A 57,671-nucleotide genomic window follows, 5' to 3' on the forward strand; every position below is an offset into this window, starting at 1 on the left:
ATCATTTCATACTTATTGGTTATAGTTCTGTATTTTTTTAAAAGATCATATTCTTCATATTTTAAATTCCTTATATGCTCTTTCAAAGCTGTCTGTTTAACCACTTTAAAAAAATCGTCAGAACATTCCCTGTTAATTTTTAAAATCTCAAGTTCTTTAATAACAATCTCTAAATCCGTATCCAGCTTCTCTTCTAATTCTTTATCTTTTATTTTTATGGGCCTTTCAAGCGGAGATAACTTATTTATACAGTTTAATAGTTCCAATACAAACGCATGATACGGACCTACCAGTTTTTCCATTCTATCTACCCATGGAACTTTATACATCTATTTCACCTTTTCGTTTCTTATATGCTTTTAATTTAGAGTATAAATTATACCTAACATTACTATCAGCCATTTGTGCATATATTTCTAGCGCTTTATCAAAATCATCATTTTCTAGTGCAAATTCTATTAACTTAGCATATTCGTGAACCATTTTCCCTTTATCATCATCCAGTCCAAAAACCTCTGATAGAATTTCATCATAATTTAATCCTAATGTTCTTTCATTTATCTTTATTTGTTCAATTTTATTTCGGTCATTTTTTAAAGCTACAATACTATTTTTGGGAACATCAGATACAATCAAAGGAGAGTGAGTAGCAATAATTACATGGCATCTTTTTGCCCCCAGTAATCTATTTAGTATTTCTATATACCCTTTTATCCATTTTGGATGTAAATGTGTTTCGGGTTCATCAATTAGAACGATTGAGTTATCTTCTACATAATCATATAAATCAAAGATTCTTAAAAATAGACTTAATTCTCCTGAACTCATCATTGATAAAGGAATTCTATTCTCTTTATCACCAATCCACAAATCCTTCCAGTAGGTTACAGAACACGCTTCAAGTAACTCCACATCTTTTCTAAATGCAGTTGCTCCACCATGATATAAATTTATATCATCAACGGATAAAAACTTCTTTTTATTTCCATTGGTTAGATCGGACACCTTAGATAGCTTTAAAAAGATTCTCATCTTATGTATTATAAAACGAACCTTTAGTTCTATCATTTTATCAATATGTTTTTTCCCCTCTATAAAATAGGCATTGGATTTAAATCCTGCCGCTAAGTCAATCTTATAAGTAATCCTTTTTCCTATTTTATCTTCTATCTGCGATTTAAACTCTATTAACTCACATTGATATTTATTTATAAAATAATTAAAATCTCCAATTATATTATCATGGTCAAGTAAACACTCTGGACTTGGATAATTGTATTTGATTCTTTTTAATACTTTATGTACCATATGTGAAACGGTGTTTAATTTATATTCTGATATTTCTAATGCCACATTATTATTTCCATAACCAATATATTCAAAAATGGCATCAATCTCCGATTTATTACCTATAGCATAGTGTTTTAAAATTCTTGTCGCAACATACTGTAATTTAATCCGATCTACACTAGTCTTATATAAAACATGCCTGTTTTCCCATTTTATTTCAACCTCTTCTAATTTATCAATTGGTGTATAAGTGGAAACTATAACCCTATAAGGTATGGGAGAATTGTTTATATTACTATGATATAAATCGCCATTATATAAATACTCGATTTTATATTCCGGATTACAGTCGTTTTTATCATTTAGGAAACTGGAAATAATCGCTTCAAATATTGTTGTTTTGGCCGTTCCATTTTCCCCAACCATTATTGTCAGATTCATATTTTTATTTTCATCTAACTTATCAGTTTTTGATAAATCCAAAGTGAAATTCTTCAGCTTTCTAAAGGACTTAATTTCTATTTTCTTTATAAACATTTTTACCATTACCTCATCTTTCTTTATATTCTCCTTTATCATTAAAGATTATAGAATCAAATTTACGAAAATCAGAGTAAAGATAAATCTACATCAACTCATTCAGTTACAGTACCTTAATCCAGTCTAATATTACGCCTGCGTTACTGGCACTCTTTCTCCAACATATTTAATATCCCATCCCGCAGCATTTAATTCTGCTTCGTGCCCATTAATAGATTCCTCTCGAACTGCTACACATAATAAATGTGTGGGTCTCGTCATCCCAACGTACGCCATTTTCAAATTTTGTATCATTCTTGAACGATTAGTATTCGTATGATTTCCCTTTAAATATGCAATAATACGTTTTATATCATATTCAAAATAGAAAGTTTCTAAATATAACGTTGCTGTATGCGTTTCTCCTTTTACTGAATGTATTGATGCTACTTCGATATCAACTTCATTCCCTTCTCCTAAAAATTTCATCACATTCGTTTGTACACTATATACTTCTGTTAATTCCTCTTCTGTATTACTAAAAAAAGATGTCAATTGACTAATATCATCCCAATTAAATATTCTTTTTAATTTCTCTGTAATAAATTCTTCAACCTCGCTCACTACTTCTTGATGATTCTGAATCATTAAACACCATCTCGAAAGTTTAAGCATTAAATCTTCATATATTTCATTATGGGATTCTTTCAAATAATTTAAAAACCTCTGTTTTGTATAATGCTTTCCTTCATTTTTTTCGTTCATTATTCTTAATGTTTTTAAGATTCCTTTTAATACCTTATCATTGTATAAGTTAGCTCCAAATCTTTCTAGATCTTCAGATGATTCCTCCAGCAAATACATTCTCAAACTATTAAAATCACTACGCTTTCGTCTACTAGTTTTAAATTCCTCCCAATAATTTTTTATCCCAATTTCTCTTTCGTGTTCAGATACCCATCCTATAGCTTTAAAAACTTTACGATCTAAGTTATGTAAATCCCTCTCTATTATAATTTTAGCGAATTCTTCCAATACATTTTGAATATTCGTTGAGTTATAAACTAAAAGATATGGTCTTATATCTTCTATATTAGTATTACCATTGAGATTTTGAGGTGTAACACAAATATTTTTCACAATATCTGCTATTGCCTTAGAAAATCTTTTACTATCTGAAATCTCCAAACTTGACTCTGGAACCACTTCCCAAGAACCAATTGCACCTGATTGATCATATATTGATTGATTGAGATCTCCAATCCTTTGAATTACTACGGAATCATCAAATAATAATTCTAATAGTTCCTTTTGGTGCATCATAGTATCTTGCATTTCATCTATAAAAACATATAAAAAGCGGTTTGAAAACACTCCCTTAAGGTTAGGGTTCTCTCTTAAGTACTTATAAGCTAAAAAATATGCATCATCGTGACATAAAATCCCATCTTGAAGCATTTGTCTCTTTAATCCTTTAAGTGCTAAATAACTACTACTTTGTTCGTTTTCATAGACTTTTCTACCATATAGACTTGTTTGTATATTTTCATTTTCTAAATTAAAGCGAATAGCTTGTACATCGATATTACGTTTCGCTATCCCAAACTGTAAATTACGTGGGATATTTTGATAATATTTTTTTATTATTTCTTCATTATATACTTCATCATCAATTCTAATCGGTCTTTTTCCATAAAAATGTATATATGCTGGAATTGCTAAAAATTGATTTACAAATGATTGTATCGTACTACAATTATGTGGGTAACTAAATAGTTTTTCTCCTTGTATACCCAATCTACTTTTAATTTCATTAATTGCTACATTAGTATGAGTAAGGACACAAATTCCTTTATTATTTTCAAAAGGTAATTTACCTGCTAATATAGCAAGTTTAGCTAACAATGCTGTTGTCTTCCCACTCCCTGGACAAGCTATGATATCTTTACTCTCTAGACATTGAATAACAGCTCTACGCTCATCATCAAAACTCTCATCATTATGTAACAACATTTGTTCAGCATATGAAATATCTCGACTATCAATTTGTGTCATTTTATCCAACTCCATTTGTAGCATAATTAATAGCTTGTACAACATATTTTAAATTTTCATCTCTTAAGATTTTTTCTTTTAAACCTTCAGGATCCTCTTTTTGCTTTTGACTTAAAACTTCTGCAAAACATTGAGCAGTTATTGCTTTAGAAATACTTTTATCTAACATCAAATCACTATATATGTAAAATGCTCGCTTTTCATTAGGAACATTTTCTTCTTCCCAATTCTTATATTTTTCTTCTACTGTTTTATTTACAGCCTTTATTTTTGCTGGAGTCAACCCTATTGAATCACTATTTTGAACTTTTTCGGCCCTAAGTACTGCTTCAAATAATTCTTTTTGTAGAACACCTAATGCTATATCATATTCTAATGTCCACACAGGAGATATATATAATTTCACATCTTGTCCTTCAATTCTTGCTTTTCTTTCTTCTCTTCTTTGCTCAATTGGTTTTTCATTTTCTAGATCTTCCCATGTCTTTGCTTGAGGGTCTTTACTCTTATATAAATCTGGTCTGACATCATTATCAGTTATTGCAGCAACAGGGATCTTTAAACTTCCTATTTCAGGATTTTTTCTTTTAAATATTCTAGAGTACCTTAAAAAGGCGGTGTTTCCAACATTAACAATTGAAACCCCATATTTTGATAATGGTTTTTCAATAATATCTGCTATAGTAGGTATTAATAAATTTTCTGCATCCCCTTCAACTAATATAACCCCCTGAGCAAAAAACAAATTCGCTTTAGTCGAATCCAAAAAGCGTTCTAAGAATAAATAATCCCCCTGACTTAACTCTGTGTATTCGTATCCCATTGGAAAAGCTGCACCATCTTTACAGATGATTAAATTACTTAAATTCACTTTTGATGCAAGGTCTGTGCTGTGTGTAGTCATAATTAATTGTAAATTTGAGTTTTCCACTTCTTCCTGAAGAAAATCTATCAATCTCATTTGTGCTTGTACATGTAAATGCGCCTCAATTTCCTCTACAAGTGCTAATTTTAAGCCTTGATAGTTATCCCTTTTCAATAATAATAATTCTGTTGCAATAAATAGCAAATTATGAGAGCCTAAACCAGACTTACTTTCAATTAACTCTAAATTGAGCCGTTCTAAAATATTTTTTAATCTTAACGGTGATATGTTAAAATCTGAACTAAGTATTTTATTTTCCCCAGCAAAACTTTCTAAATATACATTGATTTGTTCTAATATTTTTTTTCCTTCTTGATCAGCTAACTCCTCACCATTTGTATCTCTTCCTTTAAAATAACTCTTTACTTTATCATTTGCTTCTTGAATGATTCCATATAAATAATGGTCTTCTTTTCCTTTAAAAGCCTCATGGCTTTCCAATATTTGAGATAATCGAGAATTTCTTTTTGAAGCCATTTCTTTTTCTGCATCTCGTAATGGTTTAAGATACGTTGTTCTTAATAAACTTCTCGCTTCTCCATTCAATGCTTTACCTTCCTGGTCTGATCCTGCTTTAATATCGTAATATATATGATTTCCTTTTCTCTTAGCAATTAAAAAAACCTTAAGGTAATATTCATATATTTCATCTGAATTTTTTTCCATTCCAAGCCATTCCAAGAAATTTTTAGCCTCTAGATCTGAAAAACCTCGAAAAATACATTCTATTCGTAACTCTTGAGCTCTTTTATCTTCATCACTTTCACCTACTGGAATATGAAAATCTTCTAGTTCTATTCTTAAATTTTCATAGCTTTGTGTTAATATTGTATATTTTATTGCATCTACTATTGCCGTCTTTCCTGAATCATTTTCTCCAACTAGCAAATTTAATCCTTGATTAAAATTCAAATGGATGCCTGGTTTACCATCATATTCCATACCAAATCTTCTAAAATTCCAGGCGTTTATCTCTGATAAGTACATAATTTTTATCCCGCTTTCATTCATTAATCATTACCAATACCTCCCATGATTATAACACTTTAACTATTGAAATCTAAAACAGTACTCAAATATTCCACGGAAATAACTATATGAATTTTCTATAAGGTCCCAATACTCTAATACTTAAAGTAGATCGTATATCCATACTAAAAAAGAGTTACCCTAAATAGCAACTCTTAATTAGCTCCAATTTCCAATAACTCTTTTAAAACTTCAATAAATTACAGTCATTCATATATTTAATTACCTCATTATTAAAAGCGCCCTTTACGCACTTTTTAATGATTTGTAACCCTTTCACCTCTCGCATTATAAATATTTATATTGATTTCATTTGCTTCCCTAGCAGTTACTTCTTTTTGTTCCCAATCTGCCTTAATATATTCAGTGTGCGGCTGATAATCCTTACGAGCCTCATCATTATTATCTTTTGCCCATTCCTCAATTTCTATTAAACTTGGTTCTCTTGGATTTTCAGCTTCATCTTCTGCACGTTCTATAGTCTGCTCTTCAATTTGCGTATATTCTTTGAAAGTTTTTCCATCATAATCAAGATGAAGAAGATGCCCGTATCCTGTATATGGTATCCCGCTACGTATCTCCCCTGTAAAGTCTTTAACTTCGTACGAAATATCATAGTTGTTTACTGCTCCATCCCATGGTTTTACCCTTTTGCCACTAAAAGCGCTTGAGTCTTTGACTATTTTAAATTCCCCTTCGAATAATTTTTTACCATTTGAATATTGAGTTCCATTATAGATGTAATCTTCTTTCCAAATACCTTCAAATTCTTTTTCGCCTTTAAAGTCGTAGGATATCCCCTTACCATCTCTGTAACCATCTTTTATTTTACCTTGATATATAATGTCATGATCCATATTAAATAAAGTTGAAATTCCATCATAAATCTTACCATGTTTAAATTGACCACTATAATAATATTTATCTGTTCGAACGCTATTTAATTGATATACTGTAACCTGTTCCAATTCATCCGGTTCTAGTGATCTAGAATAATTGGCAATGTAAAATTTATATCCTTGAGAATAATACCCATAGATTAGCCCTTTATTAAATTGTGTTTCTTTAAATTCCCCTGAGCATTTTACTTCTTTATTAGTATTATAAAGAGTTCCTTTTCCTATAAATAGTTCCTCATTATCCCCTGTAAAGAAAAGATTACCATTTAAAGTTGTCTCATAAAGTCCAGTTGATTCATTTTTCTTTGTTTTTCGTTTAGAAGAGGGAAATGTAAAATGGTATATTTTTTTCAAAATAACATATAAATCAATATTTACTAATTCATTTGCTGAGGAAACATTATGTTTTTTTAGTACTTGGAGAGGTATAAAATTAGCAAAAACCTCTTCAGTTAATATTTTAAGTTGTATTTTTAATTCTTCGTCATATGTATTAGATTTATGTTTTTCTAATAAATTTTGCAAAACATGAAATTGTTCATATAATTTATATACTTTATTTAATTCTTGTTCTGTAAGTTGATCTCTTAAATTCGCTACATTTTTAATCCAATCTGTACTGAAATAGATTTTACTTGGCTTTGCCTCTAGTCCTTTTAGTTCGTAATTTATATATATGTCTTGTAAATTAGAAATACCTCGTTGAATGTCATAATATACAATAAGTGCATTTTCTCTAGTAATTTCTTCTTCACGTTGGAATTCTAATTTTTGTAGTTTTTCAGAAACTACTAGGCTACCTTTACTCGCCTTCCATACTAAATAACTAAAAACGAATGTAGTACCAAAAGTATAAAATGCAATTAGAATTGTAAATATATAAGATAAGGATGTTATAGAACTAGCGGTAGCATTTGGTTTCCCTTTGTATGCCCACATTTTAGATAGCGCTTCCGAATAATTACCAAAAATCATATAGCTGATAGCTAGACTAATAACTAAGGGTATCAGAAAAAAGCAGGCGATCATAGTTTTTTGTTTCTTAGAAATTTTAAATTCATTTCTTACTTGCATGGTACGTTCCCTCCCAAAAAGTTTTCTCAGTGTAAATAAATATACTTTTTAAATTAAGTCATGACATTTATACAAAAAGGTAATATTTTATATTTTAAATTAAAGCATTATAAACGCATTTTATTTAGCCTTTAGAAATTATAAAGCTCATTTTATCAAACTTTATTCTAATTCTATATTAAAACCACCTACTCGATAAACTTGTAGGTGGTTATTGTATTTCCAAGACTAAAATTAAACAATTTTGTTTTCTTTACTCAAAACAATGTTAACTTAATTTTTCTAAAGCTAATCCCTAAATCTTTTATTGGGACTTATCACCTGTAGCATTTTTTGTGGTGTATATTGAATACCTACAGAATCACAAATACGTTGTTGATCCTTAAAGGTGGTTTTAAACATATATAAATATTTCACCACCATACGTCGTAATATATCTTGTGCCATTTTATTCCCCGATAAAGCATTATATAATTGAGCAATTTCATGATAAGGATACTGATGATAATGTTCCAATTTTATTCCTACATTAATTAAATTAACTGATGTACTTCTCATTTCATCATATACTCTTTTAAAAATTTCATCTAAATTTCTTGATCCTACAGCAGTACTTACTTTGTTTATAGATGAATATGTAATAGCCTGTGCTAACATAAACAAGAATTTTTTAGCTTCACTTTCTACTTTCTCCCTATCATAATAACCTTTCTCTTCTGCCAACGAACATAGGAATTTTACAATGTAATCCTTGTCTTCTTTAAATCTTTCCAAGAATGCATTATTTGTTCTTAATGCCACAGCATATGCCTCAATGCACAATTCTATTTTTTCCTGCGCTTTTATTGATCCATAGTAATTTTTCAAGATTTGACCGACAATTTCAAGCATCTTTAATGATTTATTGAATTCAGAAATTGTTTGTATTTCACTTCCAACTTCCACTTCATTTGAAGGCAACTCAGCTTTCTGAACTTTCAACTCTCTTTCATATTCATCTTTCTGTTCATGAACTTTTTTCCTATTCTCATTTACATCTATATTTTCAATAACTAACTGAGGGATTTCATCTAATAAATTATTAAACACATCAATATCTGACTCTAATTTTAAAATTGGTACATCCTCAAAAAGAGATTTCGTTACATTAATTACTTGCGAAATAATAAAGTTATCTTTAGATAAATGAGTCAAAAACATCAGTATATGAGCATAGTCAGATAGATGTAGATTGAAACACATTTTTGAAATCGTATTTCTAACTTCTTCTTCACCTATATGTCTGGCTAAGTACTGTCCTACAAAATAATAATATATATAAGAATATGCAAAAACATAACCTTCACCAGACCTCTGCAAAATAAGCGCATTACAAATTTTAGTTTTATATTTAGTGAATTCAAATTGACTACTAAATTGTAAAGCATATTCTTCTGTATATAACTTATGAAACTTATACCATTCTTCTTCGGTTATTACCTGTTTTTCATTTTTATAAAAATTATAAGCTAATTCTGTCAAATAATTATACATAGCATCTGTTTCTTCATTTGTAACTTGAATCTTTGTCAATGCCTGTTTTATTAATAATTCATAATAATATCCATTTGTACTACGATCTAAATTATGAGGTGTACTACTTTCAAAAGCCTGTAAAATTATAAGTAAATATAGCGGAAATGTAGGCACGTAGTTTTGCCCAATAACTGAATCCACGGATCTTTCTAATTGATCTTTAATTACTATAAGTTTACTTTCATCTATAGTAGATTCTTGTCCTAATAATATCCACTTTTCAATAAGTTCAGCTCTTTTTACATGACCAAATTCTTGAATTTCAAATTGGCGTACTTTATGCTGTTCATGATTTGAAAGAATCAATAATAATTCTCTCATATTTGAAATTTCATCCGCCATTATTATTATCTTCCCAAACCATTTAGCCGCTTCTTCAAAAAATAAAGATTTAAATTTTGCATTTAGGATACATTTATGCCAATCATCAATTATTAACACCCTGTCCTTTTTATCAAGTTGAACATATTGATCATTGGTTCCTTCTCCATAAATTTGTTTAGTTGCAGTTTTAATTAATTTGTCAATTCCTTTAATGTGATCTCCTTTTATCTTTGCCCCCTCAATAAAGATTGGCTTTTTTCCCATATTAAAAGAATGAGTAAATAATTGCTTACTTAATGCTGTTTTTCCAGATTCCTTATCTCCTATAATTAACAAATGCTCATCTTCTTGCAGTTCTACGAGCATTTGATCAAAGGAAACATATTCAGTCACTTCACTTCCACTATTTCCACGTAAAATAATTTCTCTGAGATCTGGAGCTACAAATAAATCAATTAAATCTAACTTGTTTTTTCTTGGATGTGTATATGGAAGCCCTATATTATAAATAAACGAGTTAAATTCTTCTACTATATTTAAAGTTGTACGGTGTTTCCCCTTTGCCATTGAAGCTGTTTGGAGATCACACCAATCTGTATCATCTATCTCTTTATATAAATCTCCATTCCAAGAATATTCTTTAATACGTTGTGTATCATCTTCTAAATTTAAATGTAATACTTTAAAATGGCTTACCTCTGGATCCCAACGTTCTTGAAGAACTCCTCCCTCAATATATTGAACACGTTTATTCTGCCAATCTGTAAGAATAGTATTTGTATGAGCATGTTCATGTCCACTTAAAATAAAATCAGAAGAACTTTCTAATAAATTTCTTAACTCTCTTCTATTATCAGGGTCCAACCAATGATCAGGATGATGAATCATAGTGACATTCACATCTCCTAATGTTGTCTCCATAATAGGGCGATATTGCTTAACTGGGAACCACATTTTCCCTGGTTGTTCTCTTAAAGTTGATATCCACGAAGAATTCATTAAATTAAAAATAATTTGTTTCTTACCTATCTTAAGAACTGCTCTTTGAAGGAGAGGATCATCATGAATTAACTCTATATTTTCCCATTGCTCATGATACAGGCTTTTAAAATTATCGAAATTTTCTTGAACTCTAATAGTATCAATTGTATGTATTGAAAGCTGGTCACTATCTTGACTGTTAATTGCTTTTATTAAGACATCTCGAGTTGCATTTTTTCCTGAATCCCCAAAAAAATCGCAGTCATGATTGCCCGGAATCAACAAAAATTCAAGATGCTGATTAAATTCCTTTTTTATTTCAATTTGTAGATTATCAAAAAAAGGAATAGCAAAATTACAATATTCATCTTCTTTTCCACTTTGTGCAATATCACCCGATATACAACAAACAATGTAATCCGATGATTTCAATTCAGATTTTAAAGCCCTCCATAATGCATTTTGTTTGTCCATAATAGAGTTATCAGTATCTGCTAAATGTATATCCGTAAAATGTATAACTGAAACCGTACTCAAAAACTCCCCACTCCCTATATATTCTACTTTTGTATAAATCCACTAATTCATTTTACCACAATAGCCCTTTTATATGTGTAATATTCAGCTAGTCAGGAAGGTAGCGTATTTAATATCATTTAAGACTATTAAATGATATTAATAAAAATGAGTACCATCTATTTATCATCTAAACATCCCATAAATATACTTCCATTAATAAATTTTATTTCTCATTTTGAGAAAATTATTCAGACTTGTACGTTTCCTTCAATCTTCATTTTATCGATACCTCCCTTATAATCGGCAACAGCATCTATCTTCCAGTTTAAATTCAAGAACTTACTTTCTAACATTGCTTTTTATAACTTTACGAAAAAGATTTATAAGTGAGTTTTTAATTTTATTTTATTGAATACTGTTAACCAAAATGTTTCAAAACAAATAAAAAACAAGGCATAACTACACCTTGTTTTTTTATAATCTATTCTAATATTTTTTCAAATTCACAATATGATAATTTTCATCTCAACACAGGATCTCTACATAACCCTCTTAAACATCTTCTCCAACTCATAAGTAGAATGATGCACAAGAATTGGTCTTCCGTGCGGGCATGTGTATGGGTTTGTTGTTGTACGAAGTTCTTCCAGTAAAGCAAATATTTGATCGTTCGTTAAATATTGATTTGCTTTAATGGAAGCTTTACAGCTCATCATGATGGCTGCTTCTTCACGTAATTTTTTAATATCAACTTTTTTTAGTTTAACGACCTGCTCCATCATTTCATCGATAATTTCTGTTTCTTGCCCTTTTGGGAACCACGTTGGATGCGAGCGAACGATAAAGGATTGATGGCCGAATTGCTCCAAAAATAGTCCAACTTTTTTTAGTTCTTCTAGTTGCTCTTCGACACGTAAAAATTCGGTAAGAGATAAATCGATACGGTATGGTACGAGTAGTTCTTGTACTTCTTGTGCTACTCGTCCTACTTTATCACGGAAGTATTCATAATTAATACGTTCCTGCGCGGCATGTTGGTCAATCATATATAAGCCTTTATCATTTTGAGCGAAAATATATGTTCCATGCATTTGTCCAATTGGATAAAGCGGCGGTAAATCATTACCGTTCATTTCGATTTCTTCTATTTCCTGAACTTCTTCTTCTAATTCCTCTAGTTCAAAATCCTCTTCGTTACTGTCCCACGATTTCTCTTCTCGAATCGGTTCTTCCATTATCGGTTTAGTAGATGGCTGCCAACTTTGTTCTTCTCTTACGAGCGATTGTGGTGGTTGCCATTCTTGTTTTGGCGGTTGCCAAAGCTGCGCTGGCTGTTTCACAGCCTGCGGTTCTTCTTGTTTTTCATCCATGCCCGTCGGTAAAACGATCTCCGGCATGGATGGTTCTTTCGGCTTCGCATGCTCAAACTGAAACTGTTCTTGCACACTTTCATCTTTTTCTTTTTTCTTCGTTGTTACACCTGCATCTGGAATGAGCTGTATTTTTTTGAATGCTGCTTGCAATGTTTCTTCGATAAGCTTTAGTAATTCTTGTTCTTTACTAAAACGAACTTCTAATTTCGCAGGATGTACGTTAACGTCAACTAGCATTGGATCCATTTCAATCGATAAGAAGCCGATTGGATATCGTCCGACTGGCAATAATGTATGGTATCCTTGCTGAATAGCTTTCATTAATACGAAATTTCGAACGTAACGACCATTTACGATTGTTGACATATAATTTCGAGATGCTCTCGTTACTTCTGGTAATGTTACATAGCCTTTAATTGTGAAATCTAAAGATTCCGCTTCAATTGGAACAAGCTTCTTTGCAACTTGAATGCTATAAATCGATGCAAGTACTTGTCTTACATCACCATTTCCTGATGTATGAAGCAATTTCTTTTCATTATGAAATAGCTTTAACGATACTTCTGGGTGTGACATTGCAATACGATACACGATATCTGTAATATTCCCAAGCTCTGTATGAATGGTTTTCATATATTTAAGACGCGCTGGTGTATTAAAGAATAAGTTTTGTACTGTAATATCTGTTCCTTTTCGGCTCGCTGTTTTCTCCTGCTTTATAATGTCTCCACCTTTAATAATAAGGTGCGTACCAGGTGCATCACCTGTGCTAGTGATTAATTCTAATTCACTAACTGAGGCAATACTCGGTAATGCCTCGCCGCGGAAACCGAGTGTTCTTATGCGAAACAGATCGTTTTCATCTTTAATTTTGCTCGTCGCATGTCGTTCAAAAGCGACGATACAATCTTCTTCTGCAATGCCGTCCCCATTATCAATGATGCGAATTTTCGATAAACCAGCTTCTTCTAAGTGGATTTCAATAGATGTACTATTCGCATCGATAGAATTTTCCACAAGTTCTTTTACGACTGAGGCAGGGCGCTCTACTACTTCCCCTGCCGCAATTAAGTTAGAGAGTTGATCATCTAGTTTGCGAATTTTACCCATCTACTTACTCATCCTTTCTTTAACTTTTTTTGTAAGCGATACAGTTCGTTCATCGCTTCTAAAGGTGTCATATCAAGTAAATCAATTTTTTTAATTTGCGTCAGTACTGCCGTTTCTTTTGCATCTAAAACTGGCTTGTCTTGTTTTTTCGAAGATTGTTCTCCACCAAAGAATGATAGTTGTGATTCTTCTTCAGTCTCTGCTTTCGTCTCTTCTATTTCTACTGGTTCTTCTTTTACAACTACAGGCTCTGGAATAACTTCTTGCGCCTGCGCTTTCACTTCTACACGCTTTGGAATAATAATTTCTTCCTGTCCTTCAAGTTGCGCTAATACTTCTTTCGCTCGAACGATTAAGCTATCTGGAAGCTCTGCAAGTTGCGCAACGTGAATTCCGTAACTTTTATCTGCTGCCCCGTCTTGAATTTTATGAAGGAATACTACTTTTCCGTTCTCTTCAATAGCTGAAACGTGTACATTCTTCAGTTGATCTAAACTGTCTTCTAGCACTGTCAATTCATGATAATGTGTAGAGAATAACGTTTTTGCACCAATTTGGTCGTGAATATGTTCAATGATTGCTTGTGCAAGTGCCATACCATCATACGTAGATGTACCGCGTCCAATTTCATCGAATAAAATTAAACTTCTTTCTGATGCATTTGCAATGGCATTTTTCGCTTCTAACATTTCGACCATAAATGTACTTTGACCTGAAATTAAATCATCCGCCGCGCCAATTCTCGTAAAGATTTGGTCAAATACAGGTAATACTGCTTCTGTTGCTGGTACGAAACAACCGATTTGCGACATAACTGTTACAAGTGCTAATTGTCTCATATACGTACTTTTACCAGACATGTTCGGTCCTGTAATTAAAAAGACATCCATATTCTCTGGCATAATACAATCATTCGGTACATACAATTTCCCGTTCAATACTTTTTCTACGACAGGATGACGACCATCTTTAATGAAAATTTCACGCTTCGTTGTTAGTACAGGTTTTACAAACTGTTCCTCTTCACTCACTGTCGCAAAACTTTGCAGTACGTCTAATTCACTAATTACTTTCGCTAAATGCTGTAATTTCGGAATAAATACTTTTACTTCTTCACGAAGCGCTGTAAATAAATCGTATTCTAGTTGTACAATTTTTTCTTCAGCTTCTAAGATTAATGTTTCTTTTTCTTTTAGTTCATCTGTAATGAAACGTTCCGCATTAGCAAGCGTTTGTTTACGCTCGTAGCGGCCTTCTGGTAATGCTCCAAGGTTCGCTTTCGTTACTTCAATGTAGTAACCGAAAATACGGTTGTATCCGATTTTTAACGATTTAATTCCTGTAATATCACGCTCTCGTTTTTCAAGCTCAGCAATCCACGTTTTTCCGTTTTTACTCACATAGCGATATTGATCAAGCTTGTCATTATAACCATCTTTAATGATATCTCCATCTTTAATCGAAAGCGGTGGATTTTCTTGAATACTTCTTCCTAATAATTCTGTTAGACTCTCACACGGATCTGCACCTTGAATTAATCTCGCTGCATACGCGTTATCTAACAAACTAATCGCTTCTAAAATAGCTGGCACTTGTAGTAACGAGCGTCTTAACTGTAATAAGTCCCGTGCATTCACATTACCAAATGCAACTTTTCCTGCTAAACGTTCCAAATCATATACTTCTTTTAACTTTTCTTTTAAATCTTCACGCAAGAAGTAATCATTTACAAACGTTTCAACCATTTCTAAACGCTCTTCAATTCGTTCTTTCTGTATAAGTGGACGTTCCATCCACTGTTTTAACATACGACCACCCATAGCCGTTTTCGTCTTATCTAATAGCCATAGTAAAGATCCTGTTTTCTCTTTCGTTCGAAGTGTTTCTGTTAGCTCTAAATTTCGCTTTGAATGCACATCAATTTTCATAAATTGATTCGTATAATAAATTTCCACAGGCTGTAAATGATCTAATGAACGTTTTTGCGTTCTTATTACATAGTTAAATAAGCGCCCAACTGCTTTAATTAACTTTGCTTGTGAAACGTTTTTCACAAGATGTTCTAACCCTTCTGGGATTGCCGTTGCATCTTCATATGAAATCGTCATCTTTAACGTTTCCGTTAACTTGTTTAATTCATCTTTTGAAAAGGAAGAATCTACAACAATTTCTTTCGAACCGGTTGCATACACTTCTAATAAAATATCTTCTACTGAACCAGTCAATAACGTTACTGTATTTTGTCCAGTCGTTAAATCGTTACAAGCTAACGCATATGACCCATCTTCAAAATGTGTTAATGCGGCTAAAAAGTTATTTTCTTTCTCATCAATCGTACGCCCTTCCATCATCGTTCCTGGCGTAATTAATTGTACGACTTCACGGCGCACTACACCTTTAGCTGTTTTTGGGTCTTCTACTTGCTCACAAACCGCTACTTTATATCCTTTTTCAACAAGTTGTTCAATATAGTTTTTAGCCGCATGATACGGTACACCGCACATCGGTATACGTTCACTACTACCACCGTCTCGGCTCGTTAATGTAATTTCAAGTTCGTGGGCTGCTTTAACCGCATCCTCAAAGAACATTTCATAAAAATCACCTAAGCGGAAAAATAAAAAGGCATCTTGATAGTCTGCCTTAACTTTTAAATATTGCTGTATCATAGGCGTATATTGCGTCATACTTATCCTCCATAATTCTTACATAATAATCTATATTCATATATGTCACATTTCACGGACACTCTTATCTCCTATTTCAGGAGTCTTTCTTCATTATAGCACATTTCATTAGCAATCATGTTCATCTAAGCACCACTTATGTAAAGTAAAAAGCTAGGAAGAACTTCTCCCTAGCTTTCTATTACTCTTCTTCTGCATCAACGATAAAGTTCGGATCTAACTCTTCAAACTCATCATCTTCAATTTGGAAAGCATCATCTGATTCTACACAACCTTCAGGGTTTACACTTACACAAATTTTCGTTTCGCCAACTACTTCTGTTACAAATTCACGTTCTACCGTTACAACAATTTTATTACCATTTGGTGATACAAGAGCTTCTAAACAATTTGGTGGCTGAATGACACGAGCAATAATTTCTAAATCATCACCAGAAAAGTTTTTATCACGATATCCAATGCTTACTTCATCTGTGTAGTTTACACGTTCTGTTACAACTTCTGTCTTTGTATTGCCATCGAATGAATACCAAGTGTTCACATCATAGAAACCTTCAATTTCCACATGTTTTCCATTCTTTCTTGCTTCGTACGAGTGGTTAATTACCCAGCACCCTAAAATACTTGTTGGCTCATTATTCGATTCACATGTATGCGTTGACTTTGTATACTTACGTCCTTTTCCAACCACTGCTTTTGTAATAATCTCTCTAAATTCGGACATTCGTAACCCTCCTCAATCACTATTCACTTAATCATATGCGTGACAATAGCGGAATGTGTCATTCTTTTTTTGAGAAGAACTTACGTTTAATCCACTAAAAAAAGAGATGTCAATTCGACATCTCTTTAACAACCACAATTTCCTTTTTTACTTTCTACCGCTGCGCCCGTTTCACCCTTCAATACATCGCCATTAGTTGAAATTAATATTTCATCTGTTACGTTGTTAGAAATCGTACTTGCAACTAGCTGTAGTAAGTCATTTACATATGTTTGTGAAGATTTAAATTCTTGTACAACTGGGATGCTATCTAACTTATCTTGCAGGGCATCAATTTCAGCTTCTACTTTTTTCAAAGCTTCCCATTTCCCGTAATGTTGCAAGTTTACTGCTTGTTTTTGCAGTGCTTTAATTTCATCAATTGCGCGCTTCACATTTTCATTTTTATGAATTTGTGCCTCTGCTTTCTTAAAGAAATCAACTTCTTCTGTTTCAGAAATCATTTTTGCTAATTCTTTCGCTTGCTCAACAATTTCATCTTTCGAATATACTTTCATCTATTATTCCACCTCAATCGGCTCTTCAACTAATTCTCCGTTAAGAGACCAAGTTTTTGCATCCGTTACTTTTACTTTCACAAGCTGACCAATTAAAGACTTTGGAGCAACAAAGTTTACAAGTTTATTTGTACGAGTATAACCTGCAAGTACTTCTGGATTATTTTTACTCTCTCCATCAACTAACACTTCTACAATTTGACCTTTATAACGATTATTCTTTTCAATTGCCAATTTATTTACTAATGCATTTAAGCGTTGAAGACGTTCTTTCTTTACTTCCATCGGTACATTGTCTTTCATTTTTGCAGCTGGTGTACCTTCACGCGGAGAATAAATAAAGGTAAAGGCAGTATCAAACCCTACTTCACGATATAACGACATCGTTTCTTCAAATTGCTCATCTGTTTCATTCGGGAAACCGACAATAATATCAGTTGTTAATACCGCGTTTGGAATTGCTTCTTTAATTTTTCTTACAAGCTCTAAATAATGCTCACGTGAATATTTACGCGCCATAATTTTTAACATTTCTGTGCTTCCAGATTGAACTGGTAAGTGAATATGTTCTACTAAGTTGCCACCTTTTCCAAGCACTTCAATTAAGTGATCATCGAAATCGCGTGGATGGCTCGTTGTAAAACGAATACGGGCAATATCAACTTTACGGAGCTCGTCCATTAAATCGCCAAGACCGTATTCTATATCTTCAAAGTCTTTACCATATGCATTTACGTTCTGTCCAAGTAACGTAATTTCTTTATAACCATTCGCAGCTAAATGACGAATCTCTTGGATAATGTCTTCTGGACGTCTGCTTCGCTCTTTTCCGCGTGTATACGGTACGATACAATATGTACAGAACTTATCACAGCCATACATAATATTTACCCAAGCTTTAATATCACCACGACGTACTTTCGGAAGATTTTCAATTACGTCTCCTTCTTTGGACCAAACTTCAACTACCGTCTCCTTCGAGAACATTGCATCTTTTAGAATGTACGGTAATCTATGAATATTATGTGTTCCAAACACCATATCTACATGCTGATTTTTTTGCATAATTTTATTTACAACAGATTCCTCTTGGGACATACAACCACATACACCAATTAAAAGATCAGGATTTCTTCGTTTTAGTGCCTTTAAATGCCCTAGTTCACCGAACACTTTATTTTCAGCATTTTCACGAATAGCACAAGTATTTAATAATACTACATCTGCTTCTTCAGTTGAAAAGGTTGGTTCATATCCAAGTGCAGTGAAAATACCCGCCATTACTTCTGTATCGTGCTCATTCATTTGACAACCATATGTACGAATATAAAACTTTCTTCCTGTACCGAAATTGCGAAACTCTTCAGGTAAGCCAAAATCCCGTTCAATTTTAACTTCTTCTTTCCCTCGTTTTTTCGCGTCTTTTAAGGAAGGTGGTTGGTATACACTTTCAAAGTATTTACTATAATCTTTCTCTTCTTTTTTCTTAGAGGAATTTGCTTGTTGACTTGCTAATCGTTGTTGCTCGTTCATCGGTAATCTCCTTTCACCCTTAACTATACACACTTTATAGTCCATTTTAATGCGCTTAGACCCACCTCAAAAATGGTTAGATAGCTTGAGAGATACTTGTCCTTTGAAACTTGAGTAATCAATCTAATCATCTATAAGAATGAAGTCTTCCCCACACAAATAGACATTCCCTTTTTGTATTTCTTTTGTCCTACTCAAAAGCATATTGCTTTATCCCTATACACATTACCATAGTATGAAGTGTTTCGCCAATTTTTACAAAGAAGAAGGCTTATCCTATTATTACATTTCCTAGTTAATGAACATGCAATTTTCATACAACGATTTATATATTATTTTACCATTCTGAATTTTCTAAGTAAATAAGACTACCTTATATTTTCACTCATAAAAAAAGGTTGCCAAATGGCAACCTCCTCTTCTTATATTACATAAATTCAGCAACAAGTTCATCAAACATTTTCTGATCCATATTTAAATCAGATTGCACTAAAGGCTTCTCACTATATCCTTTTACTAGTTCTTGGTATGAAGGTTGCGCTGTATTTTGATAAATTAACCCTGTTACTAATCCGTTGTTTTCCATTAATGTTTGCATAGCCATCATGCGATTAGACGGATCATATCCCTCTACTGTACTTAGTTTTGTTAAATTCTCTTTAAACCAATCGTAAGTATTTACTTTATTGTAAGTAACACATGGGCTGAATACGTTAATTAATGAAAATCCTTTATGGTTAATACCAGCTTCAATAATTTGTGTTAATTCTTTTAAATCACTTGAAAAGCTTTGTGCCACAAATGTTGCACCAGCTGTTAAAGCCATTTCCATAACATTTAGTGACGGTTCAATTGAACCTTGTGGTGTACTTTTCGTTTTAAATCCAGCTTCACTACGTGGTGAAGTTTGCCCTTTTGTTAATCCATAAATTTGGTTATCCATTACGATGTACGTAATGTCAATGTTACGACGAATAGAATGGATCGTATGTCCCATACCAATCGCAAATCCATCACCGTCACCACCTGATGCGATAACTGTTAAATCACGGTTTGCCATTTTTACACCTTGTGCAATTGGAAGGGCACGACCATGAATACTATGCACACCATATGAATTAATATAACCTGAAATACGACCTGAACAGCCGATACCAGAAATAACAGCAAGTTCATCTGGATTTAAGCCAACGTTAGCTGCCGCACGTTGAATTGCAGCTTGCACCGAGAAGTCTCCGCAACCTGGGCACCAGTTTGGTTTTACACTGTTACGAAAGTCCTTAAATGTTGCCATTTAATACAACCCCTTTTTTGCATTCGTTGTAAATCTCTTTCGGCAAGAATGGGTTCCCATCATATTTTAAAAGACTAGAAATTTTCTCACCGTTACCAAGATTCATTTTCATAATGTTAGCAAGTTGACCTGTTGCATTGTTTTCTACCACTACAACACGCTTCGCATTTTTCACAAGTGGATCGATTTCAGCTGTTGGGAACGGGTGAATTAAACGCACATGAGCATGGTTTACTTTCATACCCTCTTGTTCTAAGCGCTCCATTGCTTCTTCGATCGCACCACGAGTTGAGTTAAATCCAACAAGCAATACGTCTGCTTCTTCATGCTTAACATTTTTATAAACAGGGGTATTAAACTTCAAGTTCTCCATTTTACGGAAACGTTTGTCCATTTGATCTTTACGGTTTAATGCTGATTCAGATGGTTTACCAGTTTCATCATGTTCTACACCTGTAACATGGTGAACACCATTTTTCATACCAGGTAAAACACGTGGTGAAACGCCATCTTCTGTTACTTCATAACGCTTGAAGTATGCTTTATTTTCACGTTCTGGTAATTCCGCTTCTAAATCAAGCTTACCACGACGAATTTCCACTTTATCTAACTTAAGTGGTTCTACTGTCTGTTTCCCTAAAGAAAGCTGTAAATCTGTTAAGAAAATAACAGGTACTTGATATTCTTCAGATAAGTTAAACGCTTCTACAATATCATAGAAAGCTTCTTCCACTGTACTTGGCGCCATTACGATTTTTGGAATTTCACCGTGCGTACCGTAAATCATTGCCATTAAATCAGACTGCTCTTGTTTCGTTGGTAATCCTGTACTTGGACCACCACGTTGTGTATCAACAATTACTAATGGCGTTTCTGTAATACCTGCTAAACCAATCGCTTCCATCATTAAAGATAGACCTGGACCAGCAGATGCAGTTAATGTACGAACACCAGCATAGTTTGCACCGATTGCCATTGTACAAGCTGCAATTTCATCCTCAGTTTGGATTACTGTTCCGCCGACTTTTGGCAATTTTTTAATTAAGTATTCCATAATTTCAGATGCAGGTGTAATTGGATATGCAGACATAAAGCGAGCACCACCAGCTACTGCACCAAATGCAATCGCATCGTTCCCAATCATAAACATGCGCTTCTGACCATCAGCTTTTTCAAGCTGCATCATGTTTACTTTCTCACCTAGTAACTCTTTCATATATTGAGAGCCGCGCTTAATTGCGTCCATGTTCTTTTGAACAACTTGCTCTCCTTTACGACCAAAGATCTCTTCAACAACATCTAAATAAGCTGTTTCATCTAATCCTAATACCGCACTTGATGCTCCAACAGCAACCATGTTTTTCATTAATGATGTGCCTAATTCTGATGCAATATCTGTAAACGGTATCACATATAGGTTTACATCTGTATTGTCAGGTATTGTCGGATTAAATTTCGCATCTGCAACTACAATCCCGCCCGGACGTAGTTCGTGGAAGTTAAAATCAATTGTTTCTTGATCAAAAGCAATTAAAATATCTAAATCATCTGAGATCGCGCGTACTTCTGTTGTACTTACACGAATTTTATTATTTGTATGGCCGCCTTTTATACGTGATGAGAAGTGGCGGTAACCGTATAGGTAATATCCTAATCGGTTTAATGCAATACAGAAGATTTCTCCTGTACTTTCAATTCCTTCACCTTGTTGGCCTCCAACTTTCCATGAAAGTTGACTAATCATCTCCTACACCCCTTTTGGCTGCATTCATTGTAGTGTATTTTTTTACAGTAATAGTTTAGCATTTTTTATGCAAATAAACTACAATGGACGCAAATTATGCCTCTTCTGATTTCCCTGAATCTTTAGTATAAAGCTATTTTGTTTTTCATTCTAGTATTAGGTCTTAAAAAAAGCAATAATATCAAATGAATTAATTCTAATTTTTCTGGATTTTTAAAACAAAAATTTTAAAAGCTTATATGTTCAACAAAATTATCATATAAAAATCGCTCTACAGTAGATGCAGCATAGTGTTTACAAAGCTCGTTCATTACATTTTCATAATCTCGATACGCTGATACATTTACAACTGTTTCTACTATCCCATCAAAATCCGAACCAAACCCTATATTGTTCTCTCCACCTAATGAACAAATATATTCGATATGTCTTACTATATCTGCTACATTCGCTTGTTTTTCATTTGTTAGAAACTGCGGTACAAAAGTGACACCGATCATGCCATTTCGCTTTATAAGAGCTTTAAGTTGTTCATCGTTTAAATTACGTGGGTGCTGACAAAGTTTCATACAATTTGAGTGGGAAGCAATAGGATTTTTTGCAATTTCAATCACATCCCAAAAACTTCTTTCATTCAAATGAGACACATCAGTCCATACATGTAACGCATTCAGTTCTTGTACAACATGTTTACCAGAAGTCGTTAAACCTGCCCCACGTGTCTCTAGCGCACCATCAGCTAATAGATTGGCATAATTCCATGTTAGTCCAAAAGAACGTACTCCTAGGCGATACAACAACCGTAATTTCATTGCATCTTTTCCAATTGCTTCGCATCCTTCTAATGTTAATATCGCTCCAATCTCGTCCTGTTTTAACATGTTCATATCATCTTTTGTCTGAATAAACTTCACACCTGGTAAGGATAAAATTTCATTATAAAAAATATCTACCATTTGCAATGCTACTTCAAATCGGTTTTCATATGCCACTGTTTCTGGCACATATATAGCAAAACATTGTATACTTCCTTTTCTGTTCTTTAACTGTTCAAATGTAATATGTAATTGCGAATCATGTTTAAAATCCTTTTTCCCTTGTGCACTCCATAACTGAAGAAGCACATCACAATGAGCATCAAAAATTTTCATTTTCATTCCTCCATTATAAAAACAACCTGTTTGCATACTGCAAACAGGTTGTTTAAACTTAACGAGGTTCTACAATTAATTTTATTGCTGTACGTTCTTCCCCATCAATCATGATATCCGTAAACGCTGGGATACAAATCAGGTCCAAACCACTAGGCGCTACAAATCCTCTTGCAATTGCTACTGCCTTTACCGCTTGGTTCAATGCACCTGCACCAATGGCTTGAATTTCTGCTGTTCCGCGTTCGCGAATAACACCTGCAAGTGCACCAGCTACAGAATTAGGGACCGACGTTGCTTTAACTTTTAATATTTCCATTCCGCGTTTCCTCCTCGTTTCTATAAAAAGTATTAGCAATTATTTCACTTTAACTTATATTCACGAGGAATGACACGTATTCCTGCTAAATTTCTGTAATTTTTCTAAAAAATTAAAAAATAATAACTTATCTAAATTTTAATAGGAATTACTCAAAAAATGGCTGATCATCATTAATTAAGATACGCTCAATTTTCTTAGCTTTTCCCGTATTAGGGTCCACATCAATTAGCACTGCACTTAATTGTGTTCTACCATTTGTCACTTCAAATCGTACTGGTAAGTTTGTTAAAAACTTCTTCAATACTGCTTCTCGGTCCATACCTAAAATTCCATCGTACGGTCCTGTCATACCAACATCTGTGATATATGCCGTTCCGCTTGGTAAAATACGATTATCTGCTGTAGGAACATGCGTATGTGTACCTACTACCGCTGTAGCACGACCATCTACATACCAACCTAACGCTTGTTTTTCGCTTGTAGTTTCCGCATGGAAATCAACAAAAATAATATTCGTACGTTTTTTCGCAATGTTAATTAATTCATCCACTTTACGGAATGGACAATCAATTGGAGGAAGGAACGTACGTCCTTGTAAGTTAATAACTGCAACTTCTGTTCCATTACAGTTCACAAAAATAAGCCCTTTTCCTGGAGTGCCTTCTGGGAAGTTAGCTGGTCTTGCAAGATATTTTGCATCATCAATAAATTCAAATACTTCACGGTTATCCCAAGCGTGATTTCCAAGTGTAACCGCTTGTGCTCCGCATTCTAAAAAGTTTCGGTATATTTTTTCCGTAATTCCACGTCCACCTGCTGCATTTTCCCCATTAATAATGGTTACTGTAGGTGTATATTTCTTCTTTAATGCCGGTACGTATTGTTGAATCATACCTCTACCAGGAGATCCTACTACATCCCCAACAAATAATATTCTCATATGTCTTACCCTTCCTATGTACTACATTTTTTATTACTATAGCTTCAAGTAATTATCTTACAATATATTTATTATAAGTTTGTTTCACTTGTATGCTAGGTATAACTAATTTCCTTTATTTTAACCAATTCCAACACAAAAAAATAAAGTGGTGTTTCACCACTTTATTTTGCGTATTCCACTGCGCGTGTTTCACGAATAACAGTTACTTTAATATGCCCTGGGTAATCCAGTTCATTTTCAATACGTTTTCGAATATCACGAGCTAAACGATGAGCTTCTAAATCATCAATTGTATCTGGTTTTACCAGAATACGAACTTCTCGTCCTGCTTGAATTGCGAAAGATTTTTCTACGCCTTCATAAGACTCTGAAATCTCTTCTAACTTTTCAAGACGACGAATATAGTTCTCAAGTGTTTCACTACGAGCTCCAGGTCTTGCAGCTGATAATGCATCTGCTGCTGCAACTAAAACTGCAATGATAGAAGTTGGTTCTGTGTCTCCGTGGTGAGATGCAATACTGTTTATAACTACAGGATGCTCTTTATATTTCGTTGCGAGTTCAACACCAATTTCAACGTGGCTACCTTCTACTTCATGGTCAATCGCTTTACCGATATCATGTAATAGACCAGCACGTCTTGCTAGTTTTTCATCCTCACCAAGCTCTGCTGCCATAAGTCCAGTTAAATATGCAACTTCCATAGAGTGTTTTAAGACGTTTTGCCCGTAACTTGTACGGTATTTTAAACGACCTAAAATCTTAATTAAATCTGGATGTAAACCGTGAACACCCACTTCAAACGTTGTTTGCTCTCCGACTTCACGAATATACTCGTCCACTTCACGTCTTGATTTTTCGACCATCTCTTCAATACGCGCTGGGTGAATACGTCCGTCCTGTACTAGTTTATCAAGAGCGATACGAGCTGTTTCACGACGAATTGGGTCGAATCCAGAAAGGATAACCGCTTCTGGTGTATCATCGATAATTAGGTCAATACCTGTTAACGTTTCTAACGTACGAATATTTCGACCTTCACGTCCGATAATACGTCCCTTCATTTCGTCATTTGGAAGATTTACAACCGAAACGGTTGTTTCAGCAACATGATCAGCTGCACATCTCTGCATTGCAAGAGATAAAATCTCTTTTGCTTTCTTATCTGCTTCTTCTTTCGCACGAACTTCACTTTCTTTTACCATTACGGCAATTTCATGAGAAACTTCACTTTCTACTTTACCAAGAATAATTGCTTTCGCTTGTTCGCGTGTCAGATTGGAAATGCGCTCTAATTCTGTTTGTTGCTTTTGAACTAACTCTCCCACTTTGCTTTCCAACTCTTCAATCTGTTGTTGTCTCGCTACAAGAGAATCCTCTTTCTTTTCTAACTGTTGCTCGCGTTTATCGAGCGTTTCGTCTTTACGATCAAGGTTCTCTTCTTTTTGCATTAAACGATTTTCTTGTTTTTGTAATTCGCTTCTACGGTCACGAATTTCTAATTCAGCTTCTGTACGAAGTGTATGAATTTCATCCTTTGCTTCTAAAAGCGCTTCTTTCTTAAGTGCTTCAGCTTCACGATTCGCTTCATCTATAATACGTTTCGCTTCATTAGCTGCACCATTAATCTTCGCTTCAGCAATAGACTTTCGAACAAAAAAGCCAACAACTGCACCGACTGTTGCAAGCAAAATGGAGATGAGTATCCAAACTGCAGTACTACTCATGATTTCACCTCCCCTTGCTATGAATGAAAAAAGACTGTCGGCATGTACATTGAATAACAACATACAGCAAAGACCGTCGTCCCGCTTTTTTAAGGGACTTTCTTCATTTCACAATTAAAATGTCATATTATTATTTCGGCAAGATTTAAGTCTTACTCCGAATATTACTTCTCTTCTTGAGAAGAGTGTTTCGTATATAAGAAAAAATATACATTCTCATTGTATCTATCGCAATTTTCATTGTCAAGCGTTGTCTACTTTTACTTTCTTTACCTTCAGCTCTAATTTATATAGGAATTTAAAAAGCAGAGAGCATATTATCCTGGAAAACCTTAGTAAATTCCAGTTTATTCATGTAAAACACGCATATATCCCTCTGTACACATACTGTTTTAGATGGATTAAATATTTTATCTCCAACGATATACAACGCTTTCATAATGATACAAAAATAAAAGACACGAAGCCGTGTCTTTTATCCCACTTTAATCAAGAAGACTTGGATCTTCCATATCTTCAGCACCTGAATCTTCGCTAATTCCGTGATGCTCACGAATAAAGAAGGCAATTTCTTCTCTTAAATCCGTATTTTCTTTTAAGAACTGCTTCGAATTTTCACGACCTTGTCCTAAGCGTTCTTCATTATAAGAGTACCAAGCACCGCTCTTTTGAACGATATCAAGTTCAGAAGCCATATCTAAGATTTCACCTTCTCTTGAAATACCTTCTCCGTACATAATATCAACTTCCGCAACACGGAATGGTGGTGCCACTTTATTTTTAACTACTTTTACTTTTGTTTTATTACCAACGATGTCGTTACCTTGTTTTAATTGCTCCGCACGACGCACTTCAAGACGAACAGTTGAATAGAATTTCAACGCACGACCACCTGGAGTTGTTTCTGGCACTATCTATAGATTTTCCATCTCTATAGTCCGGACTATCTCTTCATCTCTTTACAGAGAGCCTTGCACTTCCAGCAGTAGCCTATCATCTGCCGTACCCTACTCAGTTAACTAAAAGTCCTTTTCGGTAGTCTCTACACCTTCCCCATATCACTATGGAGCTTGGCACGGTATTACCCTAAATAATGGTGGGCTTCACCGTTAGCAACTATATGAATAGTTACACCCTTAGGCAATAAGGTTCACAAGGTTTTTTAACATGCTATCACTAGCAAGGGAAACCCATGGTAAACTCCTTAATCTTTACGATTAAGCAACTTGTAGTTGATTTCCGAACATAACCCCAACTTTTTCACGAATTTGGTTAATAAAGATTGCGATTGTTTTTGATTTATTGATTGCACCTGAAAGTTTACGAAGTGCTTGAGACATTAAACGAGCTTGTAAACCTACGTGTGAGTCACCCATGTCTCCTTCAATCTCAGCTTTCGGTACAAGAGCTGCTACAGAGTCAATTACGATAATATCAACCGCACCACTTCGTACAAGTGCTTCTGCGATTTCTAAACCTTGCTCCCCTGTATCAGGTTGTGATAATAGTAATTCATCGATGTTAACACCTAATTTTTGTGCATATACAGGATCCATTGCATGCTCCGCATCGATGAATGCTGCTTGTCCACCTTGACGCTGTACCTCTGCAATTGCATGTAATGAAACTGTTGTTTTACCTGAACTCTCAGGTCCATAAATCTCGATAATACGGCCACGTGGGTATCCGCCTACCCCTAATGCCACATCAAGTGCTAAAGAACCACTAGAAACTGTAGAAACTCTACGCTCCGCTTGTTCTCCTAATTTCATAATTGAACCTTTACCGAATTGCTTCTCTATTTGTTTTAACGCCATATCTAATGCCGCTTGACGATCACTCATTCAAAATTCCTCCTTAACTGAATTGCTAATCTTATTATACCTATTTTCAATTCAATTTGCCAACAAAAATCGAACATTTATTCGATTTTTTTATTTTTCATTAAATATAACCACATTTAACCATTAAAAAAAGCTAAAAGAGACTTATATCTCTTCTAGCTTTTTATACAAATGATAAAATCCATATTTTGCTGAGCGTTCCCTAATTTGTTGACGACTTCCGCTTAAATTTAGAGGAAAGACTACAGTTGGTTCATCTTTCATCGCCAATCCAACAAATACAGTTCCCGGCTCTTTATGTTCTGAAGCATCTGGTCCTGCTACCCCAGTGAAACTAATTCCGATATCCGCTTTTAATAATTCTCTAACATTTTCAGCAAGATAACGAGCACATTCTTTACTAACTGCACCGTCAGTAGACAAGACTTCCTCAGGTACATGTAATACATGTTGCTTCACATCATTATGGTAACAAATGACACCGCCTTTAAATACGGAAGACACACCAGCGTTTTCTGTTACTTGATTACCAAAGAGACCACCTGTTAAACTTTCCGCACACGCTAAAGTTAATCCTTTTTTCTTCAATAACTCTATCGCCTTATAATGTAGAAACTCTTGGTCATACCCGTAGAAAAATTCTCCAACTCTTTCTAAAATCAAATCTTCCACATGCTGAATGAGTTTCTCCGCTTCATGAGCATTTTGATGTTTAGCCGTTAAACGTAATGTCACTTCTCCATCATTGGCAAGCGGGGCGATTGTCGGATTTGTTTGTCCATCAATTAAATCTTGAACTTTCACCTCTAATTGAGATTCCCCAATTCCGAAAAAGCGAAGCACGCGAGAATAAATGTTTTCTCCTGTTGTAAAGTTACGTAAAAAAGGCTCCACATAACTTACATACATCGGCTTCATTTCTTTCGGTGGTCCTGGTAATAAAATATAAACTTTTCCGTTCTTATTTAATCCCATACCAGGTGCCATACCGTGATCATTTGCAAATACAGTCGCTCCATCCAAAACGAGCGCCTGCTTTTTATTATTCTCCGTGAACTCTCGACCTGTTCGCTTAAAGTAATCGCTTATTGATGCTAATGCCTTTTCATCATATACAAGCTCTTCCGCTAAGCTAGACGCTATTGTTTCCTTCGTTAAATCATCTTTTGTCGGTCCTAATCCACCTGTAAAAATAAGCATGTCCGCACGTTCTTCTGCAACTTCAATCGCCTGCTGTAATCGTTTGTTATTATCTCCAACTACAGTATGGTAGTACACATTAATGCCAATTGAAGCTAACTTTTCAGATAAAAACTGGGCGTTCGTATTTGCAATTTGTCCAAGTAATAATTCCGTTCCAACCGCAATAATTTCAGCATTCATCCCAATTCCCCCATAAACTTCTATTTTGAGTTTACAAAAGCAGCTCTATTTTTCCAGAAATAATCCCATCCTGAAATAACAGTAAAAATTAATGCAATCCATATAAAGATATCAGCAACTGGAATATGGATTAAATTTAAAGGTACATCGTGTAATAAGTATGCCGCAATCGCGATAATTTGTGTCCATGTCTTAATTTTCCCTAGCTGATTTGCCGCAACTACTTCCCCTGTTCCAGCAAGTACAAGACGTAAACCAGTTACCGCAAACTCACGGCTTATAATGACAATAACGATCCAAGCAGGTACATATTGCATCTCAACTAACGTGATAAGTGCCGCTGAAACAAGTAATTTATCAGCTAACGGGTCAAGGAACTTCCCTAAATTCGTTACAAGATTATACTTTCTTGCGTAATGTCCATCAATCCAATCTGTAGCCGAAGCAACAATAAAGATAAGCGCTCCTACTAAATGTTGAATTGGTAAATCAACATCACCAATTGTGTATGAACCCCAATCAAAGGGCGCTAACATAATTACCATAAAAATTGGAATTAAGCAGATTCTAGATATTGTAATTTTATTTGGTAAATTCACAGCTATTCCTCCATCATATCAAAAACATTTGTTCATTGAAAAAAGTCATCGAAGCGATGACTGTTATTGTGCAGGTTGCTCTATCCCTAGATTTTTAATCAAGAATTTTTGATGATAATTCTCTTCTGGATTCAACGGGAATGTAACCACTTGGCCATTTAATTTAAATTCAACATTCGGTGCACTTCCTATATTAAGGTTTACCACTTTCGCTGTTGATAAATCATATTTTTGAGTTTGACCTTCCTCTATTGTTCCACTAAAGATATCATTTCCTGCCTCATTTTTAATACCTACATAACTTGCACCTTTTGTTGTAATTTCTAATTCTAACGTTTTATTGTTATGAATTTCCAAAGTGGACTCCTTACCAGTTGTCCCAACTACTTTGATTTCTTGTTGTCCTGTTGGTTGCGCTGGTTGTTCTTCTTTCTTTGGCTCTTCTTTTTTCGATTCTTCTTTTTTTGGTTCCTCTTTTTTCGGCTCTTCCGCTTTCACTTCATCTTTCTTCGTATCTAACGGAGAATTTTCCGCTTTTTTAACTTCAATTTTCTCACTTTGAGCATTCGGAACCTTCTCATCACCTTTTCCAGTTAACGCTTGGAAAATAAACCAAATTACCACTCCAACTGCAATTACTAGCAGCGCAACTAAGATTTTCGGCATATGATCTGCAATTGGCCATGATGAAGATTTCTGCATTGTTTCTTGTGTTTTTTGTCCGGTTGACACTTGTGGAACGTCGCGTTTTTCAGATTGTGGTATCGTACTCTGATATTCTACAAGCAGTTCCTCTCCATTTAATCCAACCGCATCTGCGTATTGTTTAATGAATGCACGCGCATAAAAAGCTCCTGGCAATACATCATAATTGCCTTCCTCAATTGCTACTAAATGGCGTTTTTGAATTTTTGTAATCTCATGCAGCTGATCAATAGACAAGCCTTTCGTTCCTCTTGCTTCTTTCAGCTTTTGTCCTAATTCTGTCACTACTAACACCTCAATATTTCTTTAAAAGTCAAACATAGAGAAATTATTTTGCGTACCTTGCTCAATTTCATCTACTAAATTATATTGAATTTCTTCATCATAATCGTTACGCAACTCGATAATATAATCAAAATCATCCAATGTGTATTCTGACTGACTCACAAATACGTCAGGATGTTCCACAACTTTCGTTGCAGGCAATCTCATAATTTCACGAACAAGCTGCCAATGCCTTTCGTTAGCACGCTTTGTTGACACGATTCCATCTAAGATGAAAATATTGTCGTCGCTATACTCATCTTCAATCAATTGACTACGAACAGTTTGCTTAATAAGAGTAGACGATACAAATAACCATCTTTTATTTGCACAAACACTTGCGGCAACAATGGATTCTGTTTTTCCAACACGAGGCATTCCTCGTATACCAATTAGCTTATGGCCTTCTTTTTTCATTATTTCAGCCATAAAGTCTACAAGTAACCCTAATTCATCACGCACAAACCGAAATGTCTTCTTATCATCTGCATCTCGTTGTATGTACCTACCATGTCTAACCGCTAGCTTATCTCTTAGCTTTGGCGGACGATATTTCGTTACCGTTATGTTATCCATCGTATTTAAAATTGATTCTAGTCTAGAGATTTGCTCTTGATTATCACACATAAGGAGTAATCCACGCCTTGCATTATCTACACCATTAATTGTGACAATATTAATGCCGAGCATACCGATTAACGAAGAAACGTCACCAAGCAAGCCAGGTCGGTTTTTATGTATTTCATATTCAAAATACCATTCAATCATCCAAGATCACTCCCCTTGCTTACTTTACACCTACGTACTATATTATATGATTTCACCTTAATAGGGAAGCTAAATGTATAATCTATCCCTTTCAATTATTATACAAAAAAAATAGAGAGGAGAATCCCCTCTCTATTTTTTACTTATGTTGTACAAACTTTACCATTAAGTTTGCGATTGTATGTTGCTCTTGTTCGTCAGCAACTTTCCAAAGTTCAGCTAATAATTTCTCTTGATCGTTGCGTGCTTCTACTTCATTTGCTAAATAATCACCAACACGAAATGCCATATCTGATACAGCACCACCATCAAGACCTTTTCCTTGCGCTTGTTCTAAACGTTCTCCTAAAAAGCTCTTCCATTGATCAAAATTATCTAAAACTGACATGTGTAAGCACCTCACTACTTAGTAATAGAATCATGCTTAATTTGTACAGTTTTTCATTTTTTATGTAAGAAATTTTTAGCAATGCCACCCGCCATTTACTCCAATAATTTGTCCAGTTATATAAGATGCACCTGGTGATACAAGAAATGACACAGTTTTTGCTACTTCTTCCGGTAATCCTAATCGTCCTAACGGAATCTCTTCCGCAATTTCATTCTTATCCTCTTCTGAAAATACGTTTAACATTTCCGTTTCAATTGCACCTGGCGCCACCGCGTTCACTCTTATTCCACTTAATGAAACCTCTTTTGCTAAAGCTTTCACATATGAATTTTGCGCACCTTTTACCATCGAGTAAAGAACTTCACATGACGCGCCAATTTGTCCCCATATAGACGAAACAAGTACAATATTACCGCTTCTCCGTTGAATCATAGATGGCAATGCCATCGATAATAATTTATAGATACTCTTCACTTGAAGTTCTACCATATCATTCAATTCATCGTTCGTTACATCTGTTACGAGTCCAAAAATACTCTTCCCAGCTGCATATACGATAACATCAAGAGGATGTTCAATTTGTTTCCACAATTGCTCTGCTCCATCAGTAGAAGCTAAATTTGCTTGAACAGGAATTACTTCACCCCATTCTTTCTGCAACTCATTCACTTTCTCTTCACTGTTATTATAATGAACATATACTGTATATCCATCTTGAATTAATTGTTTCGAAATAGCAGAGCCAATCCCTCCGCTCCCTCCAGTTACTAATGCATACTTTTTCATACAATTCCTCTCTTATCTCAACAAAATCTTTTTTCTACAAATAAATAATACCCTCATCTTACAATTTATCAATGATAAGATGAAGGTATTATTATAAAATCTTTTATTTTTTCGGTAAAACCTGGCAAACACTCATTTTTTCTTCTGATAATAGTAATTTGGCTACTTCTTGTAAATCTTGAACAGTTAAACTTTCTAATACAGTCAATGCATCAAACAGACTCGATTCATTAAACGCATATCTTGTAAATTGATTTGCAATATATTCCGGTGAATTCAAGGAACGTAAAAAGCCACCTATTTTCTTTTTCTTTACTCGTTCTAATGCCGCCTCATCTAATTGATCATAATTTGTATTTAATAAAATACCTTTCAAACGCTCTTCCAGCTCATCAGGTTGCTTCGTATCGCCGCCAACCATTGCAAAACCGAAGTTATTCTCTTCCGTATAATCATACGAGAACGAATCATCAATGAGCCCTTCATTATATAAAGATTCGTAATGAACGGAGCTTTTCCCAAATAAATAATCTAAAAGTAACGTAAGCGCAATTTCTTGTTTTAAAAGGGCTTCCCCTTTTTCTTTTAAGTTTGTCGCTTTAATACCAACTAAACATTTCGGAGTTTGTACAGGCATTGAAATAATTTTCTTCTTTTCATTCACCTCATCTGGTTCTTTTTCGAATGAACGTACTATTTCTGGTTGGTTTTTATAATCTTTTTTCGCTTGATTTTCACGTATCAAATCCATCGTTTTCTCTGGATCAATTGCACCTACAACAAACATTAACATATTGCTTGGATGATAAAACGTTTCATAACATTCATATAGTAGATCTTTTGTAATTTTACTAATAGACTCGATTGTACCCGCAATATCAATTTTAATCGGGTGCTTTACAAACAAGCTATCAATTAACCCAAAATATAAGCGCCAATCTGGATTATCTTGATACATTTGAATTTCTTGCCCAATGATACCTTTCTCTTTTTCAACTGTTTTTTCAGAAAAGTAAGGCTCTTGTACGAAATTTAACAATGTATTTAAATTTTGTTCTACATTTGATGTACATGAAAAAAGGTAAGCTGTTCTTGTGAATGATGTGAAAGCATTTGCCGATGCCCCTTGTTTACTAAACAATTGGAAGGCATCGTGATCTTCTTTTTCAAATAGTTTATGCTCAAGAAAATGAGCAATCCCATCCGGCACACGAATCATTTCTTCTTTACCTAGTGGTACGAATGTATTATCCATAGAACCATATTTTGTCGTAAACGTTGCAAATGTTTTATTAAATCCTTGCTTCGGTAAAATATATACATCTAATCCATTAGGAAGTTTTTCATAATAGAGTGTCTCTTTTAATTGCTCATAAACAATTTTCTCCATTTATTCTCCCTCCGTTCCGTGTAAAAAGTAAATTGTATCTAATTCAATATTTTTAGCAACTTTCACAATCTCTTCTTTCGTCACACTTTCAATACCTGTAAGCCATTCTTCAACCGGACGCGTACGATCTGAAATAATACCATGATACAGCATTTCCACAAATCCACGCGGTGTATCAATTGCTTCTAATATTTGATTTCGAATAACACTTTTCGTTTGATGCATCTCTTCTTCAGAAAAATCACCATTTTGCATTGCAAGCATTTGCTCTTTAATAATCTCAACCGCTTTTTCATAATTTTTCGCTTCGATTCCTGACATGACAAATAATAAACCTTTATGACTTTCAAAGCGAGATGCTGCATAGTACGCTAAACTATTTTTTTCACGAACATTAACGAATAACTTCGAATGAGAAAATCCTCCAAACAATCCATTAAACAATTGCAGCGCAAAATAATCTTCGTCTTTATACGTAATAAATGTACGATATCCGATGTGTAATTTACTTTGTTTTAATTCTTGTTTTTCCACAACTTCTTTTTCTTCATTATTTCTCTTATGAAGAAGTACATTTCTTTCCCTCACAGGACGTGCTGAAATAGAAAAATACTTACTTACAAGATCAACTGCGTTTTCTGAAATATCACCAATAATGTATAGGTCCATTTCATCTTCCGCTAACACTTTTTGATAATATTGATACAAACTTTCATTTGTAATAGAAGAAACACTCTCTTTTTTCCCATTTGCGCTTAAACGATACGGTTCTACTTTGCACATTTCTTCAATTAAACGCTCGTTTGCATAACGCATTTTATCATCATACGTCGCTTCAATTCGTTGTAAGAGCGCTCTCTTTTCACTTTCTACAATAGAAGGCAGAAAACCATTCCCCTCTTTCGCTGGATGTAAAACGATATCCGATAACATAGAAAGCGCTTTTTCAAATAACGGCGGTGCATCATGTAAATATACTTCATTTGCAATGTCTACATAAATAGAGATGATATGATCTTCTCCTTTTTTACTTACATCTACCGCCAAAGAAGATCCGTATAATTCTTCTAAATATTGACGAAGACGAATTACAGAAGGAAGCTTTTCTGTCGCACTTTGCAATACGTATGGCAATAGGGCACGCTCTGTCACCGTCTCCTCATTTAAAGGTGCTTTCAAACGAAATACAAATGTATTTGTTTTATATTTATCAGTTGGAATAATATGTACTCGTAAACCACCTAACTCATGTAACTGTTGTTCCATCAGTTTCATTTATAGCCCTCCTTTACGTATATAGGAATATTCCTCTTCAATATACAGTTTTTAGAAATGAAAAATCAACTTTTCTTCCTCACTATACTTACATTAGGCTCTTTCTAAAAACTGTAATATGTAAGGAACATAGTAAAATTCCGTATTAAATATAGTCTATGTAAAAAAGCCCGCACTAATGTGCGAGCTTTTTTTATACTTATCGTTTTCCTTTTTCATAAGGAGTTCCTAATGCTTTCGGAGCTTCAGAACGACCTACAAAACCAACAAGCGCTAATATTGTGAATACATACGGCAATATCGTTAAGAATACACTTGGAATTTCTTTTAGTACTGGAATTGTACCGCCTGTTATTCCTAATGATTGAGCAAATCCGAAGAACAGAGCCGCTCCAAGAGCACCGAGTGGATTCCATTTACCGAAAATCATTGCTGCTAACGCCAAGAAACCTTGTCCAGTAATTGTAGCACCTGAGAAGTTACCAGAAATCGACATAGCGAAGACCGCTCCACCAACTCCTGCAAACATTCCAGATATAGCAACTGCAATATAACGCATTTTATATACGTTAATCCCCATCGTATCCGCTGCCATTGGATGCTCACCAACCGCACGAAGACGAAGACCGAACGGCGTTTTATAAATGATATACCAAACGACAAACGCTAAAATAATAGCAATATATGATGTTAACGGTACATTAGAGAAAAAGATTTTTCCGATTACCGGAATATCCGAAAGACCCGGAACATCGATTTTTTCAATGCGGTATTGAATGAAATCAGTTTGTCCTTTGCCAAAGATTTTCTTAATCGCAAATACTGTTAAACCAAGTGCTAAGAAGTTAATTGCTACTCCGCTCACTACTTGATCTGCACGGAATGTAATGGATGCTACTGCGTGAAGAAGTGCAAACAATCCACTACCAATTGCTGCAAATAATAATGCAATCCAAGGAGTCATCGATCCCCACGTATCACCCATTAATAACGTTGTAACAATACCAATAAATGCACCAAATAACATTAAACCTTCTAACGCTATATTTACAACTCCAGAACGTTCACTGAACACTCCACCTAACGCCGTAAAAATAAGTGGCGCTGCCGTATATAACGTACCCGTCACAAGAATGGCTAAAATATCTAAAAAGCTCATTTATTTCCCCTCCTTGCTCATGCGTGTAAGTGCCCAGCGTAAAACATAACTGCACGCTACAAAGAAAATAATACATGCAATAATAACGTTAATTAACTCCGAAGGTACATCTGCTTCGAAATTCATTTGTGGTGCTGCACTTTTCAAACCACCAAACAGTAAAGCTGCTAATAGTATACCAAATGGATTATTTCCGCCTAAAAGTGCTACCGCAATCCCATCAAATCCAATACCAGTAAACGAAGACATTGCTGTCATACTTTGGAATGTCCCTAATCCTTCCATAGCTCCACCAATTCCTGCAAAAGCACCAGCAATTGTCATTGATAATACAACATTACGCGATACTTTCATTCCTGCGTATTGAGAGGCATTTTGGTTAAAACCAACCGATTTTAATTCATACCCTAACGTTGTTCTATCTAATAAGAACCACATTACAATCGCAATGATAATAGCCACAACAATTCCCCAGTGTAAACGAGATCCATCTGTCAATGAAGATAACCAATCAGAAGCTAACGAAGCACTTGCTTGTACGTCATAAGATTTTTCATTACCTTCGTGGATAAAACGTTTAATAAGATCATACGTAACATAAAGTGCAATGTAGTTCATCATAATCGTAACAATTACTTCATTTACTTTAAGTTTCCCTTTTAAATATCCAGGTATAAAGCCCCATAAACCGCCGACAATTGCCGCCACTAAAATAGATAACGGAATATGCAAAATTGCTGGTAACGACACTGCATATCCAAACCAAACAGCAGCGAGCCACCCAACTAATAACTGTCCTTCCACCCCAATATTGAAAAGACCTGTACGAAATGCAAATGCTACTGAAAGACCAGCTAATACAAGCGGAATCATCGTACGCAACGTCTCACCGATAGCTTGTGGATTGCCAACCATCCCTTCCCAAAGCGCGGCATATCCAACAATTGGATCATATCCACTAACTAACATTACAATGGCACCAACAAGTAAACCGAAAACTACGGATAACACAGGTACTAAAATATTAATTGTTCGTTCTGTTAAAAATTTTTTAGCCATTTGTGTTCACCTTCTCTTTCCCTGTCCCGCCGGCCATTAATAATCCAAGCTGTTGTTCATTTGTTTCTTTCGCATCCACAATTGCTACAATTTTCCCTTCATATATAACAGCCACTCGATCGCTTACATTTAAAATTTCATCCAGTTCTAAAGATAAAAGCAATACTGCCTTACCATTATCTCTCTGCTCAATTAATTTTTTATGAATAAATTCAATCGCACCTACATCTAAACCACGTGTCGGCTGTGCTGCAATTAGTAAATCTGGATTACGATCTACCTCACGTGCAATAATTGCCTTTTGTTGGTTTCCACCAGATAGAGCGCGAGCTAACGTTTGTTCACTAGGTGTACGTACATCAAACTGTTCAATAAGTGCTTTCGCTTTTCCTGTAATTTTACTAAAATTTAAAATCCCTTTCTTTGAAAATGGATTTTTATAGTATGTTTGTAAAACAATATTGTCCCGAACAGAAAAATCGAGAACAAGCCCGTGTTTATGACGGTCTTCAGGAATATGACCAATCCCCTCTTCTGTTATTCTTCGAACAGGCCAATTCGTTATTTCTTTTCCTTTAATTGCAATAGAACCTGACTCAACTTTTCGTAAACCAGTAATCGCCTCTATTAATTCACTTTGACCATTTCCATCAATCCCTGCAATCCCAACGATTTCTCCTGCACGAACAGTTAAGTCAAGGCCTTTTACAGCAGGTAACTTGCGCGTATCATGAACAATTAGGTTTGCAATAGATAGTACTTCTTCCATTGGTTTAGCTTCTATTTTTTCTGTTTTAAAATTCACTTGACGTCCGACCATTAACTCTGCAAGTTTATGCTCATCCGTTTCCGCTACATCAACAGTACCAATCCCCTTACCTTTACGAATAATTGTACAACGATCGCAAACTTCCATAATTTCTTTCAACTTATGTGTAATAAGGATAATAGATTTCCCCTCTTGCACAAGCTTTTTCATAATTTGAATCAACTCATGAATTTCTTGAGGAGTTAACACCGCGGTTGGCTCATCAAATATTAAAATCTCAGCACCACGATAAAGAGTCTTTAATATTTCAACCCTTTGCTGCATCCCAACAGAAATATCTTCAATTTTCGCATGTGGATCAACAGCCAAACCATACTGTTCAGATAATTGCTTAATTTCTTTTGCCGCTTCTTCAACAGCAATTTTCCCGTTTTTCTTCGGCTCATTTCCAAGAATAATATTCTCTGTAACTGTAAAATTATGAACAAGCATAAAATGCTGATGGACCATCCCAATACCAAGGTCATTTGCTATATTCGGATTTGTAATTTTAACAGGTTTTCCTTTAATTTTAATCTCTCCCTGTTCTGGTTGATACAAACCGAACAACACATTCATCAGTGTTGATTTCCCTGCACCATTTTCTCCAAGTAAAGCATGTATTTCTCCCTGTTTTACTTGCAGCGTAATATCGTCATTCGCTACAATGCCTGGGAATACTTTTGTAATATTGTTCATCTCAATTACGTATTCCATTTTGTTCCTCCTTTTAGCAGGGAACACTCCCTAATTACACTCTATTAAAAGTATTTTTATATATGCAAAGGTTAGTTCTACGAACTAACCTTTGCTATTTCTCTATTATTATTTCTTTAGAGAAGCTTCATATGTTTTATATTCTTCATCAGTTGCAGGGACTTTAATTTCACCGTCAGTGATTTTCTTCTCAAGCTCTTCTACTTTTGTTAAGATTTCTGGATTTACTTTTTTCACATTGTCAGTAGTTTTCGCAATACCAACACCGTCATCTTTTAATCCGAATTCTTCTACTTTACCGCCTTTTAATTTACCGTCTTTCGCTTCTTGCGCTACTTTTGCTACTGCAATATCAACACGTTTTACCATTGATGTTAAAGTTACGTTTTCAGGCATACCTTCTTGATTTTGGTCACGGTCAACACCGATTACCCAAACGTTTTCACCTTTTTTCTTACGGTTTTTCGCTTCTGTGAATACACCGTTACCAGTTGCACCTGAAGCATGATAAATTACGTCAACTCCACCACCGTACATTGCTGAAGCTAATACAGAGCCTTTTTCTGGTTTATCAAATGCATCAGCATATTGTGATACGATTTCGATATTTGGATTTACTGCTTTTGCACCAGCTTTAAAGCCTGATTCAAATTTTGTAATTAATGGGCTTTTTACACCACCAACAAACCCAACTTTATTTGATTTTGTCGTCATCGCTGCTACAGCACCAACTAGGAATGAACCTTCATGGTCTTTAAATGTAATACTTGTTACGTTTGGCTTCTCTACAACTGTATCTACAATCGCAAATTGCTCTTTTGGATATTGTTCAGCTACCTTTGCAATTGATTTTTCCATTAAGTAACCAATACCAAATGTTGTGTTATAATGATCTTTCGCAAACTTCGTTAAGTTCGGGATATAATCAGCATCTTTACTTGATTGAAGATAACGATATCCTTCATTTTTCTTTAAATTATTGTCTTTACCGAATTTCGTTAAACCTTCCCAAGCTGATTGGTTAAATGATTTGTCATCAACGCCCCCAACATCCGTAACCATACCAACTTTAAACTCTTTTTTGTCGCTACTCGCTTTATCCGAGTTACCACATGCACCTAACACCGCACTTGCTGCTAATGTTAATGATAATAAAAGACCTGTTTTTTTCTTCATACTAGAACCCCTCCTGAAATGATTTGTCTATTTTTTATACGCTGCTGTCCCTAACTTCTTGCTGTCACCTCCCTAAAAAGGAACCTACCTACATACGTTTTCTTAATACGTGGAAGCTAAACTTATCAGCTCTAAAGTAATTGATAGAATATAAGATTGGCTCATCATTTTGATCATAGTGCATTTGTTTTAATACTAGCAGTGCCGTTTCCGGTTCACATTCCAAAATCGGTGAGATTTTCGGATGATAGCCAATTGGCTCAATATGAGCAACTGCGTATGTGATACGTTTGTGCGTATTGTTATGTATCACTGTAAGCAATGATTCTTCGTTGTATCCCGATAAATCTGGCAAGATTTCTTTTGCAAGTTTATCGATACAATATACAACAGGTTCCCCATCTGCTGTACGCACACGCTCAATCATCACTGCATTAAAACCATCTTCACTATTAAACTTCTCTTTTTCTTCTTCTGTTAAACTTGTTGTAGATGATGATAAAAAGATAGTTCCTGGTGTTTTCCCCACACTAGAAATCATATCTGTAATACTAGAAAGTTGTTCAATCCCAGAAGAAAATAACGGTTTTGCATTTACAAATGTTCCTACACCATGTCTACGAATGACAACATTTTCTTCTTCTAAAATACGCAGCGCTTCCCTTAAAGTCGCTCTACTTACGCCAAGTTCTTTCGCTAAATCAAACTCTGATGGCAACTTTTGTCTTTCTTTGTAAGCCCCATCTTTAATCTTTTCTTTGATGTGATCAATCACCCGTAAATATAGGTGACGACTATCGGATTTTACTGACATAAGACTCCCCCGCATTTCAATTATTCGACCTCTGATGTAAGACTTCTTTTCTCTTTTTTCAACTTACAACATAATAAAAATTGCTAAATACTAAAAATAAGCATAATTGTCGAATAAATATTAATAATTTTTTAAAATAAAATTTTCACTCTTTACTGCATAAAAAAAACTTTGCACCATAAACATTCCTCATAGCGAGAAAAAGTTCGGCACAAAGATCTCTTACATCCTTTGTTACACACTTTTCCCCTCATAGTCTAGCAATTCATGGTTGCCAGGTAGAAACTTATGGACCTTATCTCCAAGATTATATGAGGCAGTGATTCTTTTCGAAGTAATCTTACCACTTGCTCCCATACGTGTCAACAAAATTTAACATTTTTCTACATGAAATATCGAACATTCACAAAAAACCACACCAAAGTATTCGTATTCTAAAGAACCACCTTAAATGTAAGCCCTTTCTTTATCGCTGAATATAGTATATAACAAAACCAGCATATAAAAAAGCCTAATTGTAAAAACAATTAGGCTTTTTTTATGAACTTTTTTCTTGTACATCATTAATGAGCACTTCTCGTGGTTTACTACCTTCATAAGGACCTACTACACCATTCATTTCCATTGCATCAATTAAACGGGCAGCACGCGTATAACCAACTCTAAACCTACGTTGCAACATAGAAACAGAGGCTGTTTGCATTTCCACTACGAGCTGAACTGCTTCATCATATAATTCATCTTCTACTTCCTGCTTCGTATCAGGAACATCTTGCGGGATCATATCTTCTTGATATTGCGCTTTTTGCTGACCAATAACATATTCTACAACTCTCTCAACTTCATCATCTGATAAAAACGCACCTTGTACACGTACAGGCTTCGATGCACCAATTGGTATAAATAGCATATCTCCACGACCTAGCAGTTTCTCTGCACCACCGCCGTCAAGAATTGTACGAGAATCTGTTTGAGAAGAGACAGCGAATGCAATACGTGATGGAATATTCGCTTTAATAACTCCCGTAATGACATCAACTGACGGACGTTGCGTTGCAATAATTAAATGAATACCGGCAGCACGAGCCATTTGCGCTAGACGCATAATCGCATCCTCTACATCCGACGAAGCAACCATCATTAAATCTGCTAACTCGTCCACAATTACGACAATATAAGGTAATTCCGGTTGTTTCGCTTCTGATTGATTATTATGCTCTTTTATATAATCATTATATCCTTCAATATTTCGCGTGCCACTATGAGCAAATAACTCATAACGGCGCTCCATTTCACTTACAACTTTTTTCAATGCTTGCGATGCCTTTTTCGGATCCGTTACAACTGGTGTTAACAAATGAGGCACACCGTTATATACATTTAACTCTACCATTTTCGGATCAATCATCATTAATTTTACTTCATGTGGTTTTGCACGCATTAAAATACTAACAATAATACCGTTAATACATACACTTTTCCCGCTACCTGTCGCACCTGCCACTAGCAAATGGGGCATTTTATTTAAGCGGGCTAATACAGCTTCACCTGTAATATCTCGTCCAAGCCCTATTAACAACTTCTCTTCCGGATGATTGTTAGCTTTAGAATCAAGAACTTCTCTAAGCGTTACCATGGAGACTTCTGAGTTCGGAACTTCAATTCCTACAGCTGATTTCCCGGGAATAGGCGCTTCAATACGAATGTCTTTCGCCGCTAACGCAAGTGCTAAATCATCACTTAAACCGACGATTTTACTTACCTTTACTCCCATATCAGGATACACTTCATATTTTGTAACTGCAGGACCTCTATGTACTTTTGTTACTTTCGCTTTCACTCCAAAACTTTGGAAAGTACGTTCTAATTTACGAGCATTCTCATAAATTTCCGCATTTTCATTTGTAACTTGCTTATTCTTTGGAAATTTCAATATATCAAGCGCAGGAAGCTTGTAATCTTTATTTTCTACATTTGAAAATTGCATAGGAGGTGCTTGTGTTTCCCCCTCTAGCGATTCAACGATTTTTTCTCCACGCTTTTTCTTCGGCTCTTCAACTGGTGGAGCCTCTTCAATAAACGGTGAAGTGATTAACTCTTCTTCCTCTACTTCAATTCGTTTATCCTCTTCTTCATTTACAGGATAATTCTCAGTGAAATTCGAAATAATCGGAGGATCAATTGAGATTTCTTCCATCGGCTCAATAATTTCTTCATGTTCTGCAGCACGTTTGCTCCTTGTGCTTCTTGTTGTTTTTTTCTTTTCTGTTTGTTCAGCCGTTCTTTTGGCTCTCCAATCTTTATAGTCCCCTTGCATCACTTGAAATTGACTTCTAAGAATTCTACCAACTGGAGCTAACACTTCTCCAATATGCTTATTTGTTATACAAAGTATACCGAGAATAACTAAAATAATACCAATAATATAAGCTCCAACTTCGTCAAATAAGAAGTAACAAGTGGCGAACATAAGTGCACCAAACATGCCACCACCTAAATGAACGCTATCTGGCCCTTTTTTCATTTCAAGAAAGAAATTATCTTTCGTACTTACAATAACAGAAGTATTTTGCACTGCTCCATCTTTCGTAAGAAGGTTAAATAATGTAATATGACTAAACATTAATATCGCCAATACTATTAAATAAAAACCGATTAACCGTTTATTTAAAAGGTTCGGCCATCCACGTTTTATAACGAATGAAACGGATAAAGCTATTACACCTAACACACCAATTATGTACCACTCACCAAAGAAGAAGCGAAAAAATAACACAAACGATTTTCCTACAACGCCTAGCTGTAAAATCGTAATGATTGAAAGTGCAAAAAGAGTTAAACCGACGATTTCATAATACAAAGTTGGCTTTATCGTACGTCTTGCCTTTGCCTTCGTCCCTCTTTGCTTTTGTTTTGCCATTTCTTCACCTCGTGATCTACATATAAGTAAAAATTCCTAAAAAACTCTGCTTATATGTTTGTTTTCTCTATTTTTTCAGGTCTTTATATCTTCTATTTTTACACTTCTTGTAAAATGTTAAATAAACAGAAGAAAGCAGCCCTCTCATGGCTGCTCAACCGTCTTGTTTTTTATATTATACCATAGCTTCTAAACAAAATCCTTCTTTTTGCTAAAAGGTTATTTTCTGTCCCGGCTCAAACTCTAAGTAGTGAAGCGGATCCGTACTTAACACGCGTACAATAGAATAATACCCATGTTCTTCTTCTGAAACCATTAATTCAACACCATTTATATTTACGACTTTTTGACTTTCACATTGCGAATAATCGGCTGGATACACGAGTTGCTCTGGCATAATTGTATATAAAATCATTGTAACATTGTCCCTTCTGCATGATCATCCGCGCGATTATCTATTAATTCGTTTAATTTTCGAATCGCATTTCCGATACCACCGACATCATCTATAAGACCATACTTCACTGCATCTCCACCAATTACATTCGTACCAATATCTCGCGTCAAATTCCCTTTCGCAAACATAAGCTCTTTAAAACGATCTTCCGTTACTTTCGAATGCTTCGTCACAAAGCGAATGACTCTTTCTTGCATTTTATCTAAATACTCAAATGTTTGCGGCACACCTATAACAAGACCTGTTAGACGAATCGGATGAATTGTCATCGTCGCAGTTTCTGCAATAAATGAATAGTCTGTAGAAACTGCAATCGGTACACCGATAGAATGCCCTCCGCCTAAAACTAAAGATACTGTCGGTTTTGAAAGTGAAGCGACCATCTCAGAAATTGCTAGCCCAGCTTCAACGTCACCTCCAACTGTATTTAACACTAAAAGCAAGCCTTCAATTTTCGGATTTTGTTCAATCGCAACAATTTGTGGAATAATATGCTCATATTTTGTTGTTTTATTTTGCGGCGGCAACTGAACATGACCTTCCACCTGTCCAACAATTGTTAAACAATGAATACGTGATTCATTCATTTGCGGTACATTCGTTTGTCCAAGCTGCTGAATTTTTTCCACTATTGAAGCTTCTTTTCCGGTTTCTTTCGGCTCAGCCTCTTTCTCTTCATTTGTATAACGATCACGTTCTGTCATATCGCATCCCCTTTCACTCGTATATAATTAGTATTTCTTAAGTTATAAATTTCATTCGATAGAGTGAAAAAAGAAAAAAGATCACCCGTAAAGGTGATCTTTTTTATACTTCCATAATAATCGGTAAAATCATAGGTTTTCTCTTCGTCTCTTCGTACAAGAACTGCCCTAATAATTCACGAATATTTTGTTTTAACATAGACCATTCAATTGAATATTCTTTAATTGATTGTTCAACAATCATACGTACAATCTCTGTAGAGCGGTCAATTAACGCTTCTGATTCACGTACATATACAAATCCACGTGAGATGATTTCTGGACCAGAGATAATTTTCTTTTCATCTTTACCCAGTGTTACAACAACTACTAATATTCCATCTTGAGATAACATTTTTCTATCTCGAAGAACGATATTACCAACGTCACCTACACCTAATCCATCAATTAACACATTACCAGCTTGCACTTTGCCAACTAAGTTTGCTTCATCGTCACCAAAAGCAATTACATCGCCTTTTTCTACAATAAAGATATTTTCTCTTGCAATACCTACATCTTCAGCTAAGTATGCATGTGCTTTTTGCATACGGAACTCACCATGTACGGGTACAAAATATTTCGGTTTCATTAAATTTAACATTAATTTTAATTCTTCTTGGCTACCGTGACCTGAAACGTGAACTTTTCTTTCACCGTAATAAACAACTTCAGCTCCCGCTCTAAATAACAAGTCAATAATTTTTGATACAGATATTTCATTACCTGGAATTGGAGATGCCGCGATAATAACCGTATCACCTTTACGAATTGAAATTTGTTTATGAGCTTGCTTTGCCATTCTAGAAAGGGCTGCCATCGGTTCACCTTGGCTACCTGTCGTTAAAATAGCTACCTTTTTCTCTGGGAAATTGTCTACTTCTTGTAGTGAAATAACCATACCTTCTGGAACATCTAAATAACCAAGACGTCTTGCGATATCTACCACTTTCACCATACTACGTCCTACAACCGCTACTTTTCGTCCTGTTTCAGCAGCTGCATCAAATACTTGTTGAATACGATGTACATTCGATGCAAATGAAGCAACGATAATACGTCCTTCTGCGCCGTAGAACACTTTAGAAATTTCTACACCAACTTCTTTTTCAGAACCTGTATAGCCTGGACGCTCAGCATTTGTACTATCAGATAATAAGCATAGAACGCCTTCATTTCCGATTTGAGCCATTTTCCCAAGGTCTGCTCCACTATTTCCAATTGGAGTTTGATCGAATTTAAAGTCTCCCGTATATACGATCGCACCTTTTGATGTATGGAAACAAACACCAACAGAATCTGGAATACTATGTGTCGTTCCAAAGAATGACACCGTTGTAGTATTGAACTCTACTGTTGAATTTGAATCGATTGTTTTTAAATCTACACGGCCTAACATACCCGCTTCGCCAAGTTTTTCTTGTATAAGTCCTACCGTTAATTTCGTTGCATACACTGGAATTGATAATTTACGAAGTACGTAAACAATGCCACCAATATGATCTTCATGACCGTGAGTAATAAATAAACCTTTTACTCGCTCTTGGTTTTCTACTAAATATGTAATATCAGGAATAACGATATCAATTCCAAACATTTCATCTCCCGGGAACATTAACCCTGCATCTACAATAAAGATTTCAGAATCAATTTCAACACAGTACATGTTTTTCCCGATTTCACCTACTCCACCAAGAGCAAATACTTTAACAGACTCATTCTCTTTTCTCTTCATGTTGTTGCCTGGTTTAAAAATCTTTCAAACACTGATTTCACTAAAATTGCAGAGACACCAGGGGAAACTCTACAACCACCATATATTCACCGTCCAAGACGAATGTCCTTACCGTTATGCGATATCATGTCCTTGTTTATTTTTTAAACCAGGTTTCACCTCTCTTTCATTATATAAATCAAATATCTTATTCGATATGATATGAAAATGTAATCAAATTATAATTTTTACCAATTTTGCTAAGCATACCCGTACTAAGCTACTTAGCCATATTATACCTGATACAAGAAATAGAACACAAGTTAAATCGTGCGAAAGAAAAAGGAAAAGAACGCATTCCCAACAAACTTATCGAACTGATGTCCTTTATATTTACTCCGATTTCGTACCCCATATCGTTTTAAAGAAATAGCTATAAATACTCTAAATTTATTTCATAATATAGATTTTCAAGACTTATTTTTCTAGAATTGAACAAAAACACTTACAAAATGGAGTTTTTTTATGAATTACATCCTATTTGAAGGATTTTCTCTAAAAACAAAACCGGTAGTTTATTATGTTCATACAAATGTTTATTCTATAATGACTATGATTTTTTAATTCCTTTAAAGGGGTACGATTATTTTCTTATACATGTTGCAATACATAACAAAAAAGTGATTAGTTAGGTGCATAATATAGATCTTATAAGAATGTATCTAGATGAGAATAGAGAAGAAAAGATTTCATACCAATAAAAAAATGACCTAGTTCTACACTAGGTCATTTTTTATTAACGAGGGATAGATTGCATAACAGATTGTAACGTTACTCTTTCTTCTTCTGTTAATGGAAGAAGTGGTAAACGTACAGAACCTACATCTAATCCAACCATTTGTAACGCTGTTTTTACTGGTGTTGGACTTGGCGCCATAAATAATGAATCCGTTACTCTTACAAGTAATTGATGTAATTTTTGCGCCTTCTTAAATTCACCTGCTTGGAACGCTGCAATCATTTCTTGCATTTCATTTCCGATAACATGAGATGCTACAGAAACGATACCTTTCGCTCCAACTGCCATAGCTGGTAGCGTTAAACCGTCATCACCGCTGTATACTGCAAAGTCGTCCGCTGTTTTTTCAATGATTTCTGTCATTGTTAACACATCGCCGCCTGCATCTTTAATCGCAACAATGTTTTCTATTTCTGATAAACGAACAACTGTATCAACGGAGATTTGTACAATAGATCGTCCTGGAACGTTATATAGCATAACCGGAAGCGGCGTGCTTTCAGCAATTGCTTTAAAGTGCTGATACATTCCTTCTTGACTCGGTTTGTTATAATACGGTGCTACTAGCATTACTGCATCAACACCAACCTCTGTTGCCTTTTTTGTTAAGTCAATAGAAGCATGCGTATTATTACTACCTGTTCCAGCGATTACGGGCACCCTTTTATCGACAACAGATACGACATGGCGATATAACGCTACTTTTTCTTCTGAAGTTAATGTAGGAGATTCTCCTGTCGTTCCTCCTACCACGATTGCTGTTGTACCGTTATCAATTAAATAATTTACCAATTTCGTTGTCTTTGCAAAATCGATATTGCCGTTTATATCAAACGGTGTTACCATCGCGGTTGCAATTGTCCCAAAATCTATCATGGTCTCACTCCTTATTGTTCCAGTTGCTTTTCTTTTGAAAGCTCAAACGCACTATGTAATGCATTTACAGCCTCCACTAAATCAGTTTCTTTTACAAGAACCCAAATAGTTGTATGACTATCTGCTGATTGCAGAATTTGAATACCTTTTTCAGCTAAAGCTGTAACGATTTTCGCAGTAACCCCTGGGTATCCTGCCATTCCAGCTCCTACAATAGATACTTTCGCACAATGCTCTGTCACAATTGGCTCATATCCAAGGTTTTGTAATAGTTCAACTGCACGATTTGATACATTATCACTCACCGTATAAGCTACCCCAGTAGGTGAAATGTTAATTAAATCGACACTGATTCCTTCATTCGCCATTTCTTTAAACACATGCTGCTGCAAATCATATGCTGTTTCTTTTGCAAGTACTTTAATTTGCGTCACATTTGATACATGTGCAATACCTGTAACAGGACGTTCTTCTACATCACGGCCTTTTGTAGCGCCGTCAGATGCTGAAATAAGCGTACCTTCACTATCAGAGTACGTAGAACGTACACGAAGCGGTACTTTTGCATGCATCGCAATTTCAACTGCACGTGGATGAACGACTTTTGCACCTTGGTATGCCATGTTACAAATTTCGTTATACGTTACAGTTTGAAGATGACGTGCATCTTTTACAATGCGAGGATCCGCAGTCATCACACCTTCTACATCTGTGAAGATATCGATATATTCAGCATGAAGCGCAACACCTAAAGCTGAAGCTGAAGTATCACTACCTCCGCGTCCAAGTGTTGTCGTATCACCTTTTTTCGTTTGTCCTTGGAATCCTGTCACAACGATTACATCTACATTTTCTAGCTCTTCGTGTATACGATCACAATTCATTTCAATAATCTTAGCATTTGTAAAATCATCATTTGTTACAAAACCAGCTTGTGCACCATTTAATGCCGCCGCTTTTATACCGTTCTCATTTAACATGTTAGAGAAAACGATTGCTGAGATTAATTCTCCACATGATAATAATAAATCTTGCTCACGATTAGAAATGTGAGATTCCTCTTGATTTACAAGACTTAACAACGTATCAGTTGCATATGGTTCACCTTTACGACCCATAGCAGATACGACAGTCACTACTTTATAACCCGCATCTAGCGATTTTTTTATATGATGAAGCGCATGCTTACGTCCATTTTCATCACGTACAGATGTGCCACCAAATTTTTGAACAATAATTTTCATATTTTGCACCTTCTCTTAGCCGTTTACACTAATTGTAATTTTACTAAGCGCTCTGCAATTTGAACAGAATTCCATGCAGCGCCTTTTAATAAGTTATCAGATACGACCCAAAGATGGAATCCTTTATCGTTATTTAAATCTTTACGGATTCTTCCAACGAATACTTCGTTTTTACCTACTGCAGTAGCTGGCATTGGATATAATTGCTCTTCTGGGTTATCTTGCAGAACGATACCTTCCGCATTTGCAAGTAAGTTCTTTAATTCCTCTACTGTTACGCCCTCTTTTTCTACTTCAATGTAAACAGACTCAGAGTGACCTGATACAACTGGTAAACGTACACATGTTGCCGCTACTTCTAGCTCTGGCATATGCATAATTTTTTTCGTTTCATTAATCATTTTCATTTCTTCAAATGTAAATCCATTATCTTGGAACTTATCAATCTGTGGAATCGCGTTGAAAGCAATCGGGAAATGTTTCTTATCACCTGATACAGGTAAAACATTCGCCTTCACTTCTTCACCATTTAAGATTGCTTGTGATTGTTCATGAAGTTCTTCAATCGCTGCCGCACCAGCACCTGATACAGCTTGATATGTGGAAACGATTACTCGTTTTAAACCATATTGCTGACGAACTGGCTCAAGAGCTACTACCATTTGAATTGTAGAACAGTTTGGATTTGCAATAATACCGTTATGTTCTTTTAAGTCGTTTTCATTTACTTCAGGTACAACAAGTGGCACGTTTTCTGTCATACGGAATGCACTTGTATTATCAACAACAATCGCACCGCGCTTTGCTGCTTCTGGCGCTAATTGTTTTGATACAGATCCACCAGCACTAAATAGTGCGATATCTACTCCTTCAAAACTTTCAGGAGTTGCCTCTTGAACTGTAAATTCTTCGCCTTTAAATACAAGTTTCTTACCTGCAGATCGTTTAGATGAAAGTAACGTTAACTTCCCGATTGGAAATTCTCGTTTCTCTAAAGTATTTAACATTTGTTCACCAACTGCGCCGGTTGCTCCAACTACAGCGACATGAAAAGTTTTTTGCTTTTCCATCACTATGCCCCTTTCTAGATACCAATCTTTCTATAACTTAGAATGAGAAGGAGTATAGAATACCCCTTCTAATCTTAATAACGTTAATTTTATCATATTCTACAGTAAGAATGATGGTTTCATCAAAAATTGTCCGTTTTTTTTCGTTTTTCAATTCATATATCTGAATTTTTCTACGACAACCGGTTGCAATTGCTTCCCTTGCAGTGCTTCTAATACTGTATCTTCAAGCAGCTCCATGCGTGCTACCATTGAGTTCGGTTTTTTCTCTGGTGCGTCTTGACCGAATGGGACGAAGTAGATGTTTTTTGTGGCCATTAGGCGCATGAGATTTACTCCATTAAGCCCTAAAGCATCATTCGTCGAAACGGCTAATACGACAGGCTTGCCATTTCTTAGCGTCGCTTTTGCTGCCATTAGTACTGGAGAGTCTGTCATTGCATTCGCAAATTTACTCATAGAATTTCCTGTTAAAGGAGCAATTACCATACAATCTAATGGGATTTTAGGTCCAAGTGGTTCTGCGCCAACGATTGAATTAATCGCTTTAAAACCTGTTACTTCTTCAATCTTTTTAATCCATTCTGCCCCTTCGCCAAATCTCGTATTTGTTGATTGAACAGTGTAAGAAACAACTGGACGCACTTCAGCTCCCTCAGCAATTAACTTTTCTAAATGAGGCATTACTTCTTCGTACGTACAATGTGAACCCGTAAAACCAAACCCTATTCTTTTCCCTTTTAAATTCATTCCCCATTCTCCTTTCTTGCGATTACATCTTCTGCTAATAACTGAGAAAGAACGTTCGCTAAAATTTGTCCTGCTGTTTTTGGAGCAACAATACCTGGTAATCCAGGTGCTAACAGCGCTTTGACTCCTCTTTTTTCTGCATATCTAAAGTCGGTACCGCCTGGTTTAGAAGCTAAATCAATTACTAACGTATGAGCCGGCATTTTTGAAATGACATTCGCTGTCACAACGAGATGCGGAATTGTATTAATGACAATATCGATATCCCCTACTTCTTTCTCAATGTTCTGCATATGAAAAGGAGAAAACATCATTTCTGTAATACGTGCAATATGTTCCGATCGTCTTGCTCCAACTTTGACATGGGCTCCTAATGATTGAAATGCTCTGGCAACGCTCATCCCTGTTCTACCAAATCCTAAAACCATTACATTAGAACCATGAATTGTATAGTCGGTATGTTGAATTACCATCATTAATGTACCTTCTACAGTTGGTATAGAATTGTAGATTGCCACATCATCACGATCAAATAATTTAATTAGTTTACGGTTTGTAGTAGATACGAGATTTTCCAAGTAAGGCGTACCAATACCTGAATATATAGTAAAATGTTCTGGTGTATTTTCAATTTGTTCTTTCGTTATAGAAACTTTTTCATTTGAAAAAATAGTATCTACTTCTCCCTTGGCATTTGTACCTGCAACTGGCAAAATAATTGCATCTAAAGAAGTGAAATCTAAATTTTGTATACTTTCTTTTGCTGCCCCTGTGAAGCCATGGTCTAACTGATCAAACCCTATCAATGAAAGTTTCGCATCCAATTCAACGAGCTTGCGAATTACTTCTAGCTGTCTTGCATCTCCTCCTATGACAGCAATATGCATCTCAGTCAACATTCCCTAATTCACCTTCTTTTTCTGTCATTTATAAGAAAAGTGCCTACTTTTTCTTTTTCCTCCACATCATATGTAATGTACGAGTTTTAGGTGATTGAAAAACAAAAAGCACCTATCATGTATCCCGCTATTTGTATGTAGGAAGGCCCTACCTCAAAATTCGGCATAGGAAAGATATTCTGTTGGATTTTGCTCTGAGTAAAATGAACAAAAAAAGATGACCAAAATGGCCATCTTTCACTTCGAATTTGAACGATCTGTAATATCACAAAGAATCATATCATGCCCCACTTTTTTAATTTGCCTCCATGCTACTCTTATTTCTTGTGGTTCCTTTTTGAAACCTCCCCATTTCCCAGCAGGTATAATAAGAGCCTGTATTTGTCCATCCTTCTCATCAACCTCTAAATCCACATAACCTAAAACCCCCATTTTTTCTGCTCTTTCTAAATTAACAATTTCTTTCCCACTTAGTTCACTTAATCGCATACTCTCTCCCCCTACCCAAATTATTCATTTAAGTTATCCATAATTAGTACCTATTCTATATACCCACAAAAAATAACCGTATCTCATTTAAAAGAGATACGGTTATTTTTAAATCATATATAGTAATTACAGTTTTATTCCTTTTGGAAGTTTTCCATCTGGACTAATTAATGCTGCAGAAAATTCATCTGTAAACATGTTACGAATTAACTCATCTACATTTTCTTTTGTTACCGTGTTTACACTTTCAATAATCTCATCAAGTGAACGGTGCTTACGAAGTAGCAATTCATTTTTACCATTACGGCTCATACGACTATTCGTACTTTCTAAACTTAACATTAAGTTTCCTTTTAATTGCTCTTTACTATTCATAAGCTCTTTTTCTGTAATACCTGTATTTTTCAATGTTTCTAATGTTTCTTGCATTGTTTCATACAGTGTATCCAATTGTTGGCTACCTGTTCCACCATACAGCGTTAACATACCTGTATCTTCATAAGAAGAATGGTAAGAGAATACTGAGTAAGCTAACCCGCGTTGCTCACGTACTTCTTGGAATAAACGGCTACTCATACTACCGCCTAAAACGTTATTTAATACAATTAAGTTATAAATATCTTCGTGTCCCATTTGTAAGCCTTTATATCCTAAACATAAATGAGCTTGTTCTGTTTCCTTTTTACGTGCTACCTTATTAAAATGGAAAATTGGGCTATGTACTTGTTCACGGTTTGTCGTTCCTTCATAACTACCGAAATATTGCTCTACTGTTTGTAAAAAGGCTTCATCAATATTTCCTGCAATTGATACAACTACATTTTCAGGTGTGTAATGATCCTTAATATATTGACGTAGCGTATCACCTGTAAACGTATTAAGCGTTTCTTCTGTTCCTAAAATAGGATATCCAAGCGGATGCGTTTCATATGTTGCTTTCGTTAACATATCATGCACAATATCATCTGGAGCATCTTCGTACATTTTAATTTCTTCACATACGACATTCTTCTCTTTTTTCAGTTCTTCTTCATCAAATGTTGAATTAAAGAACATATCTGCTAATACATCTAAAGCATATTTAGCATGCTCATCTAGCACTTTTGCATAGTAACAAGTGTATTCTTTTGAAGTAAAAGCATTCACTTGCCCACCAATGCTATCAAATGATTCTGCAATTTCACGTGCACTACGTGTTTCTGTTCCTTTAAAGAACATATGCTCTAAAAAGTGAGAAATCCCGTTATTTTTTTCATTTTCATTTCTTGATCCTGCATGGATCCAAATACCAATCGCAACCGATCTTACAGTTGGTATATTCTCCATAACTATTCTTACACCATTTTTACAAGTATATTTTTTAATCAAAAACTTTCCTCCTACTGCCAGTTTCTCTAAATAAGTGCTATTATTTAATGATAACAAGTTTAAGGATGAATGTCATGCAAATGTATTTAATCTACACGTTTTTCATCCAGTAATTCTGTTATATTCCCTACTTTATATCCTTGTTCCTTCAATTTTGTAATCATTGTATCTAATGCTTCTGTTGTGGACGAAGTAGGATGCATTAATACGATAGCACCTGGATGTATTTTTCTCATTACTCTCTGCAATAGTACACCTGGCTCAGGTCGCTTCCAATCAATTGTATCAACAGTCCACATAATCGTTCCCATTTGAAAATCATCTGCAATTTTCACGACTTCATCCCGAAAACTTCCACTCGGCGGTGCAAACCATCTTACCTTTTGATTCGTAGCTGCTTCGATCATTCGATTTGTTTTTTGTAACTGATCTCTTATTTCATCAGACGATAACGTTTTCATATTAGGGTGTGTGTAAGAATGATTTCCAACTTCTTGATTTGCATCGACAATCATTTTTGCAAATCGTAAATTTTCTTTCACCCAACGTCCTTCTAAAAAGAAAGTCGCCTTCACATCATGCTTTTTCAATATTTCTAATATACGAGGCAAATATTCATTTCCCCATGCCACATTTATTGTTAACCCGACCATCTTTTTATCCGGATGACCTCTATAAATTGGTGCTGGTGATAAATCTTCTAAGTGGACACTCGGTGATACTTCCTTGAATTCAAGATGTTTTTGATCAAACTGCTTTAATTTCTTCATATTGTTATAGGATGCTTCCATATCAACTTGTCTTCCATTATATCCTGGTGTTGCTTTCCATATCTTATCAATCATCGCATTTTGCGGTGCAATCTCATATTGTTTTGCATGCTTTTGAATTTCTTCATATAAGTGATCCTGTGCAAAAACAGAATAAGAACCTGCACTGACATATAAAAAGAATATACATATGTATGCCAATATACGAGTTTTCATATAAACCCTCCCATTAACTATATAAAAAACCATTTTTCTTCTTATCTTTGTTAATTTGAGCGTTATAATGAAAACTATACCTATACTGACATAAAAATATATGCAAATCATATTTTTACATAACAAAAAAAGCCAGTTAAACTGGCTTTTGCTTATTGCTGCTCTTGTTTGTTTTCTTCTTTAGCAGCTTCTTTTTCTTGCTCTTCTTTTAGCAATACTTTTCTAGATAAATTCACGCGACCTTGCTTGTCAATCTCGATAACTTTAACTGTAATTACATCACCGATTTTCACAACGTCTTCTACTTTACCTACACGCTCAAGTGCAAGTTCAGAAATGTGAACTAATCCATCTTTACCGCTGAATAATTCAACGAAAGCACCGAATTTCTCAACACGTTTCACTTTTCCTTCGTAGATTTCACCTACTTGTACTTCGCGAACGATATCCTCGATAATTTTCTTAGCTTTATCGTTCATTTCTTGATTTATTGAAGAAATGAATACTGTACCATCTTGCTCGATGTCAATTTTAACGCCAGTTTCTTCAATAATTTTATTGATTTGTTTACCGCTTGGTCCGATAACGTCACGGATTTTATCCGGGTTAATTGTCATTGTAATAATCTTTGGAGCATACGCTGATAATTCAGTGCGTGGCTCTGCAATTACAGATAACATATGATCTAGAATGTGCATACGACCAACTTTCGCTTGTTGTAATGCCTCTTCTAAAATTTCACGAGATAGACCATCGATTTTAATGTCCATTTGTAGTGCAGTTACACCGTGTGCTGTACCTGCTACTTTAAAGTCCATATCACCTAAATGATCTTCCATACCTTGAATATCAGTTAAAATTGTGTAATGCTCACCTGATTTAACTAGACCCATTGCAATACCTGCAACTGGAGCTTTAAGTGGAACACCAGCATCCATCATTGCTAAAGTACTACCACAAATACTCGCTTGTGAAGTAGAACCATTTGATTCTAATACTTCAGATACAAGACGTACTGTGTATGGGAAATCTTTTTCAGACGGAATTACAGGCTCAAGAGCACGTTCTCCTAGTGCACCGTGACCAATTTCACGACGACCTGGTCCACGCATTGGTCTTGTTTCACCAACACTAAATGATGGGAAATTGTAATGGTGCATAAAGCGTTTTGATTCTTCTACACCAAGGCCATCTAAAATTTGCACATCGCCTAATGCGCCTAATGTACAAATACTTAATGCTTGTGTTTGTCCACGTGTGAATAAACCAGAACCGTGTGTACGAGATAAAATGCCAACCTCTGATGCTAATGGACGGATTTCGTCACCTTTACGGCCATCTGGGCGGATTTTCTCAACTGTAATAAGACGACGTACTTCTTCTTTTACAATTTTATATAAAATCTCATTTACTTGTCCTAATGTATCAGCATCAGCTTCTTGCGCTTCGTAATGCTCAATTACACGCTTTTTCACTTCGTTAATTGCATCTTCACGTGCATGTTTCTCATGTACTTGAATTGCAGAATGCATATCCTTCTCAGCCATTTCACGTACAGCTTGGTTAAGATCAGCGTCAACTTCATAAAGTTTCACTTCTGATTTCTCTTTACCTACAGCTTGTACAATCTCTTCTTGGAATGCAATTAGACGTTTAATTTCGTCATGACCAAACATAATTGCTTCTAACATTGTTTCCTCAGGCACTTGATCTGCTCCTGCTTCAACCATGTTAATTGCATCTTTCGTACCAGCTACAACAAGGTGAATATCACTTTGTTCTTGCTGTTCTACTGTTGGGTTG

Annotated in this window: 43 protein-coding genes, 2 pseudogenes and 1 riboswitch (2 of these 46 cut by a window edge); all 45 genes and pseudogenes read right to left on the minus strand. The window is 35.1% G+C overall.

The window, feature by feature from the left end; translation table 11 throughout:
• Window positions 1-329, minus strand: partial view of a hypothetical protein gene (locus PDQ40_RS09625; protein WP_270691405.1) — the start only. 775 nt of this gene lie to the left of the window's left edge; 329 of the gene's 1,104 nt are visible here — the first part of the coding sequence; the start codon lies at window positions 327-329; its stop codon lies beyond the left edge, outside the window.
• Window positions 322-1,836 carry an AAA family ATPase gene (locus PDQ40_RS09630; protein WP_236837900.1) on the minus strand — a complete coding sequence of 505 codons (1,515 nt, stop codon included), beginning with the start codon at window positions 1,834-1,836 and terminating at the stop codon, window positions 322-324. Before PDQ40_RS09630 ends, PDQ40_RS09625 begins: the two co-directional genes overlap by 8 nt.
• Before the next feature lie 123 nt (window positions 1,837-1,959).
• Window positions 1,960-3,864: a UvrD-helicase domain-containing protein gene (locus PDQ40_RS09635; RefSeq protein WP_229131420.1), complete on the minus strand. Its 1,905-nt coding sequence runs from the start codon at window positions 3,862-3,864 to the stop codon at window positions 1,960-1,962.
• Between the two features lies 1 nt (window position 3,865).
• Window positions 3,866-5,800, minus strand: coding sequence for an ATP-dependent nuclease (locus PDQ40_RS09640; protein ID WP_270691406.1), 1,935 nt, complete (start codon window positions 5,798-5,800; stop codon window positions 3,866-3,868).
• A 275-nt stretch (window positions 5,801-6,075) separates the two neighbouring features.
• Window positions 6,076-7,791: a hypothetical protein gene (locus PDQ40_RS09645; protein WP_236837902.1), complete on the minus strand. Its 1,716-nt coding sequence runs from the start codon at window positions 7,789-7,791 to the stop codon at window positions 6,076-6,078.
• Between the two features lie 288 nt (window positions 7,792-8,079).
• The gene (locus PDQ40_RS09650; protein ID WP_270691407.1) at window positions 8,080-11,208 is read right to left on the minus strand and encodes a metallophosphoesterase; all 3,129 of its coding nucleotides are present in this window, start codon (window positions 11,206-11,208) and stop codon (window positions 8,080-8,082) included.
• A gap of 521 nt (window positions 11,209-11,729) precedes the next feature.
• Window positions 11,730-13,673: a DNA mismatch repair endonuclease MutL gene (gene mutL, locus PDQ40_RS09655; RefSeq protein WP_000516472.1), complete on the minus strand. Its 1,944-nt coding sequence runs from the start codon at window positions 13,671-13,673 to the stop codon at window positions 11,730-11,732.
• 8 nt (window positions 13,674-13,681) lie between these two features.
• A complete protein-coding gene (gene mutS / locus PDQ40_RS09660; RefSeq protein ID WP_073535867.1) occupies window positions 13,682-16,360 on the minus strand; it encodes a DNA mismatch repair protein MutS in 2,679 nt (892 codons plus the stop codon).
• Between the two features lie 181 nt (window positions 16,361-16,541).
• Window positions 16,542-17,084: an outer spore coat protein CotE gene (gene cotE, locus PDQ40_RS09665; RefSeq protein ID WP_001288798.1), complete on the minus strand. Its 543-nt coding sequence runs from the start codon at window positions 17,082-17,084 to the stop codon at window positions 16,542-16,544.
• 125 nt (window positions 17,085-17,209) lie between these two features.
• On the minus strand, window positions 17,210-17,641 hold the full coding sequence (locus tag PDQ40_RS09670; protein ID WP_000870462.1) for a RicAFT regulatory complex protein RicA family protein: 432 nt from the start codon (window positions 17,639-17,641) through the stop codon (window positions 17,210-17,212).
• A 3-nt stretch (window positions 17,642-17,644) separates the two neighbouring features.
• Entirely contained in the window at window positions 17,645-19,174 is a 1,530-nt protein-coding gene (gene miaB / locus PDQ40_RS09675; protein ID WP_076855454.1) for a tRNA (N6-isopentenyl adenosine(37)-C2)-methylthiotransferase MiaB, read from the minus strand.
• Between the two features lie 427 nt (window positions 19,175-19,601).
• Window positions 19,602-20,468: a 2-oxoacid:ferredoxin oxidoreductase subunit beta gene (locus PDQ40_RS09680; protein ID WP_000190154.1), complete on the minus strand. Its 867-nt coding sequence runs from the start codon at window positions 20,466-20,468 to the stop codon at window positions 19,602-19,604.
• Window positions 20,455-22,212, minus strand: coding sequence for a 2-oxoacid:acceptor oxidoreductase subunit alpha (locus tag PDQ40_RS09685; protein WP_000625425.1), 1,758 nt, complete (start codon window positions 22,210-22,212; stop codon window positions 20,455-20,457). Before PDQ40_RS09685 ends, PDQ40_RS09680 begins: the two co-directional genes overlap by 14 nt.
• A gap of 227 nt (window positions 22,213-22,439) precedes the next feature.
• Window positions 22,440-23,363: a dipeptidase gene (locus tag PDQ40_RS09690; protein WP_000688035.1), complete on the minus strand. Its 924-nt coding sequence runs from the start codon at window positions 23,361-23,363 to the stop codon at window positions 22,440-22,442.
• Between the two features lie 58 nt (window positions 23,364-23,421).
• Window positions 23,422-23,682, minus strand: coding sequence for a stage V sporulation protein SpoVS (gene spoVS / locus PDQ40_RS09695; protein ID WP_000404341.1), 261 nt, complete (start codon window positions 23,680-23,682; stop codon window positions 23,422-23,424).
• A 148-nt stretch (window positions 23,683-23,830) separates the two neighbouring features.
• Window positions 23,831-24,625 (minus strand): TIGR00282 family metallophosphoesterase, encoded by a 795-nt coding sequence (locus tag PDQ40_RS09700; protein WP_001221095.1) that lies wholly within the window; start codon window positions 24,623-24,625, stop codon window positions 23,831-23,833.
• Window positions 24,626-24,789: 164 nt separating this feature from the next.
• Window positions 24,790-26,355, minus strand: a complete 1,566-nt coding sequence (rny, locus tag PDQ40_RS09705) for a ribonuclease Y (RefSeq protein WP_000099355.1) — start codon at window positions 26,353-26,355, stop codon at window positions 24,790-24,792.
• Window positions 26,356-26,840: 485 nt separating this feature from the next.
• Window positions 26,841-27,263 (minus strand): annotated as a pseudogene (locus PDQ40_RS09710) (recombinase RecA); the annotation flags it as partial.
• 327 nt (window positions 27,264-27,590) lie between these two features.
• Window positions 27,591-28,199, minus strand: a pseudogene (gene recA / locus PDQ40_RS09715) (recombinase RecA); the annotation flags it as partial.
• 144 nt (window positions 28,200-28,343) lie between these two features.
• Complete coding sequence (cinA, locus tag PDQ40_RS09720; protein ID WP_000990710.1) at window positions 28,344-29,582, minus strand: competence/damage-inducible protein CinA; 1,239 nt, start codon at window positions 29,580-29,582, stop codon at window positions 28,344-28,346.
• A gap of 20 nt (window positions 29,583-29,602) precedes the next feature.
• Window positions 29,603-30,181, minus strand: a complete 579-nt coding sequence (pgsA, locus tag PDQ40_RS09725; RefSeq protein WP_001052965.1) for a CDP-diacylglycerol--glycerol-3-phosphate 3-phosphatidyltransferase — start codon at window positions 30,179-30,181, stop codon at window positions 29,603-29,605.
• A 63-nt stretch (window positions 30,182-30,244) separates the two neighbouring features.
• Window positions 30,245-31,171 carry a helix-turn-helix domain-containing protein gene (locus tag PDQ40_RS09730; RefSeq protein WP_000137486.1) on the minus strand — a complete coding sequence of 309 codons (927 nt, stop codon included), beginning with the start codon at window positions 31,169-31,171 and terminating at the stop codon, window positions 30,245-30,247.
• Window positions 31,172-31,192: 21 nt separating this feature from the next.
• Window positions 31,193-31,978 (minus strand): DUF3388 domain-containing protein, encoded by a 786-nt coding sequence (locus PDQ40_RS09735; protein ID WP_000574107.1) that lies wholly within the window; start codon window positions 31,976-31,978, stop codon window positions 31,193-31,195.
• Between the two features lie 139 nt (window positions 31,979-32,117).
• Entirely contained in the window at window positions 32,118-32,366 is a 249-nt protein-coding gene (locus tag PDQ40_RS09740) for a DUF3243 domain-containing protein (RefSeq protein WP_000114454.1), read from the minus strand.
• Between the two features lie 75 nt (window positions 32,367-32,441).
• The gene (gene ymfI / locus PDQ40_RS09745; RefSeq protein WP_000759622.1) at window positions 32,442-33,155 is read right to left on the minus strand and encodes an elongation factor P 5-aminopentanone reductase; all 714 of its coding nucleotides are present in this window, start codon (window positions 33,153-33,155) and stop codon (window positions 32,442-32,444) included.
• A gap of 103 nt (window positions 33,156-33,258) precedes the next feature.
• Window positions 33,259-34,545, minus strand: a complete 1,287-nt coding sequence (yfmH, locus tag PDQ40_RS09750) for an EF-P 5-aminopentanol modification-associated protein YfmH (RefSeq protein ID WP_270691408.1) — start codon at window positions 34,543-34,545, stop codon at window positions 33,259-33,261.
• Window positions 34,546-35,820 carry an EF-P 5-aminopentanol modification-associated protein YfmF gene (gene yfmF / locus PDQ40_RS09755; RefSeq protein WP_000772430.1) on the minus strand — a complete coding sequence of 425 codons (1,275 nt, stop codon included), beginning with the start codon at window positions 35,818-35,820 and terminating at the stop codon, window positions 34,546-34,548. It lies immediately after the preceding gene.
• A 199-nt stretch (window positions 35,821-36,019) separates the two neighbouring features.
• Window positions 36,020-36,979, minus strand: coding sequence for an ABC transporter permease (locus tag PDQ40_RS09760; RefSeq protein ID WP_000008842.1), 960 nt, complete (start codon window positions 36,977-36,979; stop codon window positions 36,020-36,022).
• Complete coding sequence (locus PDQ40_RS09765) at window positions 36,980-38,038, minus strand: ABC transporter permease (RefSeq protein WP_001074499.1); 1,059 nt, start codon at window positions 38,036-38,038, stop codon at window positions 36,980-36,982.
• Window positions 38,031-39,563: an ABC transporter ATP-binding protein gene (locus PDQ40_RS09770; protein WP_270691409.1), complete on the minus strand. Its 1,533-nt coding sequence runs from the start codon at window positions 39,561-39,563 to the stop codon at window positions 38,031-38,033. Before PDQ40_RS09770 ends, PDQ40_RS09765 begins: the two co-directional genes overlap by 8 nt.
• A gap of 108 nt (window positions 39,564-39,671) precedes the next feature.
• On the minus strand, window positions 39,672-40,739 hold the full coding sequence (locus PDQ40_RS09775; RefSeq protein ID WP_000730594.1) for a BMP family lipoprotein: 1,068 nt from the start codon (window positions 40,737-40,739) through the stop codon (window positions 39,672-39,674).
• Between the two features lie 88 nt (window positions 40,740-40,827).
• A complete protein-coding gene (locus PDQ40_RS09780) occupies window positions 40,828-41,553 on the minus strand; it encodes a GntR family transcriptional regulator (RefSeq protein WP_000114176.1) in 726 nt (241 codons plus the stop codon).
• A 233-nt stretch (window positions 41,554-41,786) separates the two neighbouring features.
• Window positions 41,787-41,888, minus strand: a riboswitch (purine riboswitch).
• Between the two features lie 203 nt (window positions 41,889-42,091).
• Window positions 42,092-44,473 carry a DNA translocase FtsK gene (locus PDQ40_RS09785; protein ID WP_001118775.1) on the minus strand — a complete coding sequence of 794 codons (2,382 nt, stop codon included), beginning with the start codon at window positions 44,471-44,473 and terminating at the stop codon, window positions 42,092-42,094.
• Between the two features lie 211 nt (window positions 44,474-44,684).
• Entirely contained in the window at window positions 44,685-44,888 is a 204-nt protein-coding gene (locus PDQ40_RS09790; protein ID WP_000605027.1) for a YlzJ-like family protein, read from the minus strand.
• A complete protein-coding gene (tepA, locus tag PDQ40_RS09795) occupies window positions 44,885-45,634 on the minus strand; it encodes a translocation-enhancing protein TepA (protein WP_000139815.1) in 750 nt (249 codons plus the stop codon). The genes PDQ40_RS09790 and tepA overlap by 4 nt, the downstream gene beginning before the upstream one ends.
• A gap of 103 nt (window positions 45,635-45,737) precedes the next feature.
• Window positions 45,738-47,408 carry a ribonuclease J gene (locus PDQ40_RS09800; RefSeq protein ID WP_000823084.1) on the minus strand — a complete coding sequence of 557 codons (1,671 nt, stop codon included), beginning with the start codon at window positions 47,406-47,408 and terminating at the stop codon, window positions 45,738-45,740.
• 775 nt (window positions 47,409-48,183) lie between these two features.
• A complete protein-coding gene (dapA, locus tag PDQ40_RS09805) occupies window positions 48,184-49,062 on the minus strand; it encodes a 4-hydroxy-tetrahydrodipicolinate synthase (protein WP_000564761.1) in 879 nt (292 codons plus the stop codon).
• A gap of 11 nt (window positions 49,063-49,073) precedes the next feature.
• Complete coding sequence (gene dapG, locus PDQ40_RS09810; RefSeq protein WP_000692473.1) at window positions 49,074-50,306, minus strand: aspartate kinase; 1,233 nt, start codon at window positions 50,304-50,306, stop codon at window positions 49,074-49,076.
• Between the two features lie 23 nt (window positions 50,307-50,329).
• Window positions 50,330-51,376, minus strand: coding sequence for an aspartate-semialdehyde dehydrogenase (gene asd / locus PDQ40_RS09815; protein WP_000414848.1), 1,047 nt, complete (start codon window positions 51,374-51,376; stop codon window positions 50,330-50,332).
• A gap of 150 nt (window positions 51,377-51,526) precedes the next feature.
• Window positions 51,527-52,126: a dipicolinate synthase subunit B gene (gene dpaB, locus PDQ40_RS09820; RefSeq protein ID WP_001049480.1), complete on the minus strand. Its 600-nt coding sequence runs from the start codon at window positions 52,124-52,126 to the stop codon at window positions 51,527-51,529.
• Window positions 52,123-53,025: a dipicolinic acid synthetase subunit A gene (dpaA, locus tag PDQ40_RS09825; protein WP_000954725.1), complete on the minus strand. Its 903-nt coding sequence runs from the start codon at window positions 53,023-53,025 to the stop codon at window positions 52,123-52,125. Before dpaA ends, dpaB begins: the two co-directional genes overlap by 4 nt.
• Before the next feature lie 237 nt (window positions 53,026-53,262).
• Window positions 53,263-53,514 (minus strand): YlmC/YmxH family sporulation protein, encoded by a 252-nt coding sequence (locus tag PDQ40_RS09830; RefSeq protein WP_001239753.1) that lies wholly within the window; start codon window positions 53,512-53,514, stop codon window positions 53,263-53,265.
• A gap of 126 nt (window positions 53,515-53,640) precedes the next feature.
• The gene (locus PDQ40_RS09835) at window positions 53,641-54,882 is read right to left on the minus strand and encodes a M16 family metallopeptidase (protein ID WP_000592994.1); all 1,242 of its coding nucleotides are present in this window, start codon (window positions 54,880-54,882) and stop codon (window positions 53,641-53,643) included.
• Between the two features lie 86 nt (window positions 54,883-54,968).
• Window positions 54,969-55,868, minus strand: a complete 900-nt coding sequence (locus tag PDQ40_RS09840) for a polysaccharide deacetylase family protein (RefSeq protein ID WP_000857421.1) — start codon at window positions 55,866-55,868, stop codon at window positions 54,969-54,971.
• A gap of 152 nt (window positions 55,869-56,020) precedes the next feature.
• On the minus strand, window positions 56,021-57,671 hold the 3' portion of the coding sequence (gene pnp, locus PDQ40_RS09845) for a polyribonucleotide nucleotidyltransferase (RefSeq protein WP_000076746.1). The gene runs 488 nt beyond the window's last position; 1,651 of the gene's 2,139 nt are visible here — the last part of the coding sequence; its start codon lies off the right edge, out of view; it ends in the stop codon at window positions 56,021-56,023.

It is taken from the genome of Bacillus cereus group sp. Bc061, assembly GCF_027715825.1.
In the GTDB taxonomy this organism is placed as follows: domain Bacteria; phylum Bacillota; class Bacilli; order Bacillales; family Bacillaceae_G; genus Bacillus_A; species Bacillus_A paranthracis.

Excerpts from the sequence above, each read along its gene's own strand:
- PDQ40_RS09630 (WP_236837900.1), bottom strand. The coding sequence starts at position 1,836 with ATGGTAAAAATGTTTATAAAGAAAATAGAAATTAAGTCCTTTAGAAAG.
- PDQ40_RS09635 (WP_229131420.1), bottom strand. The coding sequence starts at position 3,864 with ATGACACAAATTGATAGTCGAGATATTTCATATGCTGAACAAATGTTG.
- PDQ40_RS09640 (WP_270691406.1), bottom strand. The coding sequence starts at position 5,800 with ATGAATGAAAGCGGGATAAAAATTATGTACTTATCAGAGATAAACGCC.
- PDQ40_RS09645 (WP_236837902.1), bottom strand. The coding sequence starts at position 7,791 with ATGCAAGTAAGAAATGAATTTAAAATTTCTAAGAAACAAAAAACTATG.
- mutL (WP_000516472.1), bottom strand. The coding sequence starts at position 13,673 with ATGGGTAAAATTCGCAAACTAGATGATCAACTCTCTAACTTAATTGCG.
- mutS (WP_073535867.1), bottom strand. The coding sequence starts at position 16,360 with ATGACGCAATATACGCCTATGATACAGCAATATTTAAAAGTTAAGGCA.
- cotE (WP_001288798.1), bottom strand. The coding sequence starts at position 17,084 with ATGTCCGAATTTAGAGAGATTATTACAAAAGCAGTGGTTGGAAAAGGA.
- PDQ40_RS09670 (WP_000870462.1), bottom strand. The coding sequence starts at position 17,641 with ATGAAAGTATATTCGAAAGATGAAATTGTTGAGCAAGCGAAAGAATTA.
- miaB (WP_076855454.1), bottom strand. The coding sequence starts at position 19,174 with ATGAACGAGCAACAACGATTAGCAAGTCAACAAGCAAATTCCTCTAAG.
- PDQ40_RS09680 (WP_000190154.1), bottom strand. The coding sequence starts at position 20,468 with ATGGCAACATTTAAGGACTTTCGTAACAGTGTAAAACCAAACTGGTGC.
- PDQ40_RS09685 (WP_000625425.1), bottom strand. The coding sequence starts at position 22,212 with ATGATTAGTCAACTTTCATGGAAAGTTGGAGGCCAACAAGGTGAAGGA.
- PDQ40_RS09690 (WP_000688035.1), bottom strand. The coding sequence starts at position 23,363 with ATGAAAATTTTTGATGCTCATTGTGATGTGCTTCTTCAGTTATGGAGT.
- spoVS (WP_000404341.1), bottom strand. The coding sequence starts at position 23,682 with ATGGAAATATTAAAAGTTAAAGCAACGTCGGTCCCTAATTCTGTAGCT.
- PDQ40_RS09700 (WP_001221095.1), bottom strand. The coding sequence starts at position 24,625 with ATGAGAATATTATTTGTTGGGGATGTAGTAGGATCTCCTGGTAGAGGT.
- rny (WP_000099355.1), bottom strand. The coding sequence starts at position 26,355 with ATGAGTAGTACTGCAGTTTGGATACTCATCTCCATTTTGCTTGCAACA.
- cinA (WP_000990710.1), bottom strand. The coding sequence starts at position 29,582 with ATGAATGCTGAAATTATTGCGGTTGGAACGGAATTATTACTTGGACAA.
- PDQ40_RS09735 (WP_000574107.1), bottom strand. The coding sequence starts at position 31,978 with ATGATTGAATGGTATTTTGAATATGAAATACATAAAAACCGACCTGGC.
- PDQ40_RS09740 (WP_000114454.1), bottom strand. The coding sequence starts at position 32,366 with ATGTCAGTTTTAGATAATTTTGATCAATGGAAGAGCTTTTTAGGAGAA.
- ymfI (WP_000759622.1), bottom strand. The coding sequence starts at position 33,155 with ATGAAAAAGTATGCATTAGTAACTGGAGGGAGCGGAGGGATTGGCTCT.
- yfmH (WP_270691408.1), bottom strand. The coding sequence starts at position 34,545 with ATGGAGAAAATTGTTTATGAGCAATTAAAAGAGACACTCTATTATGAA.
- yfmF (WP_000772430.1), bottom strand. The coding sequence starts at position 35,820 with ATGAAACTGATGGAACAACAGTTACATGAGTTAGGTGGTTTACGAGTA.
- PDQ40_RS09760 (WP_000008842.1), bottom strand. The coding sequence starts at position 36,979 with ATGAGCTTTTTAGATATTTTAGCCATTCTTGTGACGGGTACGTTATAT.
- PDQ40_RS09765 (WP_001074499.1), bottom strand. The coding sequence starts at position 38,038 with ATGGCTAAAAAATTTTTAACAGAACGAACAATTAATATTTTAGTACCT.
- PDQ40_RS09770 (WP_270691409.1), bottom strand. The coding sequence starts at position 39,563 with ATGGAATACGTAATTGAGATGAACAATATTACAAAAGTATTCCCAGGC.
- PDQ40_RS09775 (WP_000730594.1), bottom strand. The coding sequence starts at position 40,739 with ATGAAGAAAAAAACAGGTCTTTTATTATCATTAACATTAGCAGCAAGT.
- PDQ40_RS09780 (WP_000114176.1), bottom strand. The coding sequence starts at position 41,553 with ATGTCAGTAAAATCCGATAGTCGTCACCTATATTTACGGGTGATTGAT.
- PDQ40_RS09785 (WP_001118775.1), bottom strand. The coding sequence starts at position 44,473 with ATGGCAAAACAAAAGCAAAGAGGGACGAAGGCAAAGGCAAGACGTACG.
- PDQ40_RS09790 (WP_000605027.1), bottom strand. The coding sequence starts at position 44,888 with ATGATTTTATATACAATTATGCCAGAGCAACTCGTGTATCCAGCCGAT.
- tepA (WP_000139815.1), bottom strand. The coding sequence starts at position 45,634 with ATGACAGAACGTGATCGTTATACAAATGAAGAGAAAGAGGCTGAGCCG.
- PDQ40_RS09800 (WP_000823084.1), bottom strand. The coding sequence starts at position 47,408 with ATGAAGAGAAAAGAGAATGAGTCTGTTAAAGTATTTGCTCTTGGTGGA.
- dapA (WP_000564761.1), bottom strand. The coding sequence starts at position 49,062 with ATGATAGATTTTGGGACAATTGCAACCGCGATGGTAACACCGTTTGAT.
- dapG (WP_000692473.1), bottom strand. The coding sequence starts at position 50,306 with ATGAAAATTATTGTTCAAAAATTTGGTGGCACATCTGTACGTGATGAA.
- asd (WP_000414848.1), bottom strand. The coding sequence starts at position 51,376 with ATGGAAAAGCAAAAAACTTTTCATGTCGCTGTAGTTGGAGCAACCGGC.
- dpaB (WP_001049480.1), bottom strand. The coding sequence starts at position 52,126 with ATGAATTTAAAAGGGAAAAGAATAGGGTTTGGTTTTACGGGTTCACAT.
- dpaA (WP_000954725.1), bottom strand. The coding sequence starts at position 53,025 with ATGTTGACTGAGATGCATATTGCTGTCATAGGAGGAGATGCAAGACAG.
- PDQ40_RS09830 (WP_001239753.1), bottom strand. The coding sequence starts at position 53,514 with ATGCGATTAAGTGAACTAAGTGGGAAAGAAATTGTTAATTTAGAAAGA.
- PDQ40_RS09840 (WP_000857421.1), bottom strand. The coding sequence starts at position 55,868 with ATGAAAACTCGTATATTGGCATACATATGTATATTCTTTTTATATGTC.